This window comes from Leeuwenhoekiella sp. CH_XMU1409-2, assembly GCF_037029365.1.
GTDB lineage: Bacteria > Bacteroidota > Bacteroidia > Flavobacteriales > Flavobacteriaceae > Leeuwenhoekiella > Leeuwenhoekiella blandensis.
The window spans coordinates 1-57,671 of the sequence record NZ_JAYMEI010000009.1; the positions used below are offsets into that span (position 1 = coordinate 1).

At 42.6% G+C, this 57,671-nt stretch carries 31 protein-coding genes (1 of these 31 running past the window's edge); 15 read left to right on the forward strand and 16 right to left on the reverse strand.

Features of this window, described 5'->3' with window-relative positions; all coding sequences use genetic code 11:
• Positions 1–248: 248 nt before the first annotated feature.
• From WA338_RS10910 to WA338_RS10930, 5 genes are all read right to left on the reverse strand, one after another.
• Positions 249–2,126 (reverse strand): rhamnogalacturonan lyase, encoded by a 1,878-nt coding sequence (locus tag WA338_RS10910; RefSeq protein WP_336093325.1) that lies wholly within the window; start codon positions 2,124–2,126, stop codon positions 249–251.
• On the reverse strand, positions 2,123–2,815 hold the full coding sequence (locus WA338_RS10915; protein WP_336093327.1) for a DUF6250 domain-containing protein: 693 nt from the start codon (positions 2,813–2,815) through the stop codon (positions 2,123–2,125). Before WA338_RS10915 ends, WA338_RS10910 begins: the two co-directional genes overlap by 4 nt.
• An 81-nt stretch (positions 2,816–2,896) precedes the next feature.
• Entirely contained in the window at positions 2,897–3,475 is a 579-nt protein-coding gene (locus tag WA338_RS18905) for a sensor histidine kinase (protein WP_442913222.1), read from the reverse strand.
• Between the two features lie 764 nt (positions 3,476–4,239).
• Positions 4,240–6,342, reverse strand: a complete 2,103-nt coding sequence (locus WA338_RS10925) for a RagB/SusD family nutrient uptake outer membrane protein (protein ID WP_040532850.1) — start codon at positions 6,340–6,342, stop codon at positions 4,240–4,242.
• Positions 6,343–6,371: 29 nt separating this feature from the next.
• The gene (locus WA338_RS10930) at positions 6,372–9,527 is read right to left on the reverse strand and encodes a SusC/RagA family TonB-linked outer membrane protein (RefSeq protein WP_273017055.1); all 3,156 of its coding nucleotides are present in this window, start codon (positions 9,525–9,527) and stop codon (positions 6,372–6,374) included.
• Between the two features lie 259 nt (positions 9,528–9,786).
• Here WA338_RS10930 and WA338_RS10935 point away from each other — a divergent pair, with 259 nt between their 5' ends.
• The 5 genes from WA338_RS10935 to WA338_RS10955 all read left to right on the forward strand — a co-directional run bounded on the left by WA338_RS10935 (position 9,787) and on the right by WA338_RS10955 (position 18,672).
• Positions 9,787–12,525, forward strand: coding sequence for a glycosyl hydrolase (locus WA338_RS10935; RefSeq protein WP_273017054.1), 2,739 nt, complete (start codon positions 9,787–9,789; stop codon positions 12,523–12,525).
• Between the two features lie 25 nt (positions 12,526–12,550).
• Positions 12,551–13,675, forward strand: coding sequence for a glycoside hydrolase family 88/105 protein (locus WA338_RS10940; RefSeq protein ID WP_009781054.1), 1,125 nt, complete (start codon positions 12,551–12,553; stop codon positions 13,673–13,675).
• Positions 13,676–13,685: 10 nt separating this feature from the next.
• Positions 13,686–16,652 (forward strand): glycoside hydrolase family 2 protein, encoded by a 2,967-nt coding sequence (locus WA338_RS10945; protein ID WP_009781053.1) that lies wholly within the window; start codon positions 13,686–13,688, stop codon positions 16,650–16,652.
• The gene (locus WA338_RS10950; RefSeq protein ID WP_336093334.1) at positions 16,639–17,583 is read left to right on the forward strand and encodes an alpha/beta hydrolase; all 945 of its coding nucleotides are present in this window, start codon (positions 16,639–16,641) and stop codon (positions 17,581–17,583) included. Before WA338_RS10945 ends, WA338_RS10950 begins: the two co-directional genes overlap by 14 nt.
• A gap of 147 nt (positions 17,584–17,730) precedes the next feature.
• On the forward strand, positions 17,731–18,672 hold the full coding sequence (locus tag WA338_RS10955) for a glycoside hydrolase family 43 protein (RefSeq protein WP_273017051.1): 942 nt from the start codon (positions 17,731–17,733) through the stop codon (positions 18,670–18,672).
• A 605-nt stretch (positions 18,673–19,277) separates the two neighbouring features.
• Here WA338_RS10955 and WA338_RS10960 read toward each other — a convergent pair.
• From WA338_RS10960 to WA338_RS11005, 10 genes are all read right to left on the reverse strand, one after another.
• The gene (locus tag WA338_RS10960; RefSeq protein WP_336093336.1) at positions 19,278–21,431 is read right to left on the reverse strand and encodes a hypothetical protein; all 2,154 of its coding nucleotides are present in this window, start codon (positions 21,429–21,431) and stop codon (positions 19,278–19,280) included.
• A 4-nt stretch (positions 21,432–21,435) separates the two neighbouring features.
• A complete protein-coding gene (locus tag WA338_RS10965; RefSeq protein WP_273017048.1) occupies positions 21,436–25,083 on the reverse strand; it encodes a DUF4450 domain-containing protein in 3,648 nt (1,215 codons plus the stop codon).
• Positions 25,084–25,088: 5 nt separating this feature from the next.
• Complete coding sequence (locus tag WA338_RS10970) at positions 25,089–26,960, reverse strand: rhamnogalacturonan lyase (protein WP_009781048.1); 1,872 nt, start codon at positions 26,958–26,960, stop codon at positions 25,089–25,091.
• A 10-nt stretch (positions 26,961–26,970) separates the two neighbouring features.
• Complete coding sequence (locus WA338_RS10975) at positions 26,971–29,487, reverse strand: glycosyl hydrolase 115 family protein (RefSeq protein ID WP_336093339.1); 2,517 nt, start codon at positions 29,485–29,487, stop codon at positions 26,971–26,973.
• A complete protein-coding gene (locus WA338_RS10980) occupies positions 29,474–30,949 on the reverse strand; it encodes a glycoside hydrolase family 28 protein (protein WP_009781046.1) in 1,476 nt (491 codons plus the stop codon). The genes WA338_RS10975 and WA338_RS10980 overlap by 14 nt, the downstream gene beginning before the upstream one ends.
• Positions 30,950–31,169: 220 nt before the next feature.
• On the reverse strand, positions 31,170–32,597 hold the full coding sequence (locus tag WA338_RS10985) for a purine-cytosine permease family protein (protein ID WP_273017047.1): 1,428 nt from the start codon (positions 32,595–32,597) through the stop codon (positions 31,170–31,172).
• Between the two features lie 2 nt (positions 32,598–32,599).
• Positions 32,600–33,751, reverse strand: a complete 1,152-nt coding sequence (locus WA338_RS10990) for an alpha-hydroxy acid oxidase (RefSeq protein WP_336093342.1) — start codon at positions 33,749–33,751, stop codon at positions 32,600–32,602.
• Between the two features lie 5 nt (positions 33,752–33,756).
• Entirely contained in the window at positions 33,757–35,130 is a 1,374-nt protein-coding gene (locus WA338_RS10995) for an FGGY-family carbohydrate kinase (protein ID WP_336093343.1), read from the reverse strand.
• A gap of 17 nt (positions 35,131–35,147) precedes the next feature.
• A complete protein-coding gene (locus WA338_RS11000; protein WP_009781042.1) occupies positions 35,148–36,428 on the reverse strand; it encodes a sugar isomerase in 1,281 nt (426 codons plus the stop codon).
• A 95-nt stretch (positions 36,429–36,523) separates the two neighbouring features.
• Positions 36,524–38,620 (reverse strand): bifunctional rhamnulose-1-phosphate aldolase/short-chain dehydrogenase, encoded by a 2,097-nt coding sequence (locus tag WA338_RS11005; protein ID WP_009781041.1) that lies wholly within the window; start codon positions 38,618–38,620, stop codon positions 36,524–36,526.
• 150 nt (positions 38,621–38,770) lie between these two features.
• Here WA338_RS11005 and WA338_RS11010 point away from each other — a divergent pair, with 150 nt between their 5' ends.
• The 5 genes from WA338_RS11010 to WA338_RS11030 all read left to right on the forward strand — a co-directional run bounded on the left by WA338_RS11010 (position 38,771) and on the right by WA338_RS11030 (position 47,123).
• A complete protein-coding gene (locus tag WA338_RS11010; protein WP_009781040.1) occupies positions 38,771–39,817 on the forward strand; it encodes a GntR family transcriptional regulator in 1,047 nt (348 codons plus the stop codon).
• 98 nt (positions 39,818–39,915) lie between these two features.
• Positions 39,916–41,430: a sialate O-acetylesterase gene (locus WA338_RS11015; protein ID WP_273017045.1), complete on the forward strand. Its 1,515-nt coding sequence runs from the start codon at positions 39,916–39,918 to the stop codon at positions 41,428–41,430.
• A 3-nt stretch (positions 41,431–41,433) separates the two neighbouring features.
• Complete coding sequence (locus WA338_RS11020) at positions 41,434–42,723, forward strand: rhamnogalacturonan acetylesterase (RefSeq protein WP_336093346.1); 1,290 nt, start codon at positions 41,434–41,436, stop codon at positions 42,721–42,723.
• A gap of 18 nt (positions 42,724–42,741) precedes the next feature.
• On the forward strand, positions 42,742–45,603 hold the full coding sequence (locus WA338_RS11025) for a glycoside hydrolase family 2 TIM barrel-domain containing protein (protein ID WP_009781037.1): 2,862 nt from the start codon (positions 42,742–42,744) through the stop codon (positions 45,601–45,603).
• Positions 45,604–45,611: 8 nt separating this feature from the next.
• Positions 45,612–47,123, forward strand: a complete 1,512-nt coding sequence (locus WA338_RS11030) for a rhamnogalacturonan acetylesterase (RefSeq protein ID WP_009781036.1) — start codon at positions 45,612–45,614, stop codon at positions 47,121–47,123.
• A 48-nt stretch (positions 47,124–47,171) separates the two neighbouring features.
• On the opposite strand, the gene WA338_RS11035 is transcribed toward WA338_RS11030, so the two are convergent.
• Positions 47,172–51,134: a hybrid sensor histidine kinase/response regulator transcription factor gene (locus WA338_RS11035; protein WP_009781035.1), complete on the reverse strand. Its 3,963-nt coding sequence runs from the start codon at positions 51,132–51,134 to the stop codon at positions 47,172–47,174.
• 254 nt (positions 51,135–51,388) lie between these two features.
• Here WA338_RS11035 and WA338_RS11040 point away from each other — a divergent pair, with 254 nt between their 5' ends.
• The 5 genes from WA338_RS11040 to WA338_RS11060 form a co-directional block, all read left to right on the forward strand.
• Positions 51,389–53,197, forward strand: coding sequence for a glycoside hydrolase family 2 protein (locus WA338_RS11040; RefSeq protein WP_273017042.1), 1,809 nt, complete (start codon positions 51,389–51,391; stop codon positions 53,195–53,197).
• Positions 53,198–53,312: 115 nt separating this feature from the next.
• Positions 53,313–55,025 carry an arylsulfatase gene (locus WA338_RS11045; protein WP_009781031.1) on the forward strand — a complete coding sequence of 571 codons (1,713 nt, stop codon included), beginning with the start codon at positions 53,313–53,315 and terminating at the stop codon, positions 55,023–55,025.
• Positions 55,026–55,043: 18 nt separating this feature from the next.
• Entirely contained in the window at positions 55,044–55,859 is an 816-nt protein-coding gene (locus tag WA338_RS11050) for an alpha/beta hydrolase (protein ID WP_009781030.1), read from the forward strand.
• Positions 55,860–56,095: 236 nt separating this feature from the next.
• On the forward strand, positions 56,096–57,415 hold the full coding sequence (gene fucP / locus WA338_RS11055) for an L-fucose:H+ symporter permease (protein ID WP_009781028.1): 1,320 nt from the start codon (positions 56,096–56,098) through the stop codon (positions 57,413–57,415).
• 46 nt (positions 57,416–57,461) lie between these two features.
• Positions 57,462–57,671 carry the start of a glycoside hydrolase domain-containing protein gene (locus WA338_RS11060; RefSeq protein WP_009781027.1) on the forward strand. 1,839 nt of this gene lie beyond the right edge of the window, so the window shows 210 of its 2,049 coding nt (coding positions 1–210); the start codon lies at positions 57,462–57,464; its stop codon lies beyond the right edge, outside the window.

Below are 57,671 nucleotides of genomic sequence, written 5' to 3' on the forward strand. Positions count from 1 at the left end.
TACTACATCTCGTGGGAGAGTAGGTCGCCGCCTTGTTTTAGAAGTCTGCATCAATATCTGATGCAGACTTTTTTTTTACGCATAACTCAACAAGAAAACGTGCAGTAATGTCTTCTGTAAACTATTTTTAAAGCAGCTCGACGGTGCTTAAAGTGACATAACATGCTTGTAATGTACTTTATTTGAATAGGTACCAAGTCTTAAGAGCAAAACAGTAGTTACATTAAACAAGTGTATTACACTATTTCTTAGCATAGCGCGCCAGCATATGGGGGTTGATTGTAGGCAGTATTCTGCCATACAATGCTTAGGCGGTACATAGCATCTTGCATCAAGGTAGGCATACGGTAAGCGGTAGGGTGTGTCGTAGTGTAAATACGCAGTTCGTTACTTTCAGGTGTACGCCATATCACTTCCTCCCTCCAGTCGCCAAAAAGATCAGCAGAAAGGCAAGGAGTAGCCTTGGTGCCATTATTAGCGACGCTTCCGTTTGCAGTGAGCAAGTTTTCGGTGGTTTGGGTCTGCCAGTTCCATTTATCGATGCGGTTTTGATCTAATAGTTCACGCGTGAGGTCACCATCCCACCAAACCATAAAATTAGTAGAGGATGGTGTGTTTTGACTAATTGTGTTGCCGTGGATATCGCGTAAGCCGCCCGGACCGCCCCAATTTTCGAAACCCGGGTGTGTGGGGTCAATATCTGCAGCGACACCACGACCTACATCTATACTTTTTCCTTTTTCAAAAAGTATGTTTCCGGTAGCAGCGTCAAAAAGAGCGACTCCCGGGGTTTCTAGTTTTAGTGTACGTCCTTCATTCTCGTGTATGCCAAATACTTCCAAACCGGGACGATCGGGATCCATATCGCTGATGTGTAAGGCATCACCGTGGCGCAAGCCTGTGGTGTACAATCCGGAACCGTCATCGTCGATGACCATCGCGCCAACACAGATCTCATCTTTTCCGTCGGCATCCAGATCACCAATGCTCAATTGGTGGTTGGCCTGTCCTGAAAACGGATTTTTAGCGTCTTTCGAGTCAAATACCCAACGGGACCGCAGTTTACCCCTTTTCAAATCCCAAGCGGCTGCTACGGTACGCCCATACCATCCGCGTACGAAGACCACACTGGGTATCTTTCCGTCCAGATAGGCAACACCGGCTGTAAAGCGATCTGCGCGACCTCCAGTGTCGTCATTATTACCGTTTCCGCCAATGCCGCCCCAACCATCTAAAGGATAACGGTCTGGGATATAGTTTTGCGTGTCGAGTACTTTTCCCGTAGCGCCCTCGAAGACACTAAGGTATTCCGGACCTTCCACAATTTTACCATAAAGTGGGGATTTGGGATCCAGGTTTCTCCAGTCTTTAGTTGCGTCACCAATGACGTTCCCTGTGCCATCTATGCTTCCGTCTGCAGTTTTACACACCACTTCGGCTTTGCCATCCCCATCAAGATCATAGACCAAAAACTGGGTATACGCAGCACCCGCTCTGATATTTTTTCCCAGATCGATACGCCACAACAAGGTGCCGTCTAATGTATAGGCATCTATAAGCTGCAGTCCGGTAAGTCCGGGACGCGGTGGATTTTGCACTTCTGAAGGCTGCCATTTTAGAATGATCTCGTAGGTGCCATCGCCATCCAGATCTCCAACGCTGGCATCATTGGCCGAATAGGTATAGCTTAAGCCCTCACTTCGGACTGCTTCCGGTTTTTGCAAAGGAACCGAAAGGTAGGGGGTATTTGCCTGCGATGTGCGTAGTTTACTGCTATTGCCAAAGTCGCGTTTAGGCGTTTTACCGGAATAGTTGACATAATAGGCTTGGGCCGGTTCCGGTAGCGTATCGGTAAAAAAGGTGGATTGTGATAATGGCGCTGCATTCAGTTTTAATAAGGTACCCTCGTCCGTTTCTTTATATACATCAAAAGCACAGGATTCCGGATCCTGCTCAAGCAGGCGCCAGCTGATGTGGGTTTGGTTGTTTAGTTTTATGGCGACCACACCGCGATCTAAACGTTCTGCAGGCTGACGTTGTGCGCTCCCAGAGCTATAGGCCATTACCCACAGGCTCAATAGGAGTAGCCCGTTGGGATATTTCAATAAAAAGAGAAATGGTTTCACAGGCGCTTGATGCTTAAATTTCTATACTGAATCTTACTTTTTACGGTACGTAAACCGAAATACCCACGGGTATAAGAGGCTTCATCTTTCAGGTCAAATAAAAGGTTGTCATTCACATAAAAACGAACACGATCTTCATTCATTTCTATATGAATATCATACCAGACATCGGCTTTCAGCAGGTGATCGGCATCGGTATATTCTTTGAGAATAGGGGGGCGTTCTCCTGAATTGGCAAAGGTTTCGTAGGTGCTTTTATATTTTCTGAATCGGGTGGTTGTATTGGTGTTGCCTCCATAACCTGCATAATAAAGGTTGAGCGAATAATAGTGCGGAAAGACGCCGTTTCGCCAAGATGAGCGTTTAAAAAAATCATCGGGATATTCGGGATCTTGAGCCATCCAGAAAAAATTGAGATCAGAGACCCGCAGCACCGGGTCTTCGGTAGCGACCACTTTGGCCTGAAGCCGAATCGATACCGGAGCCTCCAAAGGCTCGTGGTACCAAAGCGTGACTCCACCTTTAGCGCTGACTTCGATATGTTCCTGTCGGAACGCTACCAGAGTTTTTGGAGTTGTTTTCTCAATAATCCAGTATTCCGGTTTAAAGAGCTCTTTTGAGGTAGGAGGTACTTGCGCCAAAGCCTGTTCAAGCCAAAACAGCATCGTAAAGCATAATAAAAAGCGCATAGGAGGTACCAATTGTTTACTGCTATAAATTAAGTAGCAACACGCGGAATGATATCCTGTACTGTCCTGTGAAAAACGCACTTAGTCTATGGGGAGCCTCAAGAAAACCTTAGTTCCCAAACCTTCTTTTGAAGTAATGGTAAACGTTCCTCCCTGGCGCTCACTTAATTCTTTTACAAAACGCAGTCCCAGACCGTAGCCGGTTTCACCTGCAGTTCCTGCTTGTGCACGAGCTGTTCCTGAAGTGATGGTTTTAAGGTTTTCCGGGGCAATCCCGATCCCATTGTCCTCCACTTGAATTTCTATGCAGGTTGGATCTTGATCCCTAAGTATCTTAAGCGTGACGCTTATTTTTCCGCCGGAAGGCGTAAACTTGATGGCATTTGCGATAAGGTTTCCTGCAAGCGGTAAGAGGTTCTTTCGGGGAACTTTAACCGAAGTAGCATCGTAGTCTATTTGTAGCTCGATGTTTTTGGGAGTGGCTTGTGGGGTGTAGAGTTCGTAAAGTTTTGTGCCCAATTCAGTTAAGGTAACATAGGCTGAAGCGTTTGTGTGAAGCCGGGCAGCATCTTTGCTCAGGATATCATCGGTCAAGGTGAGAATAGCAGCGGCACTTGCTACGGCTGCGGAAAGATAGATTTCAAGATCTTCACGCTCCATAGTTTTAAAATCTTGCTCGGTCTTGAGCTGTGCAATGCCACTTAACGGGCTGCGAATATCATGTGCCAAGCGACGGGTGAGTTGTTGTTGTTGCTTGAGTTGGGCCTCTAAATGTACAGTATGTTGTTTTAAACCTAAATACTGCTCTATTTGCTGTGCTATTAAGTGCAGCTGGTCTTTTTGATCTTTTGAAAGGCTGTTTATGCTTTTACCTACAACACAAAGGGAACCTACGGGGATCGTTTGACCTAAGGTTAAGGGAATCCCGAAATAATAAATAAAACCTTGTTGGGTTACAAATTCTTTATTCTTAAAGCGCGGGTCAAGATCTAAACGCGTTTCAAAGTCTCGCGCCTCTTCAACCGTATGATTACACACCGTGGCTTCCAGTGGTTTTTGATAACTTCCGCCTAGCGAACTGGCTACCGTCCACTGTGCGTAGGAATCGAGAAGGTTGATTTCAGAAAGCTCGGTACCGGCAATTTTTGCAGCCAGTATACTTAAAGATTCAAGTTCGTTTTTTAAGCCGTTGTAGTCTAAGTCTAGTGCAGCTAATGCTGATGCTCTGTCAAGATCGTGTACGTTCAATTGTGCTGATTTAGGGATGACAAAAATATCAAAAGGAACTTGTGAACTGCAGGTTCTAAGGAGTTTAAACATTATTTAACGTTGGGTGCCAACCTCCTGCATAAAAAAATCCCCAAAGGTTTAAACCCTTGGGGATTGAATCGCTATTTAAAATTGGTTCAAGCTAAGCGCAACATTTAGTATCCCGGATTTTGCCATTCTGCTCTTCTGTCTGGAGAAAGGTTGGATCCGTCCTCGTTGAGAAGTCCATCTATAAATGATTGCGGAATAGGACGCAATTCGTGCTTATTTTCAGTGATGTTGGTGGCTTGTGGGTTGAACGCACGGGCACGTTGAATCAGTGTTCCAGTTCTTGAAAGCGTCTCCCAACGCTGCCATTCTCCCAAATGCTCTCGGGTACGTTCGTTTAAAATAAAATGAAGCGCACGCTCATAGGAACCTGAAATGCCTAGGGCTGTCAATACCGCCTCATCTTCGTCGGGAAGATTATCAGGAAATGAGGTTAAGCTTAAATCTGAAGCAGCTGTAGTCACCTCAATATCTGGATTAGAAAGGTAATATGTGTTCATATTCAAGTTGGAATTTACATAATTTTCTGCCGCAGAACCTGTGTTTAAGCTGTTATTCTCAAAAGCAACCGACCCGTCTATGTAGTATGATCGATTTTCTCCTGCTTTCCAGGCTGCACGAGCACGCACGGTATTCAGGTCATTCATTGCGTTGCCATATTGTTGTAGGCGTGCATAACATTCTGCACGAACAAGATAGGTTTCAGCAAGGCGAGCCATGGTCACATCACGGTGTGCATCTCCTTTCTCAGCAAAACGAGAACCGTCATCAGTCTTATTTATTCCGGCAAAAAAGTTAGACACCGGGGTACTCTTAAAATCTGGAGACACGTATTGACCATTCTGATATAGTACTAAAGAATTGGGTACAAATTGTCCAGGATTGCTTGTCAAGGACCCTGAAGTTGGAGTTTGACGCATGCCTTCTTCCCACTCTGGTAAGCGACCTTCAACATCGCGCCAATCAGGATTCTGAATATTAGCACCAAAGGTAAAATCATTATAGGTATCATCATCTTTAGTATTCAAAATCATCACAATACCGGGATCTCCCAGTTCTACATCGACATCTGTATTGATTACGTTATTTACTCCGTAAACTGTTTTAAAAGTTTTCCACATTCTTGAATCGTTTACGTGGTCAAAAACCGCATACGTGTATTCGGTAGGACGTAGACGCTGAAAGTCCATACCTCCAATCCATACTCCACGACGTACCCATCCTCCGGAAAAATTAGAGAATTGAGGCGTAAAGTAATTGTAGGTGCGATTCCCGAAGCGGCCTGAAGTAGAAGCATCTGCGTTATGAGGTGCGGCCATCAAAATTTCATCAAGTTGTTCTGCTTCACTATCTACACCCGTCCAATTAGCATATAGGTCACGATAGTCATCGGTTAAAGCACCACGTGCATCAATGGCATAGGTTGCAGCATCAATAGCTTCAGTAAGATCACCTTGAATGTATTCAGCATTCCAGGCATCATTACGTTCAGAGGCTCTAAAAAGCAATGCTTTGGCTAAAAAATGTGCTGCTGTAGCTTTGGTCCAGGTAACCCCTTTACCATAGGTGTATACCTCGCCTTCAAAGTAGGTGTATGCATCTCTGAAATCAGAAATCACCTGCTCCCAAGTTTCTTCATCGGTTGCACGTTCAAAATTGCGAACCACTCCTTCTGCGGGTTCTAGTTGTAGTACAACCCCACCATATTGTGCGGCTAGTCGGTAATAATTATATCCTCTTAGGAAATGGGCGTGCGCCAGACAGCGGTTGCGTATACCTTCATCTTCGATAACTTCGGCATTTGCAATAATGGTGTTTGCAGAGGCGATACCATAATACATCTGATCCCATAAGGCGGCCGGCGATGTTGCATTACCATTGGCTGCTCCGGTTTCTGGTGTTGCACCTACGGGCCCTAAACGGTTATCATAGGTGTTCCACATTTCATTAGTGAGATCGTTGGCATTTGTAAATTCATCTGTACCATACAGGGTAAGACCATATGCCCATTCATAACCAAAATGCCATCTAATGTTTCCATATAGAGAAACGGTTAAATCTTCAAGACCTTGAGCGGTTTCAAAATATTCGGTTGAATATTGATTGGTCAACTCTTCATCTAGAAAATCATCTTTACAAGATGTGATACTCAGTGCTAATAGAGCCGAACAGAGTACCGTAGTACTCTTTTTAAATATATTTATTTTCATCGTTTTCTTTTTAAAATTCATAGCTGATTTTACAGTCCAATATCTAAACCAACAGCAAAACTGCGGTTGAAAATTGTTGAATTAGTATCAAAGTCATACCAGGCTGCACCTTGGTAAATACTTCCCGGATTAACGGCTTGTACGTAAACTCTAAGATTATTAAGCCCCATTTTTTCGCTTTGCTCAGGGGTGAAATTATACCCCAAAGAAATATTACGTATTTTTATAAAGCCCGCATCACGTATTCCCAAGAGTCCTGAAAACTCATCTTGTGATCCTGAGGTCGCTTGTCCTAAAATAGGTTTCTGAAATCTAGAATCGGTATTGTCGGGAGTCCAATAATCAACCTCGCGTTGGTTAGAGCGTGCGGTCATAGGTTCTCCACCAATATTTGCTTGATACCCCAAACGTGAGATGATAAGTGTACTCAATTCAAAGCCTTTATAGCTGAAGGAGTTATTCCAGCCTAAAGTCCATCGTGGTGCGGTATTACCTAAGATTACACGGTCATCTGCATTCATAACATAGTCGCCATTTTGATCTACAGGGCGTACATTGCCCGGTGTAAAATCATAGCCGTTTTCATTCCAAGCGGCCATTTCTGCTTGATCTTCTGGTGTATCTTGCCAGATTCCGGCATTGTCATAACCGTAAATAACGCCTATAGATTCCCCGATGAACCAGTTGTTATCTACCATATCATTTTCGCCGTAAGCAAGCTCTTCAATCTCATCGCGTTGCCAAGCAACATTTAAATCAGATTCCCATTGAAAACCTTCACTAGAAGCTATAGGAATCGCATTTAAAGAAACCTCAAAACCACGGTTATTAGTTTTACCTATATTGGCGATAGTAGAAGGGAAACCTGTAAGCGTAGGGATGTTCACAGACATCAAGAGGTCTGAGGTGTACGATCTATACACGTTTAAACTACCGGATAAGCGATTTTGAAAGAGACCAAAATCAATACCTAGATTGTATTGAGTGGTCTTTTCCCAACCTAAATTAGGATTGGCCAAGGATAACTGAGATCTTGAGTAATATGGCTCGTTGGTCGTATAACCAATTTGGTTTGAGAGACCGTTAAAAGGTAGAAAAATCGATATGATATCACCTTTAGTTGCATATGGGCTTACCGCAGAGTTTCCTGTAGTACCATAACCTAAACGAAGTTTAAGGTTGTCAACCCAATCTGCACTTGCTAAAAAATCTTCCTGATCTAATCTCCAGGCTAAAGCTGCTGATGAAAAGAAATCCCATTTATTACCTTCGCCTAATTGAGAAGCACCATCCCAACGTCCGGAAACCGTTAATAAATATTTACTGTTGAAACCGTAATTGGCGCGAACCATATACGAACTTAACTGACGCTCGTTAAGGTTAGAGCCTATACTCACATTGTTTTCAGAATTGGTTAAATCAATTGCTCCAAAGTTATTCCAAAGCATAGATGCCTTGGGAATATTATTACCTGACATTCCTGAACTTTCAATATTCCAAGATGAAGCCGTTTGAAGTAATGTAAGATCTAAATTGTGTTTTTCTCCAAAACTTGTGCTGTAGTTGATTTGATTGTCTAATGTCCAAGATAAATCACGTCTGTTATTTAAACGTGCATAATTGGTTCCTAATGACCCGTCTGAATTGATACGATGAGAAGAACTCCCATCTATATATACTCCTTCTCTAAAGTGTCTAAAGTCAGGACCAAAACGTACTAGGTATTCTAAACCTTCTAATGGCTCATAAATCTCACCGATATCAAAAGTGGCACTTAAGCTACCTAAAGCACGGAGCGTTTGTGATAACTGGGTACTTTTGTTTTCTTCTCCAATGATGGTGTAAATGGTATTTTCACCTCCAGGATTGATGACAAGATTTCCGTTAGCATCATAAGGAACTGCGATGTTGTAAATGTTCTTGGCAGCGCCGTATATCGCATTTGGGACAGAGCCACTACGACCACCTAAAGTGGAAAATCCATAATCCTGCTCACTCCAAGAGAGATTAAAATTGGCTGCAAATTCAAACCATTCAGTAGCATTGATGTTTGTACTAAGGTTTGCAGTATAGCGTTCATAAAACTGACCTTTTTGTGTTCCCTTATTATTGGTATAACCAACCGATCCGTAGGCGTTGATTTTCTCTGTACCTCCACTGGCACTTAAGGTATGTTCACTCAATACACCTGTCTGGGTAACATAATCGGTCCAGTCTGTATTTTGTACTCGTGATGCATCAAAAGAACCATTTTGCCAGCCTTGCAATACATTGTCTCTTGAGGTTTGGCCATCTAATGGGCTGTCAAAGATATTGGTATCATTAGCCAAAGTAGGACTGTCTGGATGTGCGTAGGTATTGGGATCTAAATTGTAAGCAGCCCATCTTCTAAACTCAATAAAGTCTGCAGCACTCATCGCAGGTGCTCGATCTACTATGTTAGAAGTAGTTACAGTACCCGAATAATTTAAAGCAAAGCGTCCTGTTTTTCCTTTTTTGGTGGTAACGATAATTACCCCATTTGCCCCTCTAGAACCATAAACCGCAGTTGCAGATGCGTCTTTTAAAACGTTGATAGATTCAATATCTCTGGGGTTAATGGTTTCAATTGAAGAAGCTGATAAAAGAGGAACGCCGTCTACTACATAAAGAGGGGCGTTACTTGCTGTTAAAGAACGATTACCACGTATACGTACAGAACCTACAGTACCTGGGCGTTCGCTACTTGTGATGTCTACCCCAGCAGCTTTACCTTGTAACGCTTGAAAAACATTACTTACAGGTTGTGTTAATAACTCGTCAGAACTTACAGACGAAACCGCTCCGGTGAGGTCTGATTGCTTTTGCGTACCATAACCTACCACAACTACGGCATCCAGTTCTGCACTGTCTTCTTCCATTGTAATCGAGTACGTACTTTCAGTTCCTACTACTTGCGAAATCGATTTCATTCCTAGGTATGAAAATATTAAGGTTTCTCCTTCAGCAGCTTGTAAACTAAAATTCCCGTCAAAATCGGTCTGGGTTCCACGTTGGGTACCTTCTACCAAGACATTTACGCCCGGTAATGGCATTCCTTGGGTGTCTGTAACAGTACCTGACACTGTTTTTTCTTGTGCCCATACCGATGTGGTGAACATCAGTATGCTGAAACACAATAAAATGAGTTTGTTTGTTTGTTTCATATTAGCTCTTATTTAAGAAAAATTAACTGTTTTTTGGATAACAGATTTTTAAAAGTAACCAATGAAATCGTTTGAGGTATCCTGTACTTACTGTGCTGCTGCATCCTGCTTTATGTTAAGTTTTCTTAAATTTTAAGAGTTACAGAGCTTGTCTTTCACAGGACGGCACAGGATAGCTTTTGGTAGACGAACTTATAATTTTAACGGAATTTGAAAATCTGCATAATGCATTGTATTTTCAATTTTATAAGCTTTATCTATGCGAATACTATTCAAACTTCTCTTAGTTCTTCTCACTACAGGTCTTTTTACAGCTTGTCAATCTCAAAATTCGGAAGTTACACACAGCGATACTGCGTTGTGGCCTGATATTGAAAAAACGGCCAAGCCCTGGACCCGTTGGTGGTGGATGGGAAGCGCCGTTGATAAATCCAACATCAAAGAGCACTTGGTTGCTTTTGAAAAAGCCGGTTTGGGCGGTGTAGAGATCACGCCTATATATGGAGCAAAAGGAGAAGAAGAACAATTTCTTGAGTTTCTTTCTCCAGAGTATCTGGAGCTTTTAGACTATACGATCACTACTGCAGACAGTTTGGGGCTTGGTGTAGATATGGTTTTAGGAACCGGATGGCCGTACGGCGGTCCTCAGGTAGAGCGTGAATTTGCCGCAACCAAGTTGGTGGTTCAAAAATATGAGTTAGCACAAGGAAAGGCATTTGATCAGGAACTCAAACCAGATCCTAAAGAACGCCAGCCGGCGTCCCTTAACGCTGTGCTTGCGTATGATACTGCGGGTAACTTTAAAGATCTGACCAAAGAAGTGCGTGATGGAAAACTTAGCTGGACTCCTGAAGATGCTTCTTATACGGTTTATGCCTTGTTTACCGGCAAAACCGGTCAAAAGGTAAAGCGGGCAGCTCCCGGAGGTGCAGGCTACACGCTAGACCACTATTCTAAAGAAGCTTTTGTGGATTACATACAGCCTTACGATTCTGCATTTGCCGAAATTAAAGGGCAGTTGCGTGCGATTTTTAATGACAGCTATGAAGTTTACGGTACCGATTTTACACCGAAGTTTTTTGAGCAGTTTGAAAAACTTCGAGGTTACGATCTCAAACCACATATCAACCTTTTATTGAGTGACAGCGATAACGATTTAGGGAACCGGGTGAAGAGTGATTACCGCGAAACCTTATCTGATTTACTCTTGCATCAGTTTAATGAACCTTGGACCGACTGGTCCAACAAATACGGATTTAAAACCAAATTACAAGCACACGGTTCGCCGGGGAATCTTATCGATCTTTATGCTTCGGCAGATATCCCGGAGTGTGAGACTTTTGGTTCGATGCCCTTTGATATCAAGGGTTTTAGACGCGAGGAAGAAAATATTAGAACCGGAGATGCAGATCCCGTGATGCTCAAATTCTCTTCTTCGGCGGGACATATCGCCGGGAAGCCGCTTATTTCTTCAGAAACCTTTACCTGGCTTAGAGAGCATTTTAAAACAGCTTTGTCTCAGGCAAAGCCGGAAGCTGAAGAATTACTCCTCAATGGAGTGAATCATATTTTCTTACACGGTTCTACCTATTCTCCGGAGCGTGCCGGTTGGCCGGGCTGGAAATTTTATGCTTCGGTAAATTTTAGTCCGAAGAATACTATCTGGAAAGATGCTTCAGCACTATTTGGCTATGTGGGTAATGTGCAATCGGTATTACAAGAGGGAAAAGCAGATAACGAGACCTTATTGTATTGGCCTATTTATGACCAGTATAATAGTTATAAAAAAGGAAATTTATTCTTTCAGTTTAAAATCCATTCTTTAGACGAGTGGTTACTCGATACGCCATTTTACGAAACCACAAATACCTTGATGAACAAGGGGTATGGTGTCGATTTTCTGTCTGATGCTTTTCTAAAACAAGCTAAAGTAGAAGCAGGTAAGATCGTTTTACCCGGCGGGACGTACAAAGCCTTGGTGGTTCCTGATTGTCAATTTATGCCACTGGGCAGTATGGAAAAATTAGTAGCGCTTAAAAACGCTGGAGCTTCTGTGATCTTTACCGGTTTACCAGAAAGCGTTCCGGGATATTTTGAATATGAAAAACAAACTGCGGCACTAGAGAACCTGATGTCTGAAAATGATCTAGCCATTACTGCTTTAGAATCAGGTTTGCGTGCGGCAGAGGTGGCTCCCGAAACCTTGGTAGCGTCCGGATTAAAATTTATTAGAAGAGCTCAAGGAGATTCTAAGATCTATTATTTGGTAAATCATACCCAAGAGGATATTGACACCTACATTCCATTATCGGGCAATGTTGATAATGCGGTGCTTTTGGATCCGCTTACGCGAAAAGTGGGTGCGGCGGCTGTTCGTGAGACGGAAGGGCAGGCTGAAGTTAAAGTGCAAATTGCTTCGGGAGATGCGTTGCTTATTAAAACCAATTGGGATTCGCCTGAAGAACAATGGGCATATACTTCGCCCTCGGCTGAAGGGATTCCGCTAGAAACTGAATGGAACATCAGCTTTGAAGAAGGAGGACCTACGCTTCCGGAAGCTGCAACTATGAACAGTCTAAAATCCTGGACGACGCTAGGCGAAGATGCAGAGCATTTTTCAGGAACGGCAAGCTATACCACCACGTTTACTAAACCGGAAACAGCAGCAGATACGTGGCAACTCGACCTGGGAGATGTAAGAGAAAGTGCTGCCGTGTGGCTTAACGATAATTATATTGGTACTGCCTGGTCGGCGCCATACCGTTTGGATCTTGGTGCATTGCAGTCCGGTGAAAATACCCTGACCATCAAAGTGACCAATCTGGCAGCAAACCGACTTCGGGCTAAAGAATTGCGCGGTGAAGAGTGGAAGACCTTTTACGAGATCAATATGGTGAATAAAGATTATAAACCTTTTGATGCGACCGTTTGGGAACCTACACCTTCAGGACTTTTAGGTCCCGTTCAATTGGTGCCATTGGCTATAGAAACAAAATAAATCACGAGATAAAAAACGAATATAGATGAAGAAAATACTGGTTTTAGCTGTTTTGGCAGCATTCAATTTTAATTGTGCTGCACAGCAACAGATCAACCGCGATGATGTGCTCGCAAAAATGGAACTTGCCAATGCGTATTTTATGAAGAAATGGCCAGATGTAGGCAAAACCATCATCACCAATAAAGAACGCCCAAGTAACATATGGACTCGCGGCGTGTATTATGAAGGTTTGATGGCCTTACACGAGATCTATCCTAAAAAAGAATACTATCAATATGCTTTAGACTGGGCCGATTTTCATCAGTGGGGTTTCCGAAGCGGAAATGAAACCCGCAATGCAGATGATTATGATGCGGCACAGACGTACATTGATCTGTACAACTTGCAGCCCGATCCTGAAAAACTGAAAAATACCAGAGCTTGTATGCAAAAGTTTTTGGTAACGCCACAAAACGGCGATTGGGATTGGATCGACGCGATACAAATGGGAATGCCGGTTTTTGCTAAAATAGGTGTACTGGAAAATGATCCGCGCTATTTTGAAAAGATGTATGAGATGTATATGGAAAGCCGTAACGTCATTGGTGAAAACGGATTGTTCAATCCGGAAGACGGTTTATGGTGGCGCGATGCAGATTTTGACCCGCCATATACTGAACCTAACGGAGAAGATTCCTATTGGAGTCGTGGTAATGGTTGGGTGATCGCTGCGTTGGCAAAGACGCTTTCGATCATTCCTGAAGATGCTCCGCACCGCGATCAATATATTGAAGATCTGCAAGCAATGGCCGAAGCCTTAGTAAAAGTGCAGCGCGAAGATGGGTTCTGGAATGTAAGCCTACATGACCCAACGCATTTTGGAGGTAAAGAAACTTCGGGAACAGCTCTATTTGTTTACGGGATCGCCTACGGGATCAATAACGATTTGTTAGATCGTGAAAAATACCTGCCGGTAATTACAAAAGCCTGGAATGCGATGCTCTCAGAATCGCTTCATGAAAATGGCTTTTTAGGCTGGTTGCAATCCACCGGGAAAGAACCTAAAGACGGGCAACCTTTATCTTATGACAAACAGCCAGATTTTGAAGACTACGGTTTGGGGTGCTTTTTACTCGCCGGGTCAGAAATGTATCGCTTAGAATACTAAACTTGAATTTATGTTTAAAAAAATAAAAACTATACTTGTTTTAATCGGCTTTGTACTTACACTACAAAGCCTTTTTGCACAACGTCAAACCTATAATTTTAATAGCGATTGGCAGTTTAAAACCGGGGAGATCGAAGGTGCGGAAGCTACCACTTTTGATACCCAAGGATGGACGCAGGTGACGCTGCCACACGCCTATAATCAAGAGGAAGCTTTTTTAAAAGCTATAGATGAACATAGTACGGGAATCGTATGGTACCGCAAGAATTTTATACTTCCGGAAGATGCTAAAGGGCAAAAGATCTTTTTAGAATTTGAAGGCATACGCCAAGGCGGAACCATTTATGTAAACGGAAAGCAAGTAGGATTGCACGAGAACGGCGTTATGGCGTTTGGTTTAGATGTTAGCGATATCGTTGTATTTGATGGTAAACCCAACAGCATCGCCTTGCGCATCGACAATGATTGGCATTACCGCCAGCGCAGTACCAATGCAACCTATCGTTGGAATAACATCAATTTTAATGCAAACTACGGCGGTATTCCTAAAAATGTATTCTTGCACGTAACCGATAAATTATATCAAACGCTTCCGCTGTATTCTAATCTAAAGACTACCGGAGTTTATGTCTACGCTACAGATTTTGATATTCCACAGGCAGCGGCTACGATTCACGTTGAATCTGAAGTAAAGAACGAATATGACACCCCTAAAACCTTTCAATATTCAGTAGCTGTTTTTGATTTGGATAATAAAAAGGTGGCCGAATTTTCCGGAGATGAAACCAAGCTTGCTCCGGGAGAACATACAATGGTTTCCGCAGCGCAACGCCTGGGAGATCTGAATTTCTGGAGTTGGGGGTATGGTTATTTGTACACTGTAAAATCCATGTTGAAAGTTGAGGGTAACGTCATTGATGAAGTCAGTACCAAAACCGGTTTTAGAAAAACCGAATTTAAAGAAGGAAAAGTTTATCTCAACGATCGCGTATTGCAAATGAAAGGCTATGCACAACGCACCAGCAACGAGTGGCCGGCGATCGGGATGTCTGTCCCTGCGTGGTTGAGTGATTTTAGCAATCGTATGATCGTCGAAGGCAACGGGAATCTCGTACGCTGGATGCACGTAACTCCTTGGAAACAGGATATCGAGTCTTGTGATCGCGTTGGGCTTATTCAGGCGATGCCCGCCGGAGATGCTGAAAAAGATTCTCAGGGAGACCACTGGAAACAGCGTACCAACCTGATGCGTGATGCCATTATTTATAATCGAAATAATCCCAGTATTGTTTTCTATGAGAGTGGTAATGATGCGATCAGCGAGCCGCATATGGCAGAGATGAAAAGTCTACGCGACACTTACGACCCGTATGGCGGGCGTGCCATCGGTTCGAGAGAGATGCTCGATAGCCGTGAAGCTGAATATGGTGGCGAGATGCTTTACATCAATAAAAGTGCACGAATCCCGATGTGGGCTACCGAGTACAGTCGCGATGAAGGTATGCGCAAATATTGGGATGAGTTTTCACCACCTTTTCACAAAGAAGGCGACGGACCTTTGTACAAAGGAGAGCCGGCAACATCTTACAATCACAATCAGGATCGCCACGCGATCGAAGATGTTATTCGCTGGCATGATTATTATGAAGCCCGCCCGGGAACCGGTCACCGCGTGAGTTCAGGGGGTGTGAATATTATTTTTTCAGACTCCAATACGCATTATCGCGGGGAACAAAATTACCGTACGAGTGGGGAAGTAGATCCTATGCGTATTCCTAAAGACGGCTTTTTTGCACATCAGGTGATGTGGAATGGCTGGGTAGATACAGAAGAGCACGGCACGCATATGCTGGGTCACTGGAATTATAAACCGGGTACGCAAAAAGATTTTTATGTGGTTTCTACCGGTGAAAAAGTAGAGCTTTTTATCAACGGAAAGTCTCAAGGCTTTGGTAAGAAAGCCTACAGTTTTCTGTTTACGTTTGAAGATCTAAGGTTTGAACCCGGAAATGTGAAAGCCGTGAGCTATGATGCCGAAGGAAGGATCCTGAGCACAGCAGAAAAGACCACCGCAGGAACACCACACAGCATACGATTGAAGCGTTTAGAAGCACAACTTCCATTTAAAGCCGATGGTGCAGATGTTGCGCTTTTTGAAGTGGAAGTGGTAGATAAAGACGGGCAGCGTTGTCCGCTTGATAATTCTAAGATCGAATTTGAACTGGATGGTCCGGCAACTTGGCTGGGCGGTATTGCAGACGGTCCTGATAATTATATTGAGTCGAAAGTGCTTCCGGTTGAAAATGGTGTAAATCGCGTGATGATTCAATCTACGACGCAGGCTGGAAGCATCAAGATCAAAGCGAAAGCATCCGGAATCAAAAATGCTTCAATAGAATTGGATTCCGAAGCATTTGAAACCCAAAACGGATTGGCAAGTGTATTACCCGGAGCAGATTTACCATCTTATCTCGACCGTGGTCCTACACCTAAAACGCCTTCTTTTTCGTGGAAACGTAAACCGGTGTTTATTCGTTCGGCACAAACCGCCAATGAAGAAGATGAACCGTACCTGAGTTATGATGATAATGAACTCACCGAATGGCGCAATGACGGTCAGGAAAAAACCGGTTGGATCACCTACACCTTAGCCAAAGAAGCCGAGGTTAATGAATGCGTGATTAAATTGACCGGTTGGCGCAGAAAAAAATATCCTTTACGTATTTTAGCAGGAGATGAGGTCCTCTTTGAGGGCGAGTCCTGGCAAAGTCTGGGGTATATCACCATTCCTCTGAAAACAGTAAAAACTGATGAGATCACGGTGCAGTTGGCCGGCGCTCAAAAGGAGGAAGATGGCTTTAATGATATTGTTGAGGTTGATCCCAATAAGGAACTTGATTTATTTAAAGACGATAAAGCGGCAGCAGCCAAAGGGCAGTTGCGTATTGTAGAAATAGAATTTTATGAAAAATTATAAATCCGTTTATTCGGTATTCGTATGGGCTTTAGGTTTTAGCTTTGTGAGTATGAACAGTCTTCACGCACAAAAGGAAGTCAAACTCTGGGAAAGCGGAGTTCCTAACAGTAAAATCGATGCAGCATATCAAGAAGTACAACACGCTGATAATGGGCAGGTTTATGGAGTAGATAAGGTTACCGATCCTACATTGACCATTTACGAGCCCGAAGCCGGCAAGGCCAACGGAACTGCCGTGGTCATTTGTCCGGGTGGTGGTTATGGACATCTCGCGATTGATAAAGAAGGCTACAAACTTGCTGCCTGGTTTGCAGAACAAGGCGTAACCGGTTTTGTATTAAAGTACAGACTCCCCAGCGATGCGATTATGGAAGATAAAAGCATAGGACCACTACAGGATGTACAGCGCGCCATTCGCTATGTGCGCGAGCAAGCCTCTACTTATGGTATCGATACTTCAAAAGTGGGAATCATGGGCTTTTCTGCCGGCGGGCATTTGGCCTCAACCGCTGCTACGCATTATGCTGATAAGGTTTATGACGCTGCGGAAGGCGTTTCAGCACGACCCGATTTTTCGGTGTTAATCTATCCGGTGATCAGTATGCAACGTGGGATTACACATCAGGGTTCAAAAGATAATTTATTAGGAAAAAAAGCTTCTCGAGGCGCTGTGTATGCGTATAGCGGCGAGTATCAGATAACGCCTGAAACTCCAATGGCTTTTCTGGCGCACGCCACCGATGATTATGCGGTTCCTGTAGAAAACAGCATTAACTACTACTTAGCGTTGAAAGATGCCGGAGTTCCTGCGGAAATACATTTGTATGAAGATGGCGGCCACGGTTTTGGGATGGGCCGCGCCCACACTGCCGATTCTTGGCCCGCTGCTTTGAGTTTATGGATGAAAAAGCATGACTTGATTGCTGAATAAAAGGCATCAATTAGTTTACGCTAGACATCTAGTTGTCAGGTCGAGCGCAGCCGAGACCTTATGATAATAAAACGAGATTAATAACCTCTCGACTGCGCTCGAGAGGACAATCTGCTTTGAACGAAACTAACTATACACATGTTACCTATGCTCAAAAACCTCTCTATTTGTCTAATACTAGCTTTAGCTTTCACCTCGTGTAAAGCTCAAGATCCAGCCTATATTTTTACCTATTTTAAAGGAAATGGAGAAGACGGTTTGCATTTAGCCTACAGTACCGATGCCTTACATTGGCAGTCGTTGAATGATGATCAATCGATTCTTACACCTGAAGTTGGCGAGCAGAAATTAATGCGCGATCCTGCGGTAATCAAAGGTGGCGACGGCGTCTATCATATGGTTTGGACCACCGGCTGGACTGAACGTGGAATTGGTTATGCTTCTTCTAATGATTTGATCAACTGGTCTGAGCAGCAGCTTATCCCGGTGATGCAACACGAGGAAACAGCACGTAATTGTTGGGCTCCGGAAATTACCTATGATGCACAAAACGATGAATATATGATCTACTGGGCGACCACCATCCCCGGATTATACCCTGAAACGCAATCTGAAAAAGATGCCGGTTACAATCACAGAATGTATTATACCATCACTAAAGATTTTAAAGCGTTTTCCAAGGCCAAAGTCTTGTACGAACCCGGTTTTAATTCGATAGACGCGACGATTCAATGGGATGGATCACAGTATGTGATGTTCTTAAAAGATGAAACCCGCGAACCTGCGCGTAAGAACTTAAAAGTAGCTACAGCACAAAATTTAACCGGACCTTATTCTGAAGCGAGCGCTCCCATTACCGGTAAGTATTGGGCAGAAGGTCCTACCGCCATTCAGAAGGATGGCAAGTGGTTGGTGTATTTTGATAAGTATACAGAGCATCAATATGGCGCTGTACAATCAACCGACTTAAAAAATTGGACTGATATTTCTGATCAAGTTTCTTTTCCTGATGGCATACGCCACGGTACTGCGATACAAGTTTCTACTGAAGAATTGAAAGCGATTCAGGAGGCGTTTCTCGATAAATGAGATTTATAAGTGTTAGCACGCGATGCAATCGCGCGCTAACATGTGGATAATTATTTAACGGAAGCTTTTTCTAATAAAATCCTTTATGCGTGAATTTAATTTTTTCTGGGGTCGTTTTCTATTGTTTAAAAACTTTAAGCCAATAATTCTTTCCTTTTATATTTTATTAAGTGGTTTGGGATATTTGTTTAGAAAGGATATTTATGAAATTTGGTTTACTGGTTTGTCTAAATGTTTTATTGTAGAAGGTGAAGGCTTGTCTTTATTCTTCACGTTATATTATTTTTACTTCACTAGCTCTTCAATCTTTATTCTTTATTCTCCCTTATTATTATTGGATAAAAAGTATAGAAACAATGGTAAGATTGTTCTAAATGTTTCTCTCAAACGAAAAAAAGATTTATCAAAAATATTGTTGAATACTCTTTTGATAGTGATCTTTCCTATTGCAGGTATTATAGCTATTTTTTTATGGTTATCATTTTACTATGTATGGAAACTATATTTCATTTTAATGCTTTTATCTTCGTTGATTATATTAATTGTTTTACCTGTAATTTTTTTGTACAAAATATTGCGAAAACGTTGATGGTTTTGAATTTTTATTAAAAAAAAGGCTCTAGCCCTTCCCATTTTACGTTCCAACTGCCGTCTTTTGGGAATCCGGGATTTTTAGTTTCGTTACCATCCCAACCGGCGCACATCATCGCCACAGCAGTAAGCAAACCGCCGTTACCGGGCATATACAGCGTTAAACGTTCTTCTTGATAGTTGTGACCATTTTTAAGATAGGTATTGGTTTGTGCATCCATAAATAAGGCATCTACAGCTTTTTCTGGCATACCTAAACGCGTAGCGGTCATCGCTGTCATCGGGAAATCCCATCCCCATGTGTCTTCCCAGGTCCATACCTCCCAAACTTTATTAAACGTATTGCGCATCGTGGCCTTGTTGAGTAAAGACGTTTCCGGGAGCATACCATAGGCTCCAAAAACCGAAGGGTGATCGGTCAAGAACTCGGGATTGGTGTAGGAATCTGTGGCGCTTTCCGTGGCCAAATAATAATCTTCCTGAACCGGCAAAGCCGAAAGCTTTTCCAGAACCTCTGTCCATTGTTTAGGAACCGGTTCGCCTGCGCGTTCTTTCCATGCTGAAGCGGTTTTGAGTGCCCAATTCCAATACGCGAGTTCGTAGGTTGGATTGAAGGTTTCGGTCTTTTCAAAACGTTCCTGTGCAGGAATTACCGGTGGGCCCAACACATAGCGATCATTTTCTTTATCATAATCGGGAAACGAAGCCATAAAATCTGCGGTAGCAAAAACGCGTTCTTTGTATTTGTTGAGCGTTGCTTTGCTAGAGTCTGCCCGGTAAAGCAGTTCGGCAAAGGTGATGAAATGCGGTTGTTGCCAAACCAGAAAAGCACCTACAGATGAAGGACCTTCTTCGCCATAAGGATCGGTCATTTTTTGCCAACGCGCACCTTTGAACCCTTGACGTTCTGCCAGGGCTTTGGCATTATCAAAAGCACTTTCATACCAGTTTAAGGTGTTTTTTAAATATTGAGGTCTGCCCCAAAGTGCGTAGTGCACCCCGTGCCACCAATGCATTTCCAGGTGCGGCTTTCCGTACCAACTGTTATACGTAAGTCCGGTTTCTTGCGGTGGCATTTTTCCTGCAGTTTGCGCTTTGGTCAAATATTGGGAGAGCACTACACGACGCTCGAGTTCGTTTGCTCGCGGATCGGCACTTCCTGAGAAATCTACGATTCCGCCATTAGACCAATAGCTTTCCCACGCTGTTGCGCTATTTTGAAAAATTGCTTCGGTAGCGTTCTTTCGTTTCGGTTCTGAATCTGTAAATGTGCAGGTTAATGCGATTTGGTCTCCTGTAGGTTCAACGAGAAAATAGTGTGCTTCCTTTTCAGAAACTGTAGCCGTTCCTTCCCAGTTTAAAGCGACGTTATAGTTCAGCGAATCCAATTGACGTTCGATCACGGCTGAAGTATCATCTTGTGCTGCTATACTGCTTGTATAGTACTCCGGATTCTCCCACTGGGTTCCATAATCGGTCCAGGCAGCTGTTGGAGCCGCAAAACGCAAGCGTATTTTAAGTTGGCCACTTGCAATTAAGGCTGAATTTACCTGAACGGCAATTACGTCACTGTTTGGAGCGCTGGCGGTTTTCACTTGCACAGGAATACCTTCAACAGCAAACGAACTGGTGAGCATTCCCGTCCATAAATCTAAGGTCTGATCAATGTCGCTGAGGTCTTCCGGTTTAACCGGAGTTCCGTCCTTTTTGGTGAGTTCAAACCCCAGATTTCCCAAATGTACCCGATGTGGGTTTGACCGAAAAAATTCAACGGCTTCCTTGGCGTGTTGCGGGGTTTTTATCTGCGTGGCATAGGAGACTTTTCTTCCGTTTTGATCATAGTCTTTTAAGGTTTCTTCAAAGGAATAGTCTTGATTGTTGGGTTTTGCATTCCATCCCCATTCAGACAAGGTTCCTAAAGTAATTCCTCTTTGATAATATTCAGGAAAGCTTTGCAGTCCCGTGACATCTGTTGTAAACGCAAAAGCACCGTTACCCACAGTTAATGAAGCAAGCGTATCTACTTCAGAAATGTGCACGTTGTGCCTGGTGACAACTGCTTTTCGGTCTATTGTGGTATTTTCGGTTTCCTCTGTATGTTGTTCCTTTTTGCATCCGATAAGGCATAAGGCCAAAACGATTGTGGTGATCCAGAATGTATTTTTCATCTTTTTATGGTTTCAATAATGTGATACTCATCAGCCCGATGATCACATCATTGGCCTGGGCTTCGAGCGTCAGTTTTTCTAATGTTTTTTGTGGATCCAGCGGAAGGTCGAGAATCGTCCCTGCGCCGCCATCGATTCCGTAATTGGTAAAGCCGTGAATGTTTGTATAGTCTTTAAAATCACGTGTGATCTCGCCGGTTTTAAAAATCACCCGAGGTGGTTTGGGCCCGCCGGTGGTGAAGGCATAACCGTCTGTATAATAATCCTGCTCGATAGGCCACCAGTTTTCCGGATTCTTCAGTTCTAAAATCGCGGTAGTTCCATCGGTATAGGTGACAGTTACTGTGCCATTTACCAGTTGGGTCTGCATCGGGTTGGTGGTTCCTGCCATCATAAAATAGGCGTGGGATGCCTTGCCTTTAAGCGGAATAGTGATCGAATCGGGATAGTTGTCCCATTTTGAGGTGAATGCGATATTGAGAGCATCTTCTTCTGAAGGAGTGAAGTGAAAAACCCATCTTAGTCCTTGAAATCCTCCAACTCCTGAGGCCTTGCGAAGTCCGGAATCGTCTAGGTGAATATCCTCAGCGACATTGGCGTAACACCAATTGCCAATGCCGGTAGTGGGAAGCTGCAGGGTAGGGGATTGGGGTCGCGGACTCAAATACTGCTGCTGAAATATTTCGTCTACACGTGCATTAAAAAAGCTACTGATGTTTGGCATCGTTTGCTGCTTTTTGCTGGAGTTTGGAATATCCCAATTGGTGAATTGGATGGTGTTAGGTCGCCCAGATTCCTCCCGTAGCTCAAGTTCATTGGTTCCGGGGATAAATTCAGAAAGAGGCAACATTAGGTCTGCAGTGCTGTTTGCTTCGATATCTAATACACGCTCCTTTCCTGAATTGATTTGATTGCTGCCGTTTAGTTCACGGGACTGGTTATTATGAATTGTGATTTTTAGACTGTCTTTTGTAACCCGCGTAGAAAGCAGGTTGAATCTAGGTTTCACTTCAATTTCTATCGGCTGCCACCACGTCACCTCGTTTTGTTTCAGCTTTACAAAAAACATTTTATGTCCCGTTTCAGAAGCGATCTGCCCGGTCAATTGATGCGCTGCAAGGTCTACTTTTGCCAAAACCTGCTGAGGATCTTTGAGTTCGAGTAGTTCAGCTTTATTTGATGTGAGTTCAAAAGCTGCTCCTTGCGCATAAAAAGCGTTGCTCTGAAGTCTTTCAGGCGTAGAGTCTTCAGTAGTGACCTGAATCGTATAGTTTTTATGAACCCCCGCCGGAATTAAAATTTTAGGCTTACCAATGGCTTCGGCTACGGGTTGATAATTTACCGGGTTTCCATTGACTAAAACCGCTTTAATAGCAGTGGTGTTAATGCTCAATTCCAGCTCCAGATCCACATCGGTTTTAAATTTATTAGTAATCGTATAGGTTGTGGTGTTTCCTGTTTTTTTAAAAGCAACATCTAGGTCAGGAAGATTGAGATTGGCGTGATCCCATTCTTCAGGAAAACCCGGCTTGATTTTCAGCTTATGCTCCAAAAGATTGGGTTGAATACCAAAAAGTCCTTCTACCAAGGCTCGCGAAGCCACCCCGATAGGGTCTGCAAAATCCCGATACAATTCCCCTCGAATCGCATCATAAAAGGATAACTGCTGAAAGCCACCGGGTGATGCACCTAAATACATACTCTCCACCAGCGCACTTTCAAAAAGTTTATAACCTGCTTCGGGATTTCCACCCTGCCATAAGGCCAGGGCAGTGTTGAGGTTTTCAGCAAGTGCTACATTGTTTACAGACCAAGTGTAGGGTTGCCAGTTTGTGGTGGGAACCAATTCGAGATCTTCGTGTGGAAGTCCGTCTGCTTGCACCGGAATATGTGGAATTTCCTTTTGAATATAATGTAAGGCTTGCTGCTGCTGAAATGTATCAGGCACCCTTTTATCGATGGCGTGATACACCGTCCAAATCCCGGGAGCTTTGTGAAGTAATTCATTGCCCAAAGCATCTTGGTATTCGGCATACACCCCTTGATCCGGAAGCCATAATTTTTGCTGAATGGCATTTTTTATCTTTTCCGCTTCATCTAAATAAGCTTGTGGATCTTTTCCTAAACGCGCCGCCAGCTTTGCTGCTAAAGTATTCGCACGATAATTATAAGCCGAAGTATAGGTAACCGCGCCTCCACTGTATTGCAGGGCGTCACTTGCCCAGATGGCCGCATAAGCATCATACAAACCATCATCGTTGGTGTCGTAGTTGCGCTTTTCCCAAGCCAAATGCCGTTCGATCACCGGAAAGATTTCCTCTAAAAACTCGGGATCGTCGTTCCAGTTGAAATAGGTAAGGAGCTGGTCTATAAAAACCAGATTCATATCATAGTGATGGGCGCGATCATTGCGGTTGGGGTGCCTGCTGATATAACCTTTACTGAACATTGCCGTACCCAAAACCTCTTTCTGTCGGGCAAAGTTACGACTGCTGTCAAGTACCACAGGTCCGCGTTCGGGTTCGAGCACTTGAGAATTTCCGTAGCTTTTAAAATGCGTTTTAGCGCGATCGTGCCAACCTAACACATCTGCATTGTAGGCCCCGCGCCATGCGTTGAGATGCATCCGCCAGGCTACGGCACCGTGTAAAAAAGCAGGATCTTCCCAGATGGCATCTGCCGCTGTAGCCAGTGTGCCACCTAAGGTATTGAGATATGGATCAGGAGTATTCAGTTTTATTCTGTTTGCTAAAGTGTCTGCTTTGAAGCTTGCTTTTTTAAAGGCTGAAGCACTGCTTAATACTTTATCAGAAGTATCGCCTGTCGTATGCTCAATGTTCCAATAATAGGTTTTCGCGGCTGATCTGTCGACCGTTCCATAAATGACAGGAAGAGAATCTAATGTAGCTCGTTGAAGAGTATTGGGATTTTGAATAGCGTGAGCACTGCCTAAATTCAGTTGTCCTTCAGGAACAGCGGCGGTCAGTGTTTTTTTATTGGTTTGACTTTTTGCATCCCAGTTGAACTGAAGGGTAAATCCGTTTTCTTTGAGATCATAAGAATTGTGCCGGGCATATTCCGGTTGTAGATAAAATACCGATTCCGGATCTGCACCGATATCACCATCACGATGAAATTTCTTTCCGCTGGCACCGCCAAAAAGCCAATGAAGACCAACAGCTTCGGGAATATTATGTTCTTCAACTTTTAAAAGAAATCCTTCTGTTTCTGCTGAAGCCAAAACCGTAAGTTTAAAAAAACCGTTGCCTAAGAGTGCATCATGGATTTCGTACTCCATCATTCCGGGAGTATATTTAGTTGTAATACTATCGGCTTCAGTGATCCATTTGGATTCTGTTTCTTTAGAAATTCCCAGTTTGAAATTTCCACCCATTCCGGGCAGGTACAATGCAAATTCCGGCAGGTCACCGGTTTCTACTCTAAAACCGGTATTGGTACCATACAGGGCACGATTGAATTTTCGAGAACCATTTACCAGGACAAAAGCGTTTCCTTCCGGTTTGTAATGAATTGTTCTGGATTTGTTATGCCAATATTCCTGTTTTTGCTGACCTAATCCCTTCCAGCTAATTCCTGCTAAAAACAGGATAAAGATTGGTTTAAGAAAGCGTGTTGTTTTATTGGCGTACATCTCGATCAGTCTATAGTTTCCGGAATCAATTTTATGTTTGGTTTTGGAGCTTTTTTCATTCCATAGCCCATATAAAAACCGGTGTGCGGCGGTTGATTGTATCCTACATTTTGCCAAGCGATGCTTAAGCGGTATTGCGGATCGTGCATCAAGGTATACATACGGTGCGTGGTCGGAATGGTGGTAGTGTAGATGCGCATCTCGTCACCCTCTTTACTTGGGAGGAGCAATTCTTCGCGCCAATCTCCAAGAATATCAGCACTTAAGGAAGGCGTTGCTTTACTCCCTCTTGACCACGTAGCACCATCGGCATTAAAGAGCATTCCTTTTCCATATTTTGCGATGTAAGTACGGTCTAAAAGTTCGCGGCTAAAATCGCCATCCCACCAGATCAGGAAGTTAGTAGCCCGTGGTGCTTTACCTATTACATTTCCTTTGATGTCGTGTAAGTCGCGCGAGCCCAGCCACCACATTTGCGCACCTACGCGGGTGGTGTCTATATTGGCTGCTACGCCGCGACCAATATCGCGATTGGGTTCGGCGGTGTATAAAACGGTTCCGTCTTTTATCGAAAAGAGGGCAATCCCAGGGCCTTTGGTACCGTCTTCGATCTCGTGTATTCCAAAACGTTCTAAGCCTGGAACATCGGGATCCAGATCGCTTACATGAATCGCGTCACCGTGTCTAAAACCGGTGGAATACATTCCTGTGCCATCATCATCAACAGCCATCGCGCCAAAGATGATCTCGTCTTTACCATCGGCATCAGCATCTGCAACCGAGAGGTTATGATTTCCTTGTCCTGAATACGGATTTTCCCGGTTTTCACTGTCAAATACCCAGCGCGAGGTGATCTCACCATTTTTAAAATCAAAAGCAGCAAGAACGGTACGACCATAATAGCCTCGTCCCATCACAAAACTTGGGTGAATCCCATCTAAATAGGCCACACAAGCGGTAAAGCGATCTACGCGATTTCCGGTATTGTCGTTTCCGCCGTTTCCGCCGTGACCACCCCACTTGCTGATGTCGCCACGGGGTGCGATATAATCGGTAGTGGCAAGTGCTTTCCCGGTTTGACCGTCAAAAACGGTTAGGTATTCCGGTCCTTTTAGGATCTTTCCGTAGGTTCTACTTTTTTCATCGGTATCGCGCCAGTCGGCTTCCGGATCTCCAATGACATTACCTAATGCATCAGTGGTGCCATCTGCTGTTTTGCAAACCATTTCGGCTTTACCATCGCTGTCAAAATCGTAGACCAAAAACTGTGTATAATGCGCTCCTTCCCGAATGTTTTTTCCAAGGTTTATTTCCCATAACAACTCGCCAGACAACTCGTAAGCCTGAAAAATAGGATCGTCTGTTAGTCCGCGATGGGAGTTGTCGTGTCCCATTCCCATTTGATGAATAACCAACTCGTATTGCCCGTCTCCGTCAAGGTCTGCGGTGCTGGCATCACCGGGAGCGTAGCCATCCGGAGTTTGAAGTGGAATACTTAAATAGGGTTTGTGCTCGGCATTTGCTTCAATACTGAATGCACCAGATTCTTTAGTTTCTTTTCCATCTAAAATAGAAGCGACATACCAGGTATTTTTCTTAGACCAATCGGCATTGGTATCTATAAAAAAAGTACTTCCAGAAATAGGTTTGGTATTCAATTGCTGGGGCATTTCGTCACCAGACTGGCGGTACAAGTTGAAGTTAAGTTCATCCGGGTCTGTACCTAAAACCCTCCAACTGATTACTGCAGATTGATCTTCTTGCGGAATCACTATAACGCCTCGATCAAGATTTTCCATCAGGCGCTGTGAGGTACAGCTGGTGTAGGTTAAAACGGATATTAAAAGCAACAGGTAGGGAGTGCATTTGATTTTCATAGTCAGTGCTTTATTGATTTGAAAAGGTATAGGGAATCTTTTGATTTGCTTGAGTTATGGTGAAATAATCCGGGAGCACGCCGGGATCAATAACAAAAAGCTTTAATTGATGTTTGCCGGCATTGAGTTCTTTCAGGTTTAATGAGGCGCGCGCCTGATTACGTAATACATTGATCTTCCAGGTTTCGCTTCTTCCGTGGGTTTCAAAATTAAGGATCTCTACCGGTAGATCATCCCATTGAACGCCAAGGCGTAACTTTTGCTCACCGGTAATCGGATGATTGGGAACAGCTGTTAGCGTAAGGGTTGCCTCTGCTATAGTTTGCTCCAGTTCCATGTCAAAGTGTAAGACCGGATTCTCTGTAAAAGCAGTAGCGGAGTAGGCGTTATGAGTAGCCGGTGCGAGTTGTAATGCGGTTTTAGAATATCCCAAACCGGTTAATTCCTGCGGAAAGCCTTCTTCAAAATTTTCTGCATTAGAAAAGTTAGCCAGTTTTCTTGAGATCACGGGTTTTGGATATTTTTGAACGGCTTCTTCATCAGCAAGTACGGCATCGGGTACTTTGTAAACCGGTAAACCGCGTGGCGCACTGTGCATCATACGATTCCATTTCCCACCAGCGATCTGGGTATTGTACTTTTTGGTAAGCTCCTGAATCTGCTGTTGTTTTAGCGCGATGGAATCCTGATAGTTTTGCGTTAGTTCTGGATGCTGTTTCGTATTGAAACTCGCTAAATCCCGATATAAATATTTCTGATTCATTGCTGAAGCGCCCAAAATAGGATAGGCCACAAGCTGAAACCAAGCGTCTTGCTGTGCATCTTCAATGGTATTGCTAAGCGTAGCAACCTCTTGTTCCAAGTGTTGATAGGCAGCACGTCGTTGTGGATTTTCTTCTTCTAAACTAAATGCTGTCAAATGTGTAGGACGTGTAGGTTCGGTTTGACTCCATCCCATAAACTCAGGTTTTCTGAGCCAGGCGAGGTCATAATAGGTTTCACGCAGGCTGCTAATTTCGGCTCCTAGATCACTTCCAAAGATTCCTTCATAGAAATCGGTCATATGCTGCTTATAGCTATCCGGTTTTCTAAAGGATTCGGGATCAAAAGCGAGATCCATAAAAAACTGCATATTGTATTCTGCAGGTTTAAGATCGCCCACATTAAGAATCCAGATCTTGTCTGCACCGGTGTCGTAGGCCTTGAGCATTTCTTCTCTAATAAGTGCCGGGTGTGTGGTGCTCAACCAGAGATAATCGTGCGGTCTTCCCCAATACGAAGCGTGATAATATACTCCGCTTCCGCCGCTGCGCTTGCGTTCTTCAGCGTTACTAAGTCGGCGGATGTAGCCGTAGTTGTCGTCGGTCCACATCAGGGTTATGTCTTCAGGAAGCTCCAGACCATATTCATAAACATCCAGCACTTCCTTATAAACGGTAAATACTTGTGGGATTTCCTCTGGATTCCCAACGTGCTTTTGTAAAAGTTTTCGCTGATCCTGAATGATTTGATTTAGGATATTAGCCGCGTCTTCCGTGCTTTTTGCGCCCGCCATTCCGCTGTCGTGAACGCCTCGCATTCCCACGGTGTAAATACCGTTGGCGTTTTGAGCTTCTTCTACGCGATCTTCCCAATACTTGAGCACTTTTTCTTTATTGCTGAAATAGTTAAAATCCCCCATCGTATCGTGATCCCATTCGTCAACATTGTTGCGTAGCATCGGCTCGGCGTGAGAAGAGCCTAAAACGATCTCATAGTTTTCGGCTATTTTTAGATTACCCGGATAGTGAAAAAAGGCTTTGGTGCTGGGGTGCATCGCCGGCCAAATCGCATTGGCTTTTAGGCGTAGCAATAACTCGAAGATCTTTGCGTAGGTTTTAGGTCCTATATCACCGGTTTCGGGTTCAAAGGTATGCTCAGCCCAAGGTTGCAACCCCCAATCTTCATCGTTAAGAAAAATACCACGGTATTTTACTTGTGGACTTTTAGACTGAAATGAACTGACTTCAAGTGTTAATTCTTCTTGCTTTTCAGGAACTACGTCAGCCCACCAGTACCAAGGAGAAACGCCAATTTTTTCTGAAATATCAAACACGCCGTAAGCGGTTCCTCGGGCATCTGCGCCTGCAATAACCAAAGCATTTTTGATTGGGCTACTTTTCGGTTTTACAAGTTTAAGGGTATAGCTTTCCCAAGCTTCTTGTTTTGGGGTGGTTGCTTCTGAAAAGCTTTGTATCAAATCAGAGGCTTGACTACCTATAACGATTGCGTTTCCAGATACCGAATTTATAGCAGTAGTTACCTGAGGCAAATATCCACTTACGCGTTCAATATCTTTTGCAAGTAAGTGTGCTGCAATAGAATCAAGTGCAACTCCGTCTTTATCATAAATAATACTTACTTTTTGACGTTCTGTTACCAGCTCAAAATGATTTGCAGCTTGAGAGCAGGCGGCAGTGAACTGAAAAATACAGAGGAAAAAAGCGAGGTAACTTAGAAAGTTCAATTTCATATTAATCTTCATCATTGGCGATGTATAGGGTATTAGGGAATTCAACGCCAGGTGCATTTTCTATTGTTAGCGTAGAACCATCGGCGATATTGAGACTCACATTGTCAAGGGTCCAATCTTTACTGTACGTTATTTGACCGGCTTCCTGTGCAGCAATATGTACATCAGTCAGTTGAATATTGCTTACTGTAGAAGTTTCCATTCCGTTCACGTAGATCGCGCGTTTGGCGCCTTGAACCTCGATGTTTGAAATGCTAATATCTTTAAACGTTGGGATTCCTTTTTCTGGAGGCGTAACTTCTTCGAGTAGGGTTTTCCAGCGTTTTGGGATGGAATCGTAATCATAGCCCTCCGGTAATTTAGAATAGCTGTACGAAGGATTCCAGTTCATCGAAACTTGCATAAAGGTCCCTACGCTATCCATCTTGATATTTTGCATATGAATGTCTTCTACGGTTCCGCCTCGGTTGGTTGCTGATTTTATTTTGAGTCCGGTTTTGGTTCCTTTTCCTTGAATATTGGAAACAAATACGTGCCGAATATCTCCACTTGTCTCACTACCTATGGTCGTTAAGCCAGACCCTGCAAGAGCGATACAATCTCTGATCACCACATATTCGGTAGGACGATCTACCCGAAGTCCGTCCCAATCGCGTCCTGCTTTTAGACAAAAGTTATCATCGTTGCAATCGATATCGCAGTTTTGAACTAAAATATATTTTGAACTGTCAATATCGATCCCATCGGTACTGGGGCCGTGACCGCCAATATTGTTTCGAATGGTCAAGCCGTCTACTGTAATGTGGTTGGAATAGAGTACTTGTACCGTCCAAAATCCGGCGCGCTGAATATTGAGGTCTTTTAGAAATACATTTTCAGCATTTTGAAGTAAGAAGGTACGTGGGCGTTTGGCATCATAATCTACGATCCAGCGTAAACCTTTGGGTTCATATTCTTCGCGTAAGTTCCAATAATAGTCCCAATAGACTTTTCCCTGGCCGTCCACCAGTCCTTCACCATCAATTGTAACGTTTTTTTGATCTAAAACGTTGATGAGTGCAGCAGGCCATTTCATTTCGATACCGGCAACGCGTGTATCGATCTCGGGGTAATCTTCAATAGACTCGCTACCCAAAATGGCTACACCTTCCGGAATATTAAAGTGTACATTTTCCTTAATAAAAATTGAACCGCTAAGATAAGTTCCCGGCTTGAACGTGACCGTGCCGCCTCCGTTTGCTGCTGCAGCGTCTATGGCTTGTTGAATAGCGGTGGTGGTTAATGCGCTCCCGTCTGCAATAGCATCGTAGTCATTTACATAGAAAACTTTTTCATTGAATTCAAGGTCATTCGCGCCCACTTGACTGATCCATTCCGGCTCAGAAGAGGTTGTTTCTGAAGTGTTATTTTCTGAAGTGTTTTTACAGCTTGCAGTAAGGAGTATGCTCAGCAAGAAAAATGTAGAAAAGTATCTCATGGAGTTCTGGTGAAATCGACAAAACAATATTAATAATCTTTATAGAAAACGTATCCTGTTCCTACCTGTTTTGTAATGGGTTATCAAAAAGAAATGGCCGCCACCTGCGAGATTGACGACCATTTACACACACAAATAATTATTGTTTACGCTTTATTGGCACCGCCAAAGGGTTAAACTCCTTGGCTTGCCCTGAGGTAGTTTACCTAAGCGTTATACTTTAAGTGCTCACAGGAGCAGTTTTTGTTTGATAAAATTTACTGAAAATTAAAAACAGAATTCCGCAGCTTATCCAGGCCGGTAAGGTTAGGAAGGATAAGAATACATCATACTGAACTGAGATAAAATAAAAGACACCAAAGCTTAATGCCCAAGCACCAAATACTGCCCAGTTGAATTTTACCCCGGTCTTTTCAGCATAAAACGGTTGAATTCCCGCAGCCTTACCAAAGAAATGATCAAATACGATTATCGCTCCAATCGGGGCAAGAATGAATCCATAAAGTGCTACGAAACCTAATAATTTCATTGCAAAAGCAGGAAATAAACCTGCAATCGTCGCTACAGATCCTGCGATTATGGTGACCCAAAAAGTTGAAACCTTTGGCATAATGGCTTGAAATGCAAGTCCGGCGCGATAGATGGTTGGGTTTGCAGTCGTCCATCCTGCGAGAATGACAGCAATAATTCCAAAAATTCCAATAGCATTATTAGCTAAAGGTCCCGGAGCTACTGACGGTGCCTCACCGCCTGCCAGCATCGCTTGAGCTTCTGGTGATTTTAAATAAACAGCATATAATAATGCTGCCGCGATCCAGGCAACATAATGCCCTATGTAGATTCCACCGGCGGTCGTCCAACCTGCGCTTGGTTTTTTCGCAAAGCGGAAAACGGAGAGGTCAGACATCCCAATGTGCATTGCAGCATTGGCAAACCAAGACCATAACACGACGTGCCAGAAGGTGTATTTTATTTGACCCGGAAAAGGTTCGCTTCCTTCTCCCCAAATATTCCAAAAGTCAGTAAAGCTATGCACATCTAATTGAATCAACGCCACTACACCACAAGCGATAAACGCCAGCACGATCACCGGAGACATCCAGTTTGCGGCTTTTGCTACAGTTTGATATCCTTTTGCAGCAATTATGGAAATCACAGCACCAATAGCGATCACAATGATCACCCAGGTAAGACTGTTGGGAGTCGTATCGGTGAGTTTGGGCATTTCCATATCAAATGGAATCCCTACTGCTGTAGCTGAAACCGTGATCATCGCTCCTGCAAGAAAACAGAAGAGGACGCCATTGGCAAGATTATAAGCCGTTACCAGACGTTTTCCGCAGATTTTTTCAAGGTGGAAATACAGCGTGTATCGAAACTTGGTTCCGATCTCTGCCGTCAAAAAGCGCCAGCTTAACACCGCCATCAAGTTCCCGATGAGCAGCCCAACGATTAGGTCAAAAGCACTAACGCCGGTGGTGAGAAATAGTGGCCCGATTACAAATTCGGTACCTGCTGCGTGCTCTCCGGCGTACATTCCTAAAAATGCCTTCCAACTTTGTAGTCTGGATTGAGGTACCGCCTGGCGTTCAAATTCACCACCGGCGATTTCCTCTATAGTTTCTTCTTCTTGAGTGTATTGCGACATAGTTAGGAGGTTATTAAATGTTTTGGTAGATCTTCAACGCGCTCGCACACCAATTGATCCATCACTTGTTTGAATTGGGTTTTGAGCATCCCGATGGTGTGATCTCCACCTTTATTGCCTAGAGCCCCACAGCCGTACATAAAGGAGCGTCCCATGAAGGTGAATTTTGCACCGCAAGCCATCGCACGTGCGATATCTGGTCCAGAGCGTAAACCGCTGTCCATCATCACTTCAATTTGATCACCGTAGGTGGCTGCAATTTCTTTTAATGAATTGATCGTTGATTGTGCAGCATCCAGCTGGCGGCCACCGTGGTTAGAAACAATGATTCCGTCAAAGCCCATTCTTATGGCATCTTGAGTGTCTTGCAAGGATTGCACACCTTTAAGTACCAATTTTCCCTTCCAGCGATCGCGGATGGGTTTTATTTTTTCTTCGTTGAGTTTTCCTGAAAACGTACGGTCCATAAAAGCGCCCAGTTGTTTCAGGTTTAAACCTTCAGGCGTGTAGGGTTTTAAGTTTTCAAAGGTGGGTTGACCGTGTTTAAGGGTGTTAAATGCCCAAGTAGGTTTACCCAAAATCTGCATAATATTTCTAGCAGACATTTTTGGTGGAAGTGCGAGCCCATTTCTAAAATCTCGAGGTCTGTAACCAAAAGTCGGTACATCGCACAGCAGTACTAAAACCGGACAACCGGCAGCTTCGGCTCGATCTATAATGTCGTTGCGCACCGCGTCTTCAACAGGATTGTACAACTGAAACCACGCATTTCCTTCGGTAAGTTCGCTTGCCTTTTCAATATTCATTGTGGTTACCGTACTCAGAATAAAGGGAATATTATTTTTATGCGCTGCCTTAGCCAAGATTGCGGGTGAATTAGGCCACATTAGCCCTTGTAATCCCACTGGAGCGATACCAAAAGGCGCATCAAATTCCATCCCAAGTACTTTGGTATTCGTTGAGCTTTGTCCGTAATTGTTGAGGTAACGCGGCTGTAGTTGTACATCGCGTATTTCTGAAGTGTTGCGTTGTATGCTTACATCTTCATTACAACCACCATCCAGATATTCAAAAGCAAAGGCAGGAACGCGCTTTTTTGCTTTGGAGCGTAAATCATCAACCGATGGATATGCAGTGTCAAAGGAGTTAGCCATAGTAGTTATTTAGCGATGAAAGGAATATGCTTTTTCATCGAATAATTTTTCTTTAAAAATTTAGAGTTCAGTTGGGTGTCAGAAATACAAATTGCTGCGCCTAAGGCAGATCCCAGCGAAGAATCTGTGGTACGCAATTCCATCGTTCTGAAATGATGCGATAACAAATGAATATAGATATCGTTATCGCTAAAACCACCGTCAACAAAGAGTTTTTCGATGGTCATATTCCCTTTGGCGCTTTTGATGCTCTCTACTTGAAGCAGCACGAGTTCCATCATTAAATGGTGATAGGCGTCCTCAAATGAGGTGTAACGCAAATGGGTTTCTTCAGGCATTTCAGGATCTTCTATAGATTCCCATTTGAAGATTTTCTCAAATTCTTTAACGATCTCGTAATGAATTTCAGGATCAAATTTTACGGTCTTGTGATAGTCCTTATCTACCTGATAATGTTCGGTTAATTTTTTAACCTGAATGCTGTATTCATTGCCCAAAAATAAGCGTGCCGATTTAACCGGTTTACCGTTGATGCGCATATAATTAATACAATCATCTGCAACGTCTTTTTTACTCAACGTACGTTCTACAAATGGGTTGAGCGCGATACTCCACGTTCCGGTCGAGATCAAAATGAATTGATTTTTAAGGCTGCGTACATACGGAAGCAAAGCCGCCGAACTGTCATGAATACCTACGCCAATTTTAATACGTTTGCCGTTATAATTCATATTGATGCTCGTTTCGGTAGAAACGATAGGAGGGAGGATCTGATCTAAGTTTTCGGCATATACCCAATCGTGGTAATCTCTTTTTTCAAAATCCCAAAGCGAAGTATGGCAACCTATACTGGTGTACTCGCTCAACGGAATTCCTGTAAACACAAAACTTAAATACTGCGGAAGGTGCAACGAATACCTGATTTTTTTAAAGACTTCAGGCTTGGTGTTTTTCAACCAATAGAGTTGCATCCCGGCGTTGAGCATTCCCGAGCTAGACGAACCTGTTTTCTGATGAAAATCTGCCTCCGGACCGTATTTCTCGTAAAAGCTATCAATAATATTCTGTGGAATCGATTTCGTATAGTTATACAAAGGGAAAATCACATCACGATTTTCATCCAAATGCACGAGACTTGCCCCGTATGAAGAGAAATTTATGGCTTTGATCTCATACTTTTCAGTTTTAAGCATGCGGTCAAAAACCGTTTTTAACCAATCGCGAAGTGCTGAAAGATCTTCGGTAGGATGCCCGTCTTCATCTGTGATTTCATCAAACTGAACGTATTCACGATAAACCTCTTGAAACTCGTCGTCAAAAAGGAAGAATTTCTTGTTGGTTTTTCCGATATCAAATACTGCCGTAACTGTCTTCTTCATTAACTCTTGCTTGCAGTTTATAGTCCCGTTGCCACTGTGTTTTTACCTCTGGTTTTAATAAGCGCATCACGCACACCTAGTTCGCGATAGGCTGCAATAGGATTAAGTGCTCCGCCGGTTTTTAGACGCGCCTCCTGAACTAATGGGCGTACGTCTGTGCGGTAAGCGGTTTGTAAAATCTCCTGACACAAGGTAACATCGTTATTTTCCTGAGCTGCTCGTAAAGCATCTTGATCGATCAAGAGCGCTTTTGCGTAGGCTTCCTGAATGGCTTCAAGCGATTGAATCAAATCTTCAAGCGGATCTTTGAGGTTATGACTCGCATCGATCATCCAACCCAATTCCGGGTTTTGTGGATTGTTTTGCATTCCGTAAACCAACTCGTTAAAGATGAGGAAGAGGGCATATGGCTTGATGCTTCCTACGGTAATATCATCATCACCATATTTACTGTCGTTAAAATGAAAACCTCCAAGTTTTCCTTTCAGCATAAGAATGGAAACAATTTGTTCGATATTGGTGTTTGGAAGGTGGTGTCCTAAATCTACCAAGGTATAGGCGCGTTCACCACAACCGTTAGCAAGCATTAACGAGGTTCCCCAATCTTGAATAACGGTACTGTAGAAGTACGGCTCATAAGGTTTATACTCGATAAACATTTTCCAATCAGCCGGCATATCTTCATAGATCGAGATCAAGCTGTTTTGGGTATGGGTTAATGCAGTTTGAAAGTTGTTTTGCCCGGGAAAAGAAGCCCCGTCAGCCAACCAAACGGTTAAGCTTTTTGATCCTAGTTTATTTCCGATCTCTACAACTTCTTTGTTGTGCGCAATTGCCTGCTCACGTACAGCGGCACTGGTATTACTCAGCGAACCGTACTTATAGGTTTCCTTTTGATTTTTTTGATCCTGAAAGGTGTTGCTGTTTACCGCATCAAACTTGATCTTGTTGATCGCAGCGAGTTCTTTTATCGCATTATAATCCTCAGGCACATCCCAAGGAATGTGTAATGAAACAGCTCCTGCGGTTTGGGTAAGCTTATGAATAAGCCCGATGTCTTCAATCTTTTGCTCTAAAGAAGCAGGTTCTCCTCCGTAAGAGAATCTTCCGAAGCGGGTTCCACCGGCCCCTAATGCCCAGCTAGGAATCGCCACTTGAAAATCGGCTAATTTTTGAATAACCTGATTAACATCAATGTTAGATTTCGACAACGTTTGAGTTAGGAAATCGAATTGGGATTTATGAGTAGAAAGGTTTTTTGCGTTGAGATCTTGTAGTTGTTGTGTTTCGATATTCATGGAAGACAATTTTGGAGGATATTAAATTAACAGAAACTCCTGAGACTAAAAACAGAATCTGGAGTTTCTGATAATTAAAAACAATTCAATTAAAATTAGCGTACAAAAGCATTAGCCATACCACCGTCAACATTGATGGTATTTCCGGTACTTTTTTGCAGTACGCCCACACAAGCAAAAACTCCATCTGCTATATCATCTGGCAGGATGATCTCATTAAGCAAATTGCGTTTTGCATAGTGTGCAGGTAAATCTTTGACTTCTATGCCGTACGCTTTTGCACGACCTTCAGCCCAAGCTCCTTCCCAGATTTTGCTACCTACAATAACACCATCAGGGTTTACGGTATTTACACGTATTTTATCACTGCCTAATTCTGCTGCGAGTAAACGTGTCATATGTTGTTGAGCGGCTTTTGCAGTACCATAACCCACGTTATTAGGTCCTGAAACAAGTCCGTTTTTACTTGCGATATTCACAATATCACCGCCTAAGCCTTGCTTGCGCATAATCGCAACACCTTCCTGAGCCATTAAGAATTGCCCTTTAACAAGCACATTCTGTAATAAATCCCAATCTTTTTGAGTGGTGTCTTCTAAAGCTTTAGAAATTGCTAATCCCGCAGAGTGAATTACAATATCTACACCACCAAAGGCTAAACAAGCTTCTTTGTAGGCTTTTTTAATCGCTTCTTCGCTGGTAACGTCACAAACGGCACCGGCAACTTGATCTTTTTTATACGTCGCAACAGCTTCTTTTAAGGCTTCGTCGCTCATATCGGTAAGTACCACATTGGCACCTTCAGCAACAAGTTTATCTGCGATCGCTTTACCAATTCCGCCGGCAGCACCGGTAACTAAAGCTACTTTACGAGAAAGGGGTTGCTCTTTAGGCATACGTTGCAATTTTGCTTCTTCAAGCAACCAATATTCGATGTCAAATGCCTCTTGGCGTGGTAATGAAGTGTAGCTGGTAATCGCTTCTGCACCACGCATTACGTTAATCGCGTTGATGTAGAATTCGCTTGCTACACGTGTGGTTTGTTTATTTTTAGCAAAGCTGAACATTCCCACTCCCGGAAAAATGATGATCACAGGGTTAGGATCACGCATCGCCGGGCTGTTATCGTGTTTGCAGCTTTCGTAATAGTCTTTATATTCTTGACGGTATTGTTCAAAAGAAGGTTCTAATTTAGCTAGCACCGCTTCGGTATCGTCAAGATCTGCATCTTTATCTAAGTCTAAGATCAATGGTTGAATCTTGGTGCGCAAAAAGTGGTCTGGGCACGAAGTTCCCATTGGAGCTAATTTATCAAGATCATTGCTGTTGATAAACTGAAGTACTGTGTCACTATCAGTAAAATGACCTATCATTCGGTTTTCAGAAGAAGCAAGTCCGCGTAGAAGTGGCATTAATTTAGCAGCCTGATCTTTACGCTGATCTGCCGGTAAACTTTCAATTTTTTGCCCACCAAACACGCTTCCGTTTTCTTTTACCTTTTTCTCAATATAAGAAGAAGCTTTTTCGATCACTTCAAGGCTATTGATATAGCACTCATAAGAAGTATCTCCCCACGTAAAAAGTCCGTGGCTTCCTAAAACAATTCCGCGTATTCCAGGGTTTTCATTCAGGCATTTTTCCAGTTGAAGACCAAGGTCAAATCCCGGACGTTGCCAAGGCACCCAACCCATTGTATCTCCCCAAATTTCTTTGGTGATTTTCTCACTATCTTCAGCTGCAGCAATGGCAATAAGTGCATCAGGATGCAGGTGATCGATGTGTGCAAAAGGAAGTAATCCGTGAAGTGGCGTATCAATAGAAGGTGCTTTCGAGTCTAAATCATAAATACAATGATTAAAAAGCCCAACCATACGGTCTTCATCTTCGAGACCGCCGTAAACATTTTTAAGATTTCTCAGACGCTCTGTATAAAGGCCTGCAATACCTTGTCTGGTTAAAGTTCCTATATCTCCACCAGAACCTTTTACCCACATTACTTCTACATCTTCATTGGTAAGAGGGTCTTTCTCTATGGTTTTACAGCTGGTATTACCGCCGCCGTAATTTGTTATTCTTAAATCTGCGCCAAGGATGTTTGAGCGGTATAAGAATAAAGCAACCTGATCGTCGCCTAATTCTGCCGCCTTTTGTTCATCCCAAAGATAATCTACGTGGCTAAAAGTTTTTTCCATTTTTAGTTTGTAAAGGTTAAAGCATCTGTTTCAAAAATAGATGTTAACAAATAGGATAGCATCCTGTGCTGTACTGCAACATAAATCTTTTAATACGCTAATCTTTTGATTAGTTTTACAAAACACAAACAAACACACGCTTATCGCATTATGTCTCAAAATGTTCACATTAGTATTAATGAAGACTCCCGTATACCCAAATACAAGCAAATTGTTGATTCGATTATTGATGATGTTGCCAAGGGGAAATTAAAAATAGGAGAGAAGATCCCATCGATTAATGAATTGAGCGAGTCTGCCTATTTGAGTAGAGATACGGTAGAGAAAGCGTATAAGATTCTTAAAGAGCGGAAGGTGATTATTTCGGTTAAAGGAAAAGGCTATTACACCGCAAAAACCGAATTGATCTCTAAGATCAATGTATTCTTTTTAGTGAACAAGCCCAGCTCTTACAAGATGATGATCTTTAATCATTTTGTGAACACCCTAGGCGTTAATGCGCACGTTAACCTATACATTTATCATTGTGAAGAGTCGTTGTTTGTGAATGCGATTGAGAAGAATCTGGGAGCGTATAACTATTATGTTATCATGCCTCATTTTAAGGATAACGATTTTAATCACGTCAGTTTTACTCCTGAAGTTTTAAAAGCGATCGAACGTATTCCCAAAGATCAATTGTTGATGGTAGACAATACAAAACCAGAGATCAAAGGGAACTACGGTTCTATTTATCAAGATTTTAAGGAGGATATTTACAATGCCTTGATCGAGGGAAAAGAGAAACTAAAGAAGTATGAAAAATTGATATTGGTTTATCCCGAGAAACTCAGTCATCCTTATCCACGACGCATTCTACACGGGTTTAGACAGTTTTGTATGCAATATGATTTTGAATATGAAATTCTAAACGAGATTTATGAAGATATGGAGTTTGAAGGCAAAGACGTCTATATTACTATTGAAGAAATGGATCTTGTAAATCTGGTGCGTCAAATACGTGAGCGCAACCTGACTATGGGTAAAGATGTTGGCGTGATCTCTTATAATGAAACGCCGCTTAAAGAATTGCTTGGCATCACGGTGATCAGTACAGATTTTAAGGCAATGGGAGAGACGGCTGCTTATATGGTGCTCAAGAATAAAAAGGAAAAAGTAAAGAACGTTTTTAAGTATATCGAGCGCAACTCGGTATAAGTAGTTTTTAAATAACTGTAATCAATACGCTTATCAGAACAGTACAGGATGCCTTACTTAAAAGGGCATTGTATTTTTAGGCAGAATTATCAATTTGTATGATGCATTTTTGCCAAAAATTACGACTTGTACTCGTTGCTTCTTGTTTTTTTATTTGCTGTTTTGCTAGCGCACAGCTGCGACTTCCCGCATTAGTTGGGGATCATATGGTTTTGCAGCAGAACGCAAACGTTACCTTATGGGGATGGAGCGCTCCTAACCAAAAAATCCAGATTCAGGTTGGTTGGCAGGCAGAGGCGTTGGAGGCCACCGCAGATAATTCAGGAAACTGGTCTGTAAATGTGGCTACGGTTACAGCTGGCGGACCATATTCAATCAAAATTTCGGGTGAAGATAGCATCGAATTGCAAGACGTGATGCTGGGAGAAGTCTGGCTATGCTCAGGGCAGTCTAATATGTTTTTTCCTCTAGGGAAAGATGCACGAAGCTCCTGGCGCACCGGGATTATTGATTCTGAAAAGGAAATCGCTCAAGCTCAATTGCCCAATCTTAGACTATTTACAGTGGCTACTGCAGCAGCACAAGAACCGCTTCTTGATGTTAAGGGACATTGGCAACAGTGCACTCCAGAAACTGCTGCAGATTTTTCAGCTGTAGCTTATTTTTTTGGGCGTGATCTTCTTGAAGATCTTGAGGTACCTGTAGGTTTGATCAGTTCGTCTTGGGGTGGTACAAAAGTAGAATCCTGGATGCAAAAAGAGGTGTTGGAGCAGCACCCAGATTTTCAGCCTATTTTAGACAGAGAGGAGCTGAAGCAACACGCATATAAACAAGCTTTAGCAGCGTACAATAGCGCACAACAAGCAGGGACAACGCCACCTGAAAAACCCAAAAAAGCAGAAGCAAATAAAGCTCCCTACGTCTTGTATAATGCGATGATTCATCCGCTTTTGAACTATAAAATTAAAGGTGCTATTTGGTATCAGGGCGAAAGCAACGCAGATCGCGCCTATCAATACCGCAGTTTATTTCCGGCAATGGTAAAAAATTGGCGAGACCTGTGGGAGCAAGGAGATTTTCCGTTTTACTATGTGCAAATCGCACCGCATCATGGGCAGACTCCTGAAATACGAGAAGCTCAACTTCTGGCCTTAAACCGTATTCCAAATAGCGGAATGGTCGTAAGCGCAGATCACGGCAACCCAAAAGATATACATCCCCGCAATAAAAAACCTATAGGTAAACGGCTTGCCTCTTGGGCGTTAGCCAATACCTACTCCAAGAATATCGCGTTTTCTGGCCCGCTTTATGATCATTACTTGATCAAAGATGCAGTGATCGAAATCTATTTTAAGCACAGTAATGGGCTGAATATTAAAGGAGATGCCTTAAAAGACCTTGAGATTGCAGGTGCCGATGGTGTTTTTTATAAGGCCGAAGCGCAAATAGAAAATGATCATCTAGTTGTCTTTAGCAAAGCGGTGGAGCAACCTAAGGCTGTGAGGTTCGGTTGGAAAAACAGCCCTGAAGTACTTTTGTTTAACGCTCACGGTTTGCCGGCATCACCCTTTAGAACAGATGATTGGCCGCAGCCTACAATGCATAAATTATAAAAGATGAAGAAGATAAACGCATGCTATATACTATTAGTTTTATTGGGGTTGCAAATAAACGTACAGGCGCAACAGATCAAAAAGGTTTTTGATTTTGGCCAAGAACAACACCTGCCTGAAGCAACTTATGTAGGAACGGCTTTGCCCTATAATTCAGATATGCGCTATGGCTTTGATTTTGGTACCGCCTATCGTGTGGCTATGCAAGAGCAAGGTTTTACAGCTGGTATTCCGGTTTACTTTTCGGTAGATCTTCCTGAAGGAAATTATAAGGTTACCGTAACTTTATCAGGAAAAAATACCGAGATGACGGTAAAAGCAGAATCAAAGCGCTTATTTATTCCGCAGGAACAGATAGGTACTAAAGATGAGGTTACGCAGTCGTTTACCGTAAGTGTGTTTAACCCGATCATTGAAACCGGTAAGAAGGTAAAACTGAAAGACCGCGAACTCGTAAAATTAGATTGGGATCACAAACTCACTTTAGAGTTTTTGGGAACAAGTACGGTACAGTCTATTATCATTGAAAGTGTAGACACCAGAACTTTATTTCTCGCAGGAGATTCTACCGTGACAGATCAAGATCTGGAGCCTTGGGCTTCTTGGGGGCAATTTATAACGGCCTATTTAAACGAGGACATCGCTGTTGCCAATCAAGCTTCTTCGGGTGCTTCACTGGCGTCTTTTAGAGGAAGTCGAATCGAGAAGATCTTGAGCCAGTTGAAAGCCGATGATTTTGTTATAATTGAATTTGGTCATAATGATGAAAAGATCAAGGGCGAGGGTGGTGGTGCCTATGGTCTTTATACCGAAATAATGACCGATTTTATTCAGCGCATTAAAGAAAAAGGAGGTATTCCTATACTTAGCACACCTACACAGCGCAGAGCTTTTGACGGTAAAGAATTAGCTCCCACGCACGGCGAATTTCCCGATGCTATGCGAAAAGTAGCCAAAAAGGAAGCGGTCACTTTGATAGATCTTACAAAAATGACCACCAAAATGTATGAATCCTGGGGACCACAATTATCTAGAAAAGCCTTTGTACAGTATGCGGCAAATATGTTCCCTGGGCAAAGTGATGAACTTGAAGATAATACGCATTTTAGCAATTTTGGTGCTAATGAAGTTGCCCTTGCGGTTGTGAGTGGACTAAGAGCGAGTGATTCAGAATTGAAAAATTATATCGCAGAAGATACCCCAAAATACAATCCTAAAAGACCCAACAGTCCAGAAACGTATACCATACCCTTCAGCAGCTTGTTTGAAGCTTTAAAACCTGACGGAAATTAAAAATCTAATAACCACTTTATGAATTTAAAAACACGCTTATTTTCTATCTTTTTACTGGCGACGAGCACCTTTGTTTTTGCTCAGCAAACCGATAAAATAATGCTTTCGGGTCCCGATTTTGAACATCCTAAAACCTGGGATTTTAAAGTTTCTGAAGGTAATAACAGTGGTAAATGGTCTACCATAGAAGTTCCCTCACAATGGGAATTACAAGGGTTTGGTGAGTATACTTACGGTAGGTGGTATAAAGAATTGGAGCAAGATGAACCGAGTAAAGAAGAAGGTTTTTATAAGCTTGATTTTGAAATGCCGGCTTCAGCAAAAGGACAGCTTGTTACTATTCATTTTGGAGGTGTGATGACCGATACCGAAGTGAAAGTGAATGGAGAAGTCGTGGGACCTAAACATCACGGAGGTTTCTATGAGTTTGAATATGATATTACAGAGTTTCTGAAGTTTGGAGAAGAGAATATCTTAGAGGTTCACGTTTGGAAACACTCAGAAATTGGAAGCGTTAATAACGCAGAGCGAAAGGCCGATTGGTGGCTGTTTGGCGGGATTTATCGCCCGGTTTGGCTCGAGGTAAAACCACAAACACATATTGATCATATTGCAGTTGATGCGCAAATGGATGGCAGTCTAAAAGCTGTTGTCGATTTGGTGAATCCTTCAGAAAATCTAAAAATCCTTGCCTCGTTGCATCCGTTAGAAGGGAATGAAACTTTTGAGGTAAAAACCATTGACCTAACTGCCGAAACAGAGCAAACCATCGCTACACAATGGAGCGACGTAAAACTTTGGGATCCTGAAAATCCTAATTTATATACGCTGAAACTGGAATTACAAAAAAATGGGAAAACCGTGCATGAAGTTTCAGAACGCATTGGTTTTAGAACCTTAGATTTTAGAAAACGCGACGGTATTTATCTGAACGGAACCAAAATCGTGATGAAAGGAATTAACCGTCACAGCTTTTGGCCGGAAGGTGGCCGCAGTACCAGTAAACGCATCAGCGTGATGGATGTAAACCTGATCAAGGATATGAATATGAACGCAGTGCGTTTCCATTATCCGCCTGATGATCATTTTCTGGCAGCCTGTGATTCTTTAGGACTTTTTGTGCTCGACGAACTCGCCGGTTGGCAGAATGGGTACGATACCAAAACAGGAACGCAATTGGTTCAAGAAATGGTAGATCGTGATGTAAACCATCCTTCGGTGATCATTTGGGATCAGGGAAATGAAGGCGGATGGAACTACGAACTGGACGACGACTTTCAACAACACGACCCGCAAAACCGAATTGTAATCCATCCGTGGTCTGATTATAACGGTTGGGATACGCATCATTATCCAACCTATTTAACCGGTGTGCACCGCTTTGGAAGTGGAGAAAATGTATTTTTTCCTACCGAATTTATGCACGGAACTTATGACAACGGGATAGGAGCCGGACTCAAAGATTTCTGGGAACATTATAGTGAAAGTCCGTTGTTTGCCGGTGGATTTATGTGGGTGTATAGCGATGAAGCTGTGCTGAGAACCGACTGGACCGGCGAAGAGAAATTTGACTCCAAAGGCAACCTTGCTTCCGATGGTGTTTTAGGTCCGCATCGGGAGAAAGAAGGCAGTTTTTATACGGTGAAAGAAGTTTGGGCACCTGTACAATTTAAACCGAAAGCAATCACAGAAACCTTTGACGGAAGTTTCCTTGTCACCAATGCGTATTTATTTACCAACCTGAATACGGTGAAAATGGATTATCGGGTGATGGAAGCCGGAGCCGAAACAATGTACAATCCCAATACCAAGGCGACGGTTGTAACTTCTGGAGCGATCGATCTTCCGGATGCCGTACCCGGAGAAACCCGAAAGATCACAATGCCGGTAGCAGCGGATTTCTTTAAAGGAGATTGGCTTGAAATTACAGCAACAGATCAGCATGGGCGTGAGATTTATACCTGGACTTGGGCGATACATAAAGCAGATTATTTTGCTGATAAGTTGATCTATCAAGAAGCGGTTAAGAAATCGGCGAAAGCTACACAAGAAGAAAATCTGGTTACTTTAAAAAGTGAAAAAGTCACCTTAAAACTGAATACCAAAACAGGGTATATCACAGAAGTAAACAGCCAAAAAAGGAATATTCCTTTTGTAAACGGTCCCAAACCCATTGGGATGAAAGCTGAAGTAGAAAAGGTTACCTTAACCCAGGAGGATAAGAATGCAGTTTGCCGAATAGATTATAACGGTGGGATAGATCACATTACCTGGACGATGTATCCTGATGGCCGTGTACATATGGAAATGATTGCACTTAAAAATGCAGGTCGCAACAGTGGTTTTGACGGGGCATTTTATGAAGGCGATATCGACAAATTTGGGATCACCTTTGACTTTCCTGAAGAAGGCGTTGAAGGCATAACACTATTTGGTCGCGGGCCTTATCACACGTGGCGTAATCGCTTACAAGGTATTGAGTACGGTATCTGGGAAAAAGAATACAACACTACCATTACAGGAGAGAGTTTTGAAAATATGATTTACCCGGAGTTTAAAGGGTTTTATGCAAATTTCCTTGCTGGAAATCTTCAGGCAGGAGACAATAGCTTTAAGGTGTTTAGCGAGAGCGATAAATTATTCTTGCGTTTATTTACACCAGATGAAGCTCAAAACGGATTTAGAGGCAGTCATTTTCAGCCTTCATTTCCTCCGGGGAATATCTCTTTTATGTATGAGATTCCGGGGCAACGTGCCTTTAAACCTTTATCGCAACAAGGTCCTAGCAGTCAGCCTTCAAATATTAGGATCAAAAGTGGTGACGACGGGATCTCGATGAAACTTTGGTTTGACTTTAGAACAGATGTAGACTTTAAATAATTATAGATATGAGAATACTTTCAGCATTTTTAGTGCTTTTTTCAGCAGTACTTTTTACGAGTTGTGACACTGCGCAAGCGCAACAACCTACCGTGTATTGCGTGGGTGATTCTACAGTTAAAAATGGAAGCGGTAAAGGAGATGGCGGTCTTTGGGGCTGGGGCGATTTTATTGGTCAGTTTTTAGATACCACAAAAGTTAAGGTAGCAAATCACGCTTTGGGTGGGACGAGCAGTCGTACCTTTCAAAGCAAAGGGCTTTGGCAGCCGGTGTTAGACAGTTTACAAAAAGGTGACTATGTGTTGATTCAGTTTGGACATAACGATAGCGGAGCGCTTAATGATGATTCTCGCGCACGCGGAACCATCAAAGGAACCGGCGAAGAAACTGAAGAAATAGACAATATGCTTACCGGTGAGCATGAAGTTGTACACAGTTATGGCTGGTACATTCGTAAAGTGGTTACCGAAGCAAAGGCTAAAGGAGCTATTCCTGTAGTTATGGCGCCAATTCCGCGCAATGACTGGAAGGATGGTCAAGTACCGCGTAATGATAAAAGCTATGGCGGTTGGGCAAAACAAATCGCTGAAGAAGAGGGAGTAACTTTCATCAATCTTAATGATAAAATGGCTTCTGCAATGGAAGCTCAAGGTGAAGATGCAGTAACCGGAAACCTTTTTTACAAGCGGGACCACACGCATACTTCGGCTAAAGGAGCGGTTTTAGCAGCTTCTTTGATCGCAGAAGGACTTCAGGAAAGTGATAATTCGTTAAAAGAATATGTGCTTGAAAATCCTGAGATCACGCTTCCGCGAAAGCGCAATTTGTTCATCATCGGAGATTCTACAGTGGCCAGCAACGGCCAGGACGGTAAAGTAGGTTGGGGTGTGTATTTTTCACAGCATGTAGACACGACCAGAATGACCGTTTATAATAAAGCGCGAGGCGGAAGAAGCAGCCGTACTTTTAGATACGAAGGGCTTTGGGATGAAGTGAAAGAGCGTTTAGAACCCGGAGATTTTGTGTTGATGCAATTTGGGCATAATGATGGCGGGCGTGTAGATCAGCCTAAATATCGGGGTTCTCTAAAAGGGATGGGTGATGAAACTCAAGACGTCCAGCGCGATAGTACAGGTATCGAAACCGTGCATACCTACGGCTGGTATATGAAACAATACATCAAAGAGACCGAAGCAGCCGGAGCTACACCAATCGTATTGAGTATGATTCCGCGTAACGAATGGCCTAACGGAAAGGTGGAACGCCCAACCGAATCCTATGTGAAATGGGCTAAAGAAGCAGTAGATCAGGCCGGCGGACATTTCTTAAATCTAAATGAAGCGGTAGCTCAGAAATACGAAGCTATGGGTAAAGAAAAAGTAGCTGAGTTTTTCCCGGATGATCATACGCACACGAGTCACGACGGAGCAAAATTAAATGCGCTCACCGTAGCAGAATTGATCGAAGGCTTACGCCAGTCGGAGTTACGGGATTACATTTTTATCAAAAAAGACGAATAGTTATTAAGCCTCAAAAGCATTTACAAAGCCCGGATTTCCGGGCTTTTTTTATAGAATAGATTGATTGCTGTTAACATATTCTGATGGCGTCATTTGAAATTGTTTCTGAAAGTTACGACCAAAACTCGTAGCCGAATTATAACCTACGATTTCTGCAACTTCATAAATCTTGTAATTCTCGGTTTTGAGCAGTTCTGCGGCCTTTTTAAGGCGGGAGATATTGATGAGTTCGTTCGGACTTAAATTAGTGATTTCGGCAATTTTGCGATACAAGGTAGAACGACTCATATGCATGATTTCGGCCAGAGTTTCAACATTCAAATTAGAGTCGGCCATATTATTGGCAATAGTCTCATCTAGTTTTTTGATGAAAGCGTCGTCTGTTTTGGTATTGGCCATACTGCGCATATGCGCTAGAGGAGAAGTCGCATAATGCTGCATAATGTGCTTGCGATTCTCGATGAGGTTCGCCACTTGTTTCTTTAGGAAATCTACCGAGAAGGGTTTGCCTACATAGGCATCTGCACCAGACTCAAGACCTTCAATTTTAGCCGAAAGCGCATTTTTTGAAGTGAGTAGAATCACAGGGATATGACTGGTTTCTATATTGGTCTTTACTTCACGGCACAAGGTAAAGCCGTCTTTTACAGGCATTGCAATATCACTAATTACCAGATGCGCACTATGCTCTTCAAGCAATTGTAAAGCTATTTCACCATTGGGAGCGGCGTAAACCTGATAGGTTTCTTGAAGTTCTTTGGTCACAAATTCCCGGAGGTCTTGATTATCTTCTGCTACAATTACCACAGGTTTTGTTTCTGCGGAAGGTTTAACCGGTTTTTCGGGAGTTTTAAGAGGTTCTTCGGTTTCTGATTTAGGATCGAAGAGTTCAAAATGTTTCTTTTGATGCAGCGGAAGCGTAACGACAAAAGTATTTAAGCCATCGTTCTTTGTTTGAAGTTTTAGGCTGCCGTCGTGCATCTCGCTAAGCGAATGTGCCAGAGACAAACCAATCCCGGTACCTGCCTGATTTTGTCCTTCAGATAAGCGATAAAAAGGTTCAAAAATCTTTTGCTTCATCGTCTCGGGAATCAAGTATCCGTCATTTTTTACAATGATGCTAAAGTCTGTTTCGGTCTTTTCCAGTTGAAGATAAATATGCTTTTCACCATATTTGATTGCGTTACTCATCAGGTTACTCAATATTTTTTTCAGAGCCTCAGGATCAACAATTGCATTAACGTCAGATGCGAGATCAAGATGAAGTTGCATTTCCTTATCAGCTATTGCTTCGGTAAAGCGACTTTGGGTTTTGTGTACCAACTGGCTCACATCGGTCTTTACAAAAGAGAGGCTCATATTTTCAATTTCGGTCTTTCTAAAATCGAGTAGCTGATTCACCAGGTTAAGAATACGGTTGGTATTCTTGTTCATGATTTTTAGATTATCGGCGATTTCCGGATAAGCATCTTTGTACTTGAGAATTTTCTCTAACGGACTTTTTATAAGCGTTAGTGGTGTGCGAATCTCGTGTGAGATATTGGTGAAAAATTCAATTTTAGCCTGGTATACTTCTTTTTCTTTTTTGTCGTTGGCTTGCTTGATTCTTCGGTTATTTTTACGGGCGAGGTATAAATGGTAAACTCTAAAAACGGCTACAATGCCTAAAATCGCAAAAACAACATAACACACAAAAGCAAGATTGGTAAGGTAAAAAGGAGGCAGGATCTCTATAGCAAGTGGTTTGCTTTCTTCGCTCCAGACACCGTTACTGTTACGCGCTTTAACTTTTAAGGTGTAATTGCCGGGATTCAGTTTTGTAAAATGTACCGTGTTGTTATTTCCCAGATCGATCCAGTCATTAGACAAGCCATCGAGTTTGTACCAATAGCGCGTCATTTCTGGCGCTGTATAATCTAACGCAGCAAAATCAATACTAAACGAGGAGTCCTCTGGCCCTAAAACAAGTTTGTCAAGACTCGCCATAGACTCAAGTAGAATATCACCTTCTTCTTGCACAGCGATCTCTTTATTGTTGATCTGCAAGCCTGTCAAATATAAGGGTGCTTTATGAGCATCTTGGATAAAACTGGCAGGATCAAAGCGTATCATTCCATTAACGCTACCTGCGTAAATGCGACCTTGTTCATCTTTATGAATACTATTGTAATTGAATTGATTTCCTAAAAGCCCCTGAGCTTTGGTAAAGGTTTTAATGCCTTTAAGTTCCGGGTCAAAAGCGGTGAGTCCATTGGCAGTGGTTGCCCATAAATTACCCTTATCATCTTCGACGATGGCATAAAACACATTACTGGGAAATCCATCTTTTGTGGTGAAGGTTTCAAAAGTTTCGGTTTGTGGATTAAATAGATTGAGTCCGCTTTCAGTAGTAACCCATAGGCGCTGCGTATCATCTTCAAAGATTCCGTTAATATGATTATGACTTATGGTTTTATCTTGTGCATTTTCTTCTTGATAATAGCCTTTTTCTCCGGTTTTTGGATTGTAGTAGTACAAGCCAGCCCAATAGGATCCGGCCCATAACACGCCATTATGATCTTCTATAAAAGAGGTATAATGATAATTTTCAGGAAACTGATCACAAAGGATAAAGCTATCGGTTTTAGGGTCATAATATTTTACACCCCGTACGGTTGCCGCGTAAATTCGACCGCTACTGCTCTTGATGAGGGAGAATACAAAATTATTGCGCTCTTTCCCTAAATTACCAACTTGGTAATGTTTGAGTACGCGATTGGTATTAATGTCGATAACATCAATCCCGTTATCAAAAAAGCTTACCCAAATACGGTCACCATCAGGCATCAAAGCGTGTATGTTGTGATGCGTTAAAATACCGCCATCCTCTTTTGACTTAAAGTTGGTAAAACGGTCTGTTTTAGGGTTGTATTTACTCATTCCGTTATCTTCGGTACCTATCCACAACATCCCGTTTTGGTCCTCTTTAATTTCTCTTACCGCATTACCTACGATGGCATTTTGACCGGGTTTTGGAAAGTATTTTTTAAAGAAGCGATACGCAGGTGCGAAATAATTAATTCCGCCAAAATAGGTTCCCGCCCAAACGCCACCATTATTATCTACAGTTAACGTATAGACTGCATTGTCTGAAAGCGCATAACGGTCACTGATGTTTTTTTTGAGATTGGTATAAGCTTTAGTTTTGATGTTGAAAATATGAATTCCTGATTCTGAAGCAACCCATAGCTCATCATCGTTTTTTAGCACCAGATCGTGAATGTAAAACGGATTTTCAACCGGAAGGAACGGGCGTGATTCTTTGGTTTTTAAATCAAAAGCCAGTACTCCAAAATTGTGCGTACCCATCAATATGGTGCGCTCATCAAGCATCAATAATTTATTGATGTTAAATGCCGAAAGCTCGATGTTGTCTATATGAAAGCCTAAATGTTTAAAACTCGCGTCAGTCGGGTCATAGCGGTACAACTCGTCAAGGCTGGAAACAATAATGCCATCATCAGGAGTTTTTAAGAGTTTGGTCGCAACAAAATAATTGCTGGTAGGAAAGTCTGAGGTTTTATGGTTTGCTGTGTCGTATTTATAAAGCGTACCATTACCAATGTACCAGATATTACCGTCGCCATCGTACTCCAGGTCTTGAATGATGATGTCTTCGGTTCCCTCTAATAAAGTGAAATTCTCAAGTTTATAATCGTATCTAAATAAACCATTATCTGTTCCTGCATAAATATTGCCGTCGTACTCTAAAAGCGATTCTACATAATTTCCTAATAAATGCTTTTGATCATTGGGTTTATTCTGAAATCGTTTGAAGGCATATCCGTCAAAGCGATTGAGACCATCTTTGGTCCCAAACCATAAAAATCCTTTAGAATCCTGAAGGGAAGACAAAACGGTGTTGTGCGACAAACCGTTTTCTACCGTGTAATGTTCAAAATAGTAGTCCTGACCTAAGAGCAGTTGCGTCGAAAATAGGAGTGAAAAAAGCGAATAAATAATGTATTTCAAAACCTGAATATTTATGGGTTAAAAGATACAGCTATCAAAACAATAATACAGTTCAGCATCTCAACATATCGTCTCACAATACCCGTGAAATTTAAAAATATGCTGATTTTGAATGAATTTAATACCAAATTGATACGAAATCCTGATAAAATTAGGTGATTCTATAACGTACTTTGAAAAACAAATGTATGGTGTTCTTCAGAATTACAACGTTGTAATTTATAGAGACGTCCATTTTAATCCTAGTATTTAAGATGAAAAAAATTAAAGTTTTAGCCATTTTGGCTTTTGCTACATCGACACTCACGGCACAGTGGAAACCGGCCGGAGACAAGATCAAAACCAAATGGGCGTCCCAAATTGATGTCAATAACGTGTTGCCAGAATATCCACGGCCAATTATGGAGCGTGATGCTTGGCAAAACCTAAATGGTCTTTGGGAATATAGTATTCAGAAAAAAGGAGCTGCTGCTCCTAAAAGTTTTGATGGAGAAATTTTGGTACCCTTTCCGGTAGAGTCAAGTCTTTCTGGCGTGATGAAAGAAGTGGGTGCAGATCAAGAGGTATGGTATAACCGAGAATTTACAGTTCCTTCAAATTGGAAGAATAAAGAAGTAGTATTGCATTTTGGTGCGGTTGATTGGGAAACCGAAGTTTGGTTGAACGGAGTGAAAATAGGTTCGCATACCGGAGGGTTTACGCCATTCTCATTTGATATTAGTCCGTTTTTAAAGAGCGGAAAACAAGAGCTCACCGTTAAGGTTTGGGATCCTACCAGCGACGGTCCTCAACCCAGAGGAAAGCAAGTGAAAAATCCTGACGGAATCTGGTACACACCGGTAACCGGGATTTGGCAAACGGTTTGGTTAGAGCCTGTGAGTAAAAAGCATATCGAAGAGGTACACACGACTCCAGATATTGATCAAAGCACGATCTCTTTTGAAGTGGCCGCTGCAGGAACTACATACGGTGATGTTGTTGAGGTTAGTATTCTTGACGGAAATAAAACCCTTGCAACCACTAAGGCAGCCGTTGGTGAACCTATTGTGATGGCTGTTCCGGATGCTAAATTATGGTCGCCAGAATCTCCGTTTTTATACGATACTAAAATCACACTTCTAGACCACGGAAAGACTCAGGATGCGGTTGAGGGTTATTTCGCAATGCGTAAGATCTCTAAGAAAAGAGATGATAAAGGCATTATGCGTATGCAACTGAATAATAAGGATTACTTTCAGTTTGGTCCGCTTGATCAAGGTTGGTGGCCTGACGGTTTATACACCGCACCAACTGATGAGGCGCTTAAATACGATATTGTAAAAACCAAAGAATACGGTTATAATATGATACGTAAACACGTGAAAGTGGAGCCTGCACGCTGGTATACGCACTGTGATCGTTTGGGTATTTTAGTTTGGCAGGATATGCCTAACGGTGATAATTCGCACGACTGGCAAAATCGCGATTACCATAAAGGAAACGAGTTTGAGCGCAGCGCGCAATCAGAAGCGATCTACCGTAAAGAGTGGAAAGAAATAATGGATTATCTCTATTCATATCCAAGTATCGTGATCTGGGTGCCATTTAATGAATCTTGGGGGCAATTCAAGACTGTTGAAATTACAGATTGGACCAATGAATATGATCCTTCTCGTTTGGTAAATTCTGCTAGTGGAGGTAATTTCTTCCAGACCGGTGACATTCTGGATTTACACCATTATCCTGCGCCTAATATGTATTTGTACGATGCCAATCGTGTGAATGTAATAGGAGAGTATGGAGGAATCGGACTTCCACTGGAAGGACATCTTTGGAAAACCGGAAACAATTGGGGTTATGTAAAATTCAATAACTCAAAAGAGGTAACTGATGAATATGTAGCTTATGCAGAAAAGCTGAAAGAACTTGTAAGCGCCGGATTCTCTGGAGCGATCTACACACAAACTACCGATGTAGAAGGAGAGATTAACGGTTTAATGACTTACGATCGCGATATAGATAAGTTAGATGTCAAGCGCGTTAATAAGATCAATACCGAAGTGATCAATGCGCTTAATGAATAGGCTTCAGCATAACATTTAAAATTGGAAATCAGGATTTTCTAAAACGGGAATCCTGATTTTTTGATTTGAAAAGAATACATTTACAACAAAAGTAAAACGTTTTAGTTTTTTAAACATGTTACACCAGATACAACCATTAGGTAGAAAGATTTGTCTTTTTTCTACACTTTCACTTTTCTTCATCAATTGTAAAAATGATTCGGCTTCTGAAAATCAGACTGCTTTAGAAACACCACAAAAACCCAATATTGTAGTAATTATGGCAGACGATCTAGGTTTTTCAGATCTAGGCTGTTACGGTGGGGAAGTAGATACTCCGGCCTTGAATGGTCTTGCAGAAAATGGCTTACGCTTCAATGCCTTTTATAACACGTCGAGATGTTGCCCTTCTCGCGCGGCATTACTCACCGGGCAATATCCGCATCAGGCGGGGATAGGTCAGATGACGATGGATCGTAACCTTCCGGGATATCGAGGTCGACTTGATGAACAAACCGTAACCCTAGCTGAAGTTTTAAAAACTGCCGGCTATCAAACCGGAATGGTGGGGAAGTGGCACGTTTCACCAACAGAAAATTTGGGTGGAAATGAGCAGCTCGAGTGGTTAAATCATCAGACAGAAAAGGAAACGTTTTCAGATTTAGATACCTATCCTACAGCGCGTGGTTTTGATAAATACTACGGAAACATTTGGGGAGTGGTAGATTATTTTGATCCGTTTGCTTTGGTAAATGGTACAGAGCCGGTAAAAGAGGTTCCAAAAGATTTCTACTATACTGATGCCATCGGCGATTCTGCCGTTGCTTATGTTGACCATTTTGTAAGAGAAGAAAAGCCCTTTTTTCTTTATGTGGCCCATTGTGCACCGCATTGGCCCTTAATGGCACCCGAGGAAGAAATCAAGAAGTATGAGCAGGTCTACGACGAAGGCTGGCAAAAAATTAGAGAAGAACGCTATAAAAAACTTATTGAGAAAGGTATTTTTAAAGGAGACACAACCAAACTTTCTGAGTTTATGTTTCCCGACTTGAAGTGGGCAGAAAATGAGAATGAAAACTGGGATTCCCGTGCGATGGCGGTTCACGCCGCAATGATTGATCGAATGGATCAAAACATCGGGAAACTCATTGACAAGTTGGAAGCAACCGGCCAACTTGATAATACCGTAATTATGTTTATGTCAGACAATGGGGCAAGTTCTGAGCGTCCTTCACAATACGGCATTGGTTTTGACCGTCCTTCAGAAACACGTGATGGGCGCGAAATTCACTATCCTGTAAAGAAAAGTGAAGAACATCTTCCGGGACCAGAAACAGTGATGTCTGGTATTGGTCCGGTTTGGGCAAATGTGGCCAACACTCCGTTTAGATACTGGAAGGCCCGCGTTTATGAAGGTGGAATCACTTCGCCTTTCATTGTACACTGGCCGGCAGGAATCAAAGAACAGGGCATTGTGAAATCACAGGCAGCGCATATTATTGATATTATGCCTACCTTATTGGAGCTTTCAGGAGCGACTTATCCGGAGGAATTCAATGGAAATACGATCGACCCGTATATGGGAGAAAGTATGGTTTCGGCTTTTACAAATACAGAAGAAGCACCGATTAATGAAACGCTATTTTGGGAGCATTTTGGTGCAGCAGCCTTACGTCAGGGCGATTGGAAACTCGTTAAGCTTGACGGTAATGCAGATTGGGAATTGTATAATCTGAAAGAAGATCGTACAGAAATGAATAATCTCGCAGCAAAATATCCTGAGCGTTTAAAAGCGATGCAAGAAGAATGGAATACTATGGCCAAGGCAACAGATGTATTCCCGAATTAATTTGAAAATTTGAAAAGTATGAGAAGTATACGTGAAGTCATTCTAGCTTTGTTTTTGCTTATCTCTACGCTTACGTATGCAGGTAAATTAGAAACGGTTACCACGCACAGCGCTGCGATGAATAAAGACATTAAAGCAATGGTTATAACTCCAGATGCTTACGATACCTCAAAAGAATATCCTGTGGTTTATTTGCTCCACGGCCATTCCGGAAATTATACCGAGTGGCCAAAGCGAGCTCCACAATTGCTGGAATTGGCAGACACGTATCAGATGATTTTTGTGAGTCCTGACGGAAATTATAACAGTTGGTATTTTGACAGCGAGATAAAACCTGAAAGTCAATATGAGACTTATGTAGCTGAAGAATTAGTGGTGTGGATAGACAAGACCTACAATACCATAAAAGACCGAACCGGAAGAGCCATTACCGGCTTGAGTATGGGCGGTCACGGTGCGTTGTATCTGGCTTTTAAACATCAGGATGTTTTTGGCGCTGTGGGAAGTATGAGTGGAGGCGTAGACATTACACCCTTTCCAAATAACTGGGAAATTTCAGAATATTTGGGAACATATGCAGCGCATCAAGAACGTTGGGAAGCCAATAGCGTGATCAATATGACATCATTGTTAACGCCCAATGCCTTACAACTCATAATTAGTTGCGGGACGGCAGATTTCTTTTATGATGCCAATGTAAAACTTCATAACAAACTGGAGTATATGAATATTCCGCACCGATTTTTAACTACGCCCGGTGGTCATACGTGGGATGTTTGGCGGGATGCGATCAAGTATCATTTGCTGTTTTTTGATGCTTATTTCAAGCCTTGATCACTATAGAACTTTGATCTTAGAACAGCATATTTAAATCAAGCTTCAACATTTAATTTTTGATTTAAAGAAAAACGTTTAGATTTACAAAAGTAAAACGTTTTAGTGAAAACGATATCGAGATCGTTTTCGTTAAAAAGCAAACAAGTATAAAAAGTTTTAAAATTTAGAATTCTTGTACTACAACGATTGTGTAGTGCGATGATTTTAAAAAGCACAGATTCAAATAGTTTATAATGAATAAAACGCAAGCAACTCCGGTTGTACCTAAAAAATTACTACTTCCTTTTATTTTGGTGACCTCGTTATTTGCCCTTTGGGGTTTTGCAAATGCGGTTACAGATCCTATGGTTCAGGCTTTTAAAAAGGTGTTAGAGTTGTCCAATTCACAAGCCGCCTGGGTACAGATGGCTTTTTACGGAGGATATTTTTGCATGGCGCTTCCGGCCGCTTTATTTGTACGTAAGTTCTCGTACAAATCTGGAGTTCTGGTTGGTCTCACGCTCTACGCCGGCGGCGCCTTATTATTTTATCCCGCAGCAACTACAGGACTTTTCTGGTTTTTCTGTTTGGGCTTGTATATTCTAACCTTTGGTCTGGCATTTTTAGAGACTACAGCAAACCCTTACATCTTAGCGATGGGTGATCAAAAAACGGCAACCCAACGTTTGAACTTAGCACAGGCTTTTAATCCCGTAGGGTTGATCGTAGGCTTACTCGCGGCAAAGTTTTTTGTACTTGATCTATTGCAGTCTGATGATGTTGAGAACTTTTCGGCTCTGCCCGAAGCACAAAAGTTATTGATCAAATCTGCAGATCTTATGGTAATTCGTAATCCATACGTGATCTTAGGTCTGGTTGTTTTAGCGATCTTGATTCTTATCGCCGTAAATAAAATGCCTCAGGCTAAAGGAGATGGGGAAATACCTAGTGTTAAAGATACTTTTGCAGAGCTTTTTAAAAATAAGAAATATACGCTCGGAGTACTTTCTCTGGTGCTGTATATGGGCGCACAAATTGGCTGCTGGACCTATATTTATCAATATGCCGAGTCTAAAGGAATTTCCAGTTCTACCGCTGCAAATTATCAATTAGGAGCTTTTGTTTTGTTCACCGTGGGGCGTGCTATAGGTACCTATTTGCTCAAGTTTATGAGTTCAGGGAAACTCCTGAGCTATTTTTCAGCTCTTGGTGGGGTATTCACCTTAGGAGCTGTGATTTTAGAGGGAACCGTAGGACTCTATAGTTTAGTGATGGTATCCTTGTTCCTTTCGGTAATGTTCCCTACGATTTATGGGATCGCTTTAGAGGGTTTAAAAGAAGATCAATCAAAAATTGGTGCCGCAGGTTTGGTTATGGCCATTGTAGGTGGCGCGCTTTTACCAAAACTTCAAGGAATGATTATCGACCTTGGTGGCGTTGGTGTTAACGATATCACCGTTTTAGGCCTTTCTGAAATGAACCTTTCGTTCTTACTGCCGGTGCTTTGTTTTACGCTTATCGCGATCTACGGAGTCTGGATTCATAGAAAACATAACATTGCCGAAACAGTTTAATGTTGCTAAATCCTAACTTTAAAGAATAACCACTGAAGCCTTCTTAATGAAAAATTATATAGCGGTACTTTTTACTTTAGTATTGGCCTTTACGAGCGTTGCGCAAGAGTCATTAACAGATTATGTCAATGTGTTTTTGGGAACCAGCGGTGACCACGGGCAGATGTCTCCATCGGCGACTACGCCGTTCAATATGATGAATTTAGGCCCGCAAACCAATCCGCATCAACATACGGGTTACGAGTATTATGCAAAG

Excerpts from the sequence above, each read along its gene's own strand:
- WA338_RS10995 (WP_336093343.1), bottom strand. The coding sequence starts at position 35,130 with ATGAAGAAGACAGTTACGGCAGTATTTGATATCGGAAAAACCAACAAG.
- WA338_RS10985 (WP_273017047.1), bottom strand. The coding sequence starts at position 32,597 with ATGTCGCAATACACTCAAGAAGAAGAAACTATAGAGGAAATCGCCGGT.
- WA338_RS10935 (WP_273017054.1), top strand. The coding sequence starts at position 9,787 with ATGCGAATACTATTCAAACTTCTCTTAGTTCTTCTCACTACAGGTCTT.
- WA338_RS18905 (WP_442913222.1), bottom strand. The coding sequence starts at position 3,475 with ATGGAGCGTGAAGATCTTGAAATCTATCTTTCCGCAGCCGTAGCAAGT.
- WA338_RS10975 (WP_336093339.1), bottom strand. The coding sequence starts at position 29,487 with ATGATGAAGATTAATATGAAATTGAACTTTCTAAGTTACCTCGCTTTT.
- WA338_RS10950 (WP_336093334.1), top strand. The coding sequence starts at position 16,639 with ATGAAAAATTATAAATCCGTTTATTCGGTATTCGTATGGGCTTTAGGT.
- WA338_RS11045 (WP_009781031.1), top strand. The coding sequence starts at position 53,313 with ATGTTACACCAGATACAACCATTAGGTAGAAAGATTTGTCTTTTTTCT.
- WA338_RS11000 (WP_009781042.1), bottom strand. The coding sequence starts at position 36,428 with ATGAATATCGAAACACAACAACTACAAGATCTCAACGCAAAAAACCTT.
- WA338_RS10965 (WP_273017048.1), bottom strand. The coding sequence starts at position 25,083 with ATGTACGCCAATAAAACAACACGCTTTCTTAAACCAATCTTTATCCTG.
- WA338_RS11005 (WP_009781041.1), bottom strand. The coding sequence starts at position 38,620 with ATGGAAAAAACTTTTAGCCACGTAGATTATCTTTGGGATGAACAAAAG.
- WA338_RS10990 (WP_336093342.1), bottom strand. The coding sequence starts at position 33,751 with ATGGCTAACTCCTTTGACACTGCATATCCATCGGTTGATGATTTACGC.
- WA338_RS10960 (WP_336093336.1), bottom strand. The coding sequence starts at position 21,431 with ATGAAAAATACATTCTGGATCACCACAATCGTTTTGGCCTTATGCCTT.
- WA338_RS10945 (WP_009781053.1), top strand. The coding sequence starts at position 13,686 with ATGTTTAAAAAAATAAAAACTATACTTGTTTTAATCGGCTTTGTACTT.
- WA338_RS10940 (WP_009781054.1), top strand. The coding sequence starts at position 12,551 with ATGAAGAAAATACTGGTTTTAGCTGTTTTGGCAGCATTCAATTTTAAT.
- WA338_RS11010 (WP_009781040.1), top strand. The coding sequence starts at position 38,771 with ATGTCTCAAAATGTTCACATTAGTATTAATGAAGACTCCCGTATACCC.
- WA338_RS11040 (WP_273017042.1), top strand. The coding sequence starts at position 51,389 with ATGAAAAAAATTAAAGTTTTAGCCATTTTGGCTTTTGCTACATCGACA.
- WA338_RS10915 (WP_336093327.1), bottom strand. The coding sequence starts at position 2,815 with ATGCGCTTTTTATTATGCTTTACGATGCTGTTTTGGCTTGAACAGGCT.
- WA338_RS10925 (WP_040532850.1), bottom strand. The coding sequence starts at position 6,342 with ATGAAAATAAATATATTTAAAAAGAGTACTACGGTACTCTGTTCGGCT.
- WA338_RS11015 (WP_273017045.1), top strand. The coding sequence starts at position 39,916 with ATGATGCATTTTTGCCAAAAATTACGACTTGTACTCGTTGCTTCTTGT.
- WA338_RS11030 (WP_009781036.1), top strand. The coding sequence starts at position 45,612 with ATGAGAATACTTTCAGCATTTTTAGTGCTTTTTTCAGCAGTACTTTTT.
- WA338_RS11050 (WP_009781030.1), top strand. The coding sequence starts at position 55,044 with ATGAGAAGTATACGTGAAGTCATTCTAGCTTTGTTTTTGCTTATCTCT.
- WA338_RS11025 (WP_009781037.1), top strand. The coding sequence starts at position 42,742 with ATGAATTTAAAAACACGCTTATTTTCTATCTTTTTACTGGCGACGAGC.
- WA338_RS10980 (WP_009781046.1), bottom strand. The coding sequence starts at position 30,949 with ATGAGATACTTTTCTACATTTTTCTTGCTGAGCATACTCCTTACTGCA.
- WA338_RS11020 (WP_336093346.1), top strand. The coding sequence starts at position 41,434 with ATGAAGAAGATAAACGCATGCTATATACTATTAGTTTTATTGGGGTTG.
- WA338_RS10955 (WP_273017051.1), top strand. The coding sequence starts at position 17,731 with ATGCTCAAAAACCTCTCTATTTGTCTAATACTAGCTTTAGCTTTCACC.
- WA338_RS10930 (WP_273017055.1), bottom strand. The coding sequence starts at position 9,527 with ATGAAACAAACAAACAAACTCATTTTATTGTGTTTCAGCATACTGATG.
- fucP (WP_009781028.1), top strand. The coding sequence starts at position 56,096 with ATGAATAAAACGCAAGCAACTCCGGTTGTACCTAAAAAATTACTACTT.
- WA338_RS10970 (WP_009781048.1), bottom strand. The coding sequence starts at position 26,960 with ATGAAAATCAAATGCACTCCCTACCTGTTGCTTTTAATATCCGTTTTA.